This window comes from Nonomuraea sp. NPDC004580 (assembly GCF_040609855.1).
Classification (GTDB): domain Bacteria; phylum Actinomycetota; class Actinomycetes; order Streptosporangiales; family Streptosporangiaceae; genus Nonomuraea; species Nonomuraea salmonea.
In genome coordinates this window covers 1-47,304 of sequence record NZ_JBEXLH010000063.1, presented here as the reverse complement: position 1 = coordinate 47,304, position 47,304 = coordinate 1, and the positions used below count along the sequence as shown (strand labels likewise).

Annotated in this window: 44 protein-coding genes and 2 pseudogenes; 20 read left to right on the top strand and 26 right to left on the bottom strand. The window is 72.7% G+C overall.

Features of this window, described 5'->3' with window-relative positions; all coding sequences use genetic code 11:
* Nucleotides 1–49 precede the first annotated feature (49 nt).
* Nucleotides 50–712, bottom strand: coding sequence for a glycosyltransferase family 2 protein (locus ABZW11_RS38630; RefSeq protein WP_355428801.1), 663 nt, complete (start codon nt 710–712; stop codon nt 50–52).
* Complete coding sequence (locus ABZW11_RS38625) at nt 709–1,689, bottom strand: NAD-dependent epimerase/dehydratase family protein (RefSeq protein ID WP_355428798.1); 981 nt, start codon at nt 1,687–1,689, stop codon at nt 709–711. The genes ABZW11_RS38630 and ABZW11_RS38625 overlap by 4 nt, the downstream gene beginning before the upstream one ends.
* Nucleotides 1,690–1,818: 129 nt before the next feature.
* On the opposite strand from ABZW11_RS38625, the gene ABZW11_RS38620 reads away from it, so the two are divergent.
* From ABZW11_RS38620 to ABZW11_RS38610, 3 genes are read left to right on the top strand one after another with little or no spacing between them, the layout of a single operon-like run.
* The gene (locus ABZW11_RS38620) at nt 1,819–3,126 is read left to right on the top strand and encodes a hypothetical protein (protein ID WP_355428795.1); all 1,308 of its coding nucleotides are present in this window, start codon (nt 1,819–1,821) and stop codon (nt 3,124–3,126) included.
* Nucleotides 3,123–3,779, top strand: coding sequence for a TIGR04282 family arsenosugar biosynthesis glycosyltransferase (locus tag ABZW11_RS38615; RefSeq protein WP_355428792.1), 657 nt, complete (start codon nt 3,123–3,125; stop codon nt 3,777–3,779). Before ABZW11_RS38620 ends, ABZW11_RS38615 begins: the two co-directional genes overlap by 4 nt.
* Nucleotides 3,776–4,387, top strand: a complete 612-nt coding sequence (locus ABZW11_RS38610; RefSeq protein WP_355428790.1) for a methyltransferase domain-containing protein — start codon at nt 3,776–3,778, stop codon at nt 4,385–4,387. Before ABZW11_RS38615 ends, ABZW11_RS38610 begins: the two co-directional genes overlap by 4 nt.
* Here ABZW11_RS38610 and ABZW11_RS38605 read toward each other — a convergent pair.
* From ABZW11_RS38605 to ABZW11_RS38595, 3 genes and pseudogenes are all read right to left on the bottom strand, one after another.
* Nucleotides 4,384–5,277, bottom strand: coding sequence for a sulfotransferase (locus ABZW11_RS38605; RefSeq protein ID WP_355428787.1), 894 nt, complete (start codon nt 5,275–5,277; stop codon nt 4,384–4,386). The two genes, ABZW11_RS38610 and ABZW11_RS38605, sit on opposite strands and share 4 nt — an antisense overlap.
* A 174-nt stretch (nt 5,278–5,451) precedes the next feature.
* Complete coding sequence (locus ABZW11_RS38600; RefSeq protein WP_355428784.1) at nt 5,452–7,809, bottom strand: FHA domain-containing protein; 2,358 nt, start codon at nt 7,807–7,809, stop codon at nt 5,452–5,454.
* Between the two features lie 116 nt (nt 7,810–7,925).
* Nucleotides 7,926–8,332, bottom strand: a pseudogene (locus tag ABZW11_RS38595) (transposase); the annotation flags it as partial.
* Here ABZW11_RS38595 and ABZW11_RS38590 point away from each other — a divergent pair.
* Nucleotides 8,315–8,464, top strand: a pseudogene (locus ABZW11_RS38590) (cytochrome P450); the annotation flags it as partial. The pseudogenes ABZW11_RS38595 and ABZW11_RS38590 overlap by 18 nt on opposite strands.
* A gap of 91 nt (nt 8,465–8,555) precedes the next feature.
* On the opposite strand, the gene ABZW11_RS38585 reads toward ABZW11_RS38590, so the two are convergent.
* Together ABZW11_RS38585 and ABZW11_RS38580 are read right to left on the bottom strand one after the other, a co-directional pair.
* The gene (locus tag ABZW11_RS38585) at nt 8,556–9,008 is read right to left on the bottom strand and encodes a MarR family transcriptional regulator (RefSeq protein WP_355428782.1); all 453 of its coding nucleotides are present in this window, start codon (nt 9,006–9,008) and stop codon (nt 8,556–8,558) included.
* A gap of 66 nt (nt 9,009–9,074) precedes the next feature.
* Nucleotides 9,075–11,054: a serine/threonine-protein kinase gene (locus tag ABZW11_RS38580; RefSeq protein ID WP_355428779.1), complete on the bottom strand. Its 1,980-nt coding sequence runs from the start codon at nt 11,052–11,054 to the stop codon at nt 9,075–9,077.
* A 114-nt stretch (nt 11,055–11,168) separates the two neighbouring features.
* Here ABZW11_RS38580 and ABZW11_RS38575 point away from each other — a divergent pair, with 114 nt between their 5' ends.
* Nucleotides 11,169–12,077: an aminoglycoside phosphotransferase family protein gene (locus ABZW11_RS38575; RefSeq protein WP_355428777.1), complete on the top strand. Its 909-nt coding sequence runs from the start codon at nt 11,169–11,171 to the stop codon at nt 12,075–12,077.
* Here ABZW11_RS38575 and ABZW11_RS38570 read toward each other — a convergent pair whose 3' ends face one another.
* The 8 genes from ABZW11_RS38570 to ABZW11_RS38535 form a co-directional block, all read right to left on the bottom strand.
* Nucleotides 12,078–13,511 (bottom strand): RICIN domain-containing protein, encoded by a 1,434-nt coding sequence (locus tag ABZW11_RS38570; RefSeq protein ID WP_355428774.1) that lies wholly within the window; start codon nt 13,509–13,511, stop codon nt 12,078–12,080. It abuts the gene before it with no gap.
* A 238-nt stretch (nt 13,512–13,749) separates the two neighbouring features.
* Nucleotides 13,750–15,354, bottom strand: coding sequence for a fused response regulator/phosphatase (locus tag ABZW11_RS38565; RefSeq protein WP_355428771.1), 1,605 nt, complete (start codon nt 15,352–15,354; stop codon nt 13,750–13,752).
* On the bottom strand, nt 15,347–17,026 hold the full coding sequence (locus ABZW11_RS38560; protein WP_355428769.1) for an ATP-binding protein: 1,680 nt from the start codon (nt 17,024–17,026) through the stop codon (nt 15,347–15,349). Before ABZW11_RS38560 ends, ABZW11_RS38565 begins: the two co-directional genes overlap by 8 nt.
* Nucleotides 17,023–18,024 (bottom strand): SpoIIE family protein phosphatase, encoded by a 1,002-nt coding sequence (locus ABZW11_RS38555; protein ID WP_355428766.1) that lies wholly within the window; start codon nt 18,022–18,024, stop codon nt 17,023–17,025. The genes ABZW11_RS38560 and ABZW11_RS38555 overlap by 4 nt, the downstream gene beginning before the upstream one ends.
* Nucleotides 18,021–18,422 carry an anti-sigma regulatory factor gene (locus tag ABZW11_RS38550; protein ID WP_355428763.1) on the bottom strand — a complete coding sequence of 134 codons (402 nt, stop codon included), beginning with the start codon at nt 18,420–18,422 and terminating at the stop codon, nt 18,021–18,023. Before ABZW11_RS38550 ends, ABZW11_RS38555 begins: the two co-directional genes overlap by 4 nt.
* On the bottom strand, nt 18,419–18,799 hold the full coding sequence (locus ABZW11_RS38545) for an STAS domain-containing protein (protein WP_355428760.1): 381 nt from the start codon (nt 18,797–18,799) through the stop codon (nt 18,419–18,421). The genes ABZW11_RS38550 and ABZW11_RS38545 overlap by 4 nt, the downstream gene beginning before the upstream one ends.
* Complete coding sequence (locus ABZW11_RS38540; protein WP_355428757.1) at nt 18,799–19,662, bottom strand: STAS domain-containing protein; 864 nt, start codon at nt 19,660–19,662, stop codon at nt 18,799–18,801. Before ABZW11_RS38540 ends, ABZW11_RS38545 begins: the two co-directional genes overlap by 1 nt.
* 101 nt (nt 19,663–19,763) lie before the next feature.
* Nucleotides 19,764–20,120, bottom strand: a complete 357-nt coding sequence (locus ABZW11_RS38535; RefSeq protein ID WP_355428754.1) for an STAS domain-containing protein — start codon at nt 20,118–20,120, stop codon at nt 19,764–19,766.
* Nucleotides 20,121–20,404: 284 nt separating this feature from the next.
* Between ABZW11_RS38535 and ABZW11_RS38530 the strand changes: the two genes are divergently transcribed.
* Nucleotides 20,405–24,565, top strand: coding sequence for a SpoIIE family protein phosphatase (locus ABZW11_RS38530; RefSeq protein ID WP_355428751.1), 4,161 nt, complete (start codon nt 20,405–20,407; stop codon nt 24,563–24,565).
* The gene (locus tag ABZW11_RS38525) at nt 24,562–24,864 is read left to right on the top strand and encodes an STAS domain-containing protein (RefSeq protein WP_355428748.1); all 303 of its coding nucleotides are present in this window, start codon (nt 24,562–24,564) and stop codon (nt 24,862–24,864) included. The genes ABZW11_RS38530 and ABZW11_RS38525 overlap by 4 nt, the downstream gene beginning before the upstream one ends.
* Nucleotides 24,865–24,950: 86 nt before the next feature.
* Here the strand turns inward: ABZW11_RS38525 and ABZW11_RS38520 are convergent, their stop codons facing one another.
* Nucleotides 24,951–25,856 (bottom strand): neutral zinc metallopeptidase, encoded by a 906-nt coding sequence (locus tag ABZW11_RS38520; RefSeq protein ID WP_355428746.1) that lies wholly within the window; start codon nt 25,854–25,856, stop codon nt 24,951–24,953.
* 109 nt (nt 25,857–25,965) lie between these two features.
* On the opposite strand from ABZW11_RS38520, the gene ABZW11_RS38515 reads away from it, so the two are divergent.
* The 7 genes from ABZW11_RS38515 (at nt 25,966) to ABZW11_RS38485 (ending at nt 32,679) form a co-directional block, all read left to right on the top strand.
* Nucleotides 25,966–26,610 carry a class I SAM-dependent methyltransferase gene (locus ABZW11_RS38515; RefSeq protein ID WP_355428743.1) on the top strand — a complete coding sequence of 215 codons (645 nt, stop codon included), beginning with the start codon at nt 25,966–25,968 and terminating at the stop codon, nt 26,608–26,610.
* Nucleotides 26,611–26,697: 87 nt separating this feature from the next.
* Nucleotides 26,698–27,465 (top strand): ABC transporter ATP-binding protein, encoded by a 768-nt coding sequence (locus ABZW11_RS38510; protein ID WP_355428741.1) that lies wholly within the window; start codon nt 26,698–26,700, stop codon nt 27,463–27,465.
* Nucleotides 27,462–29,993 carry an ABC transporter permease gene (locus ABZW11_RS38505; RefSeq protein ID WP_355428738.1) on the top strand — a complete coding sequence of 844 codons (2,532 nt, stop codon included), beginning with the start codon at nt 27,462–27,464 and terminating at the stop codon, nt 29,991–29,993. Before ABZW11_RS38510 ends, ABZW11_RS38505 begins: the two co-directional genes overlap by 4 nt.
* A 46-nt stretch (nt 29,994–30,039) precedes the next feature.
* Nucleotides 30,040–31,305 (top strand): sensor domain-containing protein, encoded by a 1,266-nt coding sequence (locus tag ABZW11_RS38500; RefSeq protein WP_355428735.1) that lies wholly within the window; start codon nt 30,040–30,042, stop codon nt 31,303–31,305.
* The gene (locus tag ABZW11_RS38495; RefSeq protein WP_355428732.1) at nt 31,290–31,925 is read left to right on the top strand and encodes a response regulator transcription factor; all 636 of its coding nucleotides are present in this window, start codon (nt 31,290–31,292) and stop codon (nt 31,923–31,925) included. The genes ABZW11_RS38500 and ABZW11_RS38495 overlap by 16 nt, the downstream gene beginning before the upstream one ends.
* A 77-nt stretch (nt 31,926–32,002) precedes the next feature.
* Entirely contained in the window at nt 32,003–32,191 is a 189-nt protein-coding gene (locus ABZW11_RS38490; protein WP_345405966.1) for a DUF4236 domain-containing protein, read from the top strand.
* Between the two features lie 110 nt (nt 32,192–32,301).
* A complete protein-coding gene (locus tag ABZW11_RS38485; RefSeq protein ID WP_355428729.1) occupies nt 32,302–32,679 on the top strand; it encodes a hypothetical protein in 378 nt (125 codons plus the stop codon).
* Nucleotides 32,680–32,697: 18 nt separating this feature from the next.
* On the opposite strand, the gene ABZW11_RS38480 is transcribed toward ABZW11_RS38485, so the two are convergent.
* From ABZW11_RS38480 to ABZW11_RS38460, 5 genes are all read right to left on the bottom strand, one after another.
* Nucleotides 32,698–32,910: a hypothetical protein gene (locus tag ABZW11_RS38480; protein ID WP_355428726.1), complete on the bottom strand. Its 213-nt coding sequence runs from the start codon at nt 32,908–32,910 to the stop codon at nt 32,698–32,700.
* A gap of 109 nt (nt 32,911–33,019) precedes the next feature.
* Complete coding sequence (locus ABZW11_RS38475) at nt 33,020–33,619, bottom strand: hypothetical protein (RefSeq protein WP_355428723.1); 600 nt, start codon at nt 33,617–33,619, stop codon at nt 33,020–33,022.
* Between the two features lie 131 nt (nt 33,620–33,750).
* Nucleotides 33,751–35,256: a PQQ-dependent sugar dehydrogenase gene (locus ABZW11_RS38470; protein WP_355428720.1), complete on the bottom strand. Its 1,506-nt coding sequence runs from the start codon at nt 35,254–35,256 to the stop codon at nt 33,751–33,753.
* Between the two features lie 124 nt (nt 35,257–35,380).
* A complete protein-coding gene (locus tag ABZW11_RS38465) occupies nt 35,381–36,643 on the bottom strand; it encodes an NAD(P)/FAD-dependent oxidoreductase (protein ID WP_355428717.1) in 1,263 nt (420 codons plus the stop codon).
* A 455-nt stretch (nt 36,644–37,098) separates the two neighbouring features.
* Nucleotides 37,099–38,220, bottom strand: coding sequence for a helix-turn-helix domain-containing protein (locus tag ABZW11_RS38460; RefSeq protein WP_355428714.1), 1,122 nt, complete (start codon nt 38,218–38,220; stop codon nt 37,099–37,101).
* 96 nt (nt 38,221–38,316) lie between these two features.
* Here ABZW11_RS38460 and ABZW11_RS38455 point away from each other — a divergent pair, with 96 nt between their 5' ends.
* Nucleotides 38,317–39,213, top strand: a complete 897-nt coding sequence (locus ABZW11_RS38455; RefSeq protein ID WP_355428711.1) for an alpha/beta hydrolase — start codon at nt 38,317–38,319, stop codon at nt 39,211–39,213.
* Nucleotides 39,214–39,331: 118 nt separating this feature from the next.
* Here ABZW11_RS38455 and ABZW11_RS38450 read toward each other — a convergent pair whose 3' ends face one another.
* Nucleotides 39,332–40,315 carry a helix-turn-helix domain-containing protein gene (locus tag ABZW11_RS38450; RefSeq protein ID WP_355428708.1) on the bottom strand — a complete coding sequence of 328 codons (984 nt, stop codon included), beginning with the start codon at nt 40,313–40,315 and terminating at the stop codon, nt 39,332–39,334.
* Nucleotides 40,316–40,387: 72 nt separating this feature from the next.
* Here ABZW11_RS38450 and ABZW11_RS38445 point away from each other — a divergent pair, with 72 nt between their 5' ends.
* Complete coding sequence (locus ABZW11_RS38445) at nt 40,388–40,720, top strand: cupin domain-containing protein (RefSeq protein ID WP_355428705.1); 333 nt, start codon at nt 40,388–40,390, stop codon at nt 40,718–40,720.
* On the opposite strand, the gene ABZW11_RS38440 is transcribed toward ABZW11_RS38445, so the two are convergent.
* Nucleotides 40,705–41,091 carry a nitroreductase family deazaflavin-dependent oxidoreductase gene (locus ABZW11_RS38440; RefSeq protein ID WP_355428702.1) on the bottom strand — a complete coding sequence of 129 codons (387 nt, stop codon included), beginning with the start codon at nt 41,089–41,091 and terminating at the stop codon, nt 40,705–40,707. The genes ABZW11_RS38445 and ABZW11_RS38440 overlap by 16 nt on opposite strands.
* 95 nt (nt 41,092–41,186) lie before the next feature.
* On the opposite strand from ABZW11_RS38440, the gene ABZW11_RS38435 reads away from it, so the two are divergent.
* Together ABZW11_RS38435 and ABZW11_RS38430 are read left to right on the top strand one after the other, a co-directional pair.
* Nucleotides 41,187–41,834: a TetR/AcrR family transcriptional regulator gene (locus tag ABZW11_RS38435; protein WP_355428699.1), complete on the top strand. Its 648-nt coding sequence runs from the start codon at nt 41,187–41,189 to the stop codon at nt 41,832–41,834.
* Between the two features lie 36 nt (nt 41,835–41,870).
* Complete coding sequence (locus ABZW11_RS38430; protein ID WP_355428696.1) at nt 41,871–43,175, top strand: aspartate aminotransferase family protein; 1,305 nt, start codon at nt 41,871–41,873, stop codon at nt 43,173–43,175.
* Between the two features lie 174 nt (nt 43,176–43,349).
* On the opposite strand, the gene ABZW11_RS38425 is transcribed toward ABZW11_RS38430, so the two are convergent.
* Nucleotides 43,350–43,778, bottom strand: coding sequence for a MarR family transcriptional regulator (locus tag ABZW11_RS38425; protein WP_355428693.1), 429 nt, complete (start codon nt 43,776–43,778; stop codon nt 43,350–43,352).
* Between the two features lie 108 nt (nt 43,779–43,886).
* On the opposite strand from ABZW11_RS38425, the gene ABZW11_RS38420 reads away from it, so the two are divergent.
* On the top strand, nt 43,887–44,759 hold the full coding sequence (locus ABZW11_RS38420; RefSeq protein WP_355428691.1) for an MBL fold metallo-hydrolase: 873 nt from the start codon (nt 43,887–43,889) through the stop codon (nt 44,757–44,759).
* Between the two features lie 96 nt (nt 44,760–44,855).
* Here ABZW11_RS38420 and ABZW11_RS38415 read toward each other — a convergent pair whose 3' ends face one another.
* Nucleotides 44,856–45,896, bottom strand: coding sequence for a YafY family protein (locus ABZW11_RS38415; RefSeq protein WP_355428688.1), 1,041 nt, complete (start codon nt 45,894–45,896; stop codon nt 44,856–44,858).
* A 95-nt stretch (nt 45,897–45,991) separates the two neighbouring features.
* Here ABZW11_RS38415 and ABZW11_RS38410 point away from each other — a divergent pair, with 95 nt between their 5' ends.
* A complete protein-coding gene (locus ABZW11_RS38410) occupies nt 45,992–46,387 on the top strand; it encodes a VOC family protein (protein ID WP_355428685.1) in 396 nt (131 codons plus the stop codon).
* A 104-nt stretch (nt 46,388–46,491) separates the two neighbouring features.
* On the opposite strand, the gene ABZW11_RS38405 is transcribed toward ABZW11_RS38410, so the two are convergent.
* The coding region (locus ABZW11_RS38405) for a LamG domain-containing protein (protein WP_355428683.1) at nt 46,492–47,304 on the bottom strand (813 nt) is incomplete at its 5' end.

The following is a 47,304-nucleotide window of genomic DNA, read 5'->3' as shown; positions in this document are numbered from 1 at the left end:
CCTGAGCCGGCGCGCGCCGCGGAGGTGACCGGCCGGCGTGGGGCACGGGTCAGCCGGCGCGGACCTCGGCCATCACGCGGCGCATGTCGGAGACGGCGGTCAGCGTGCCGCGCAGCGTGCCGGTCACCTTGGAGCGGCCCTTGCGCGGCAGGTAGTCCACCTCCACCTCGCCGATCCGCCACCCGGCCGCCGCCGCGCGCAGCACCATCTCCAGCGGGTAGCCGAACCGGCGGTCGGTCAGGCCGAGTGCGAGCAGCGCCGCGCGCCTGGCCGCCCGCATCGGGCCGAGGTCGTGCAGGGGCGCCCCGGTGTGCCGGCGCAGGCTGCCCGCCAGGACCGCGTTGGCCAGCCGGGCGTGCGCGGGCCAGGCGCCGGCCTCGCTGGGCACCCGCCGCCCGAGCACGAGATCGGACGAGCCGCCCGCGACCGGCGCGGTGACCCGGGACAGCTGGCCCGGGTCGAGCGAGGCGTCGGCGTCCATGAAGCACACCACCTCGCTGGACGCGGCCAGCAGCCCGGCGTGACAGGCCGAGCCGAAGCCGCGTACGGGCTCGCGCACCACCTCGGCCCCCAGCTCGGCGGCGATCTGCGGCGAACGGTCGGTCGAGCCGTTGTCCACCACGATCGGACGGAAGCCGCCCGGCATGCGTTCGAGCACCCAGGCGAGCGCGGCCTCCTCGTTGAGGCAGGGCAGGATCACATCGACAGTCAAGACTGGGCGAACTCCTTCATCCCGGCGTCGAACCCGATCTCGGCGCGGAACCCCAGCTCGGCCGCGGCCCGCGCGGGCGAGGCGACGATGTGGCGCACGTCGCCCAGCCGGTAGCGGCCGTTGACCTGCGGGCCGGGCCCGCCCCGCTCGGCGGCGAGCGCGGCGGCCATCTCGCCCACGGTGTGCGGGCTGCCGGAGGCGATGTTCCAGGCGCGCAGCGTGCCATCAGGGACGGGCGCGGTGACGGCGGCCAGGTTCGCCCTGGCCACGTCGCGTACGTGCACGAAGTCGCGCTGTTGCCGCCCGTCCTCGAACACCTGCGGCGCCCGCCCCGCCCGCAGCTCGGAGCGGAAGATCGCGGCCACCCCCGCGTAAGGGGTGTCGAGCGGCATGTGCGGCCCGTAGACGTTGTGATACCTGAGCGCCGCCGCGCTGCCGCCGGTCTCCCTGGCCCAGTTGGCGGCCAGGTGCTCCTGGGCGAGCTTGCTGGTGGCGTAGGCGTTGCGCGGATCGGCCGGGGTGTCCTCGCCGACCTCCGCCCAGGTCAGCGGCTCGCCGCAGTCCGGGCACGGCGGGTCGAAGCGGCCCCGCTCCAGGTCCTCGACCGTGCGCGGGCCCGGTCTGAGGACACCGTGGGCGGCGCAGGCGTAGCGGCCCTCGCCGTAGATCACCATCGAGGACGCCAGCACCAGCCGCCTGACGTCGTGCCTGGCCATGGCCGCGAGCAGCACCGCCGTGCCGTACACGTTGATCGAGGCGTAGCCGGGCAGGTCGGAGACGTCCACGCCGAGCCCCACCTTGGCCGCCTGGTGCACCACGACCTCGACGCCCGGCAGCAGCTCGTCGAGTGCGCGCGGGTCGCGTACGTCCGTGCCGTCGCTGATGTCCAGGCCGACGACGTCGTGCCCGGCGTCCTCCAGGGCGCCGGCGACGTGCCGCCCGATGAAACCGGCCGAGCCGGTGATCATGACTCTCACGCCGCCGACGCTAGCCGTCCGCCACCGCGGCGCGACGGCGCGTAAGGGGTTCGTAAGGGTTCTTACGGACCCGGAACGGCAGCCGCGGTGACGCCCCGGCCGCCGCCGCGGGGTGCCAGGCTGCGGCGCGTGAGTCGAAGCATGCTCGCCGCCGGCGCGGTGCTCGCCGCCCTGGCGGCCGTCCTGGTCGTGACGGTCTCGGGGCCGCCCCGCCTGGGCTGGTACCTGGCCGCGTGGGCGCTGTTCGGAGCCGCGCTGTGGGCGGCGCGGCGCCTGCCGGAGCGGCGGCTCGGCCCGCTGGTCCTGGCCGGCGGGATCGTGCTGGCCGCGACCGGGCTCACCGCTGCGCCGAGCAGCAGCACCGACTCCTTCCGTTACGTCTGGGACGGCCGGGTGCAGGCCGCGGGCATCTCCCCGTACGCCTATCCGCCGTCCGACCCGGCGCTGGCCGGGCTGCGCGACCCCTGGTTGTTCCCGCAGGACTGCGAAGGGCTGTATCCGCTGCCCGACGGGGGCTGCACGCGGATCAACCGGCCCACGGTGCCGACCATCTACCCGCCGCTCGCGCAGGGCTACTTCCTGCTCGTCCACTGGCTGTCGCCGGAGGGCGCGGGGCAGCAGCCGCTGCAGGTGGCGGGGTTCCTGCTGGCCGTGGGGGCGCTGTTCGCGCTGCACCGGGTGGCGGGGCCGCGCCGGGCCGCGGCGTGGGCGTGGTGCCCGGCCGTGCCGGTGGAGGCGGTCAACAACGCGCACGTCGACATGCTGGGCGTGCTGCTGGTGGTGCTCGCCTTCAGCGTCGTACGCGGGCGCGGCGCGCTGCTCGGCGCCGCCGTCGCGGCCAAGCTGCTGCCCGTCACCGCACTGCCGGGCGCCCTGGCGGGCTCTCTGACGGGCTCCCTGAGCCGGCGGCGCGCGCTCACCACGCTGGGGCACGCCGGGCTGGTGGTGGTGCTGTCGTACGTGCCGTACGTGCCGGCCTCCGGCCCCTCGTTGATCGGCTACCTGCCCGGCTACCTCAAGGAGGAGCGCTACGACGCGGCCGGCGACGGCAACCGCTACGCCGTCCTGCGCCTGCTCCTGCCGGACTCGTGGGCGCCGTACGCGGCGATCGTGCTGCTCGCCGCCGTCGCCCTGCTCGTCCTGCGCTACGGGGACCCCGAGCGGCCGTGGGACGGGGCGCTGCTGGTCAGCGGCGCGTTCCTGCTGCTGCTCACCCCCGGCTACTCCTGGTACGCCCTGCTCGTCGTCGCGCTGGCCGCGATGGCGGGCCGCCTGGAGTGGCTGGGGACGGCCCTGGCCGGCGCCATCGCCTACGCCGACGGCCCCGCCGGGTCCGGCGTCCTCGCCACCGCCTTCTACACCGCGTCCGCCCTGGCCGTCATGGTCGCCCTGCTCGCCGGGCGGCCCGTCGCAGCCGGGCTCTCAGCGAAGGAATGAGTACCCTGAACCACTCCGACACCCCCCGCGAGCCGCACATCGTGATCATCGCCAAGGAGCCGCTGCCGGGGAAGGTCAAGACCCGGCTGACGCCGCCGTACAGCCAGGAGGAGGCGGCGGCGCTGGCCGAGGCGGCGCTGCGCGACAGCCTGCGCGCCGCGGCGGCGGTGGCCGCCCGGCCGGTCCTGGCGCTCGACGGGCTGCCGGGCCGCTGGCTGCCGCCGGACGTCGTGGTGATCCCGCAGCGCGGCGCCGGGCTCGACGAGCGGCTCGCAGCGGCCTTCACCGACGCCCACCGGCTGCGCCCTGGACCCGTCGTGCTGATCGGCATGGACACCCCGCAGGTCACGCCGGAGCTGCTGCGTGAGGCGGCGTACGCGCTGGAGGAGCACGACGCGGTGTACGGGCCCGCGGCCGACGGCGGCTTCTGGCTGCTCGGCCTGCGCCGGCCCGACCCGTCGCTGCTGCTGGGCGTGCCGATGTCGCACCCGGAGACCGGCAAGCACCAGCTCGACCGGCTCGACCGCGCCGAGCTGAGCGTGCATCACCTGCCCGAGCTGGTCGACGTGGACACCGCCGCCGACGCCGCCGCCGTGGCCGCCGCCGCGCCAGGCTCCGGCTTCGCCGCCACCGTCAAGGAGCTGGGCCGATGATCGGGGACCTGTACGCCGACGCGCTCGCGGGCGAGACGGCCGAGATCGAGTACGTGGACGGCACGCTCGTCCCGCTGGAGGCGGCCCGCTGGTTCCGGCTCATCGACGGTGACGAGGAACTGCTGAGCCGCTGCGACAGCCCCACCCTCGACGTGGGGTCGGGGCCGGGGCGGCTGACGGCCGAGCTGACCAGGCGCGGGATCCGTACGCTCGGCATCGACATCACGCCGCGCGCGGTCGCGCTGACCCGGCGGGCGGGCGGGTTCGCGCTGCTGCGCGACGTCTTCGACGAGGTGCCCGGCGGCGGGCGGTGGGCTACGGCGCTGCTGGCCGACGGCAACATCGGCATCGGCGGCAACCCCGAGGCGCTGCTGCACCGGCTCAGGCAGCTACTGCGGCCGGGCGGCACGATCATGGCCGAGGTCGCGCCGCCCGGCACCCGCAGCAGGGTGGACCGGCTGCGGCTGCGGCGGGGTGCGCTGGCGGGGGAGTGGTTCGGCTGGGCCACGGTCTCGGCCAACGACGTGCGCCGCATCGCGCTGGCGGCCGGCTTCTCCGGCGCCGAGTGCTGGACGGCGCACGGCCGCTGGCTGGCCCGCGTCTCCTAGCGGTAGCCCCAGGCGGTGGCGTACCTTTCGAGCTTGGACGGCAGCGTGACGTCGTCGAACCTGCGGGCGGCCTGGATGCGGCCCGACTTGATGGTGTCACTGCGGTCTCCCAGGTTCGGCGCGAACTGCCCCTGGTAGTGGCGGCCGTAGTCGAGCATGCCGGGCTCCCACGCCACGCCCAGGTAGGCGCAGATCTCCTTGGTCACCTGCTCCGGCTGCGCGGTGAGCTCCTCGTAGCGCACGCTCAATCCGCCGACCGTGCTGCGCGCCTTCTCCAGGGGCTTGAAGTACTTCAGCGCGGTGGCCTCCAGCGACTCCCTGGTGGCGGTGTTGTCCTTGCGCTTCTGCAGCGAGGAGATCACGCCCTCCGGGTGGCGCAGCATGAACAGGAACTTCGCCTCAGGCCAGACGTAACGCAGCCGCTCCCAGATGAAGACGTTGCCCGGCGTCTTGTCGACCATGATGTCCTTGCCGCTGCGCAGCAGCTCCAGGTGCAGGATGCGGTCCCACAGGACGTGCTCCAGCTCCACCTGGTCCAGCTCCAGCTCCTCCATCGACGCCTCGGAGAAGCCGGGCGTCAGCTCCACGCCGACGGTGCGCAGGTGCAGCTCGTGCGGGGCGCGGATGCGGGAGTGGCTGTTCAGCAGCATGCGCAGCAGGGTCGAGCCGGAGCGTACGGGGGCGATGACGAAGACGGGGGAGCGGACCAGCCGCGGCACGGTCGGGACGTTGTAGTCGACGACCTGCGTGCGCTTCGGGGGGCGGCGTGCCTTGAGCCCTTCGGCGAGCCCGGAGTTGGCCGGCTCCGAGCTCGGAAGCTGCCGTGGTGGGCGCAGCGCCTCGCGGAGAAGTCGTGCTCGCCGTTTGAACCCTTTGTGTACGACTCCCATTGCGCGCTTTCCTGATCCTTTCACCCCGTGCCCCTGGGCCCGCGCAGGCGTCTGACAGGGGTCACGGCGGCATGGTGACTCCTCGGGGGCTTGTCACCATATAAGGCAAAACTGAGAATTTCCTGCGAAGAAAACCCCCGGTAGAAGCCCTGATGCCCGCCCGCCGCCGTGGGCTCAGCGGGCGCGCATCACGGCCGGCTCGTGGCGGCGCAGGAGCCGGGCCACCGCGAACGAGCACACCACCGCGAGCCCCGCCAGCACCCCCATGTCGAGCAGCCACGTGCCCGCGTCCTGGCTCCACAGCGGGTCGGGCGCGTCGTCGCCGGGCGGCATGAGCCGGCCGACGTCGAGCGTGGCCGCCAGCGCCGCCAGCGCCCACCGGGCCGGGACGAGCCAGGCGACCTGCTCCATGACCGCCTCGCCGTCCAGGTGCACCAGCGCCCCGCAGAACACCAGCTGCACCAGCGTGACCAGCACGAGCAGCGGCATCGTGGTCTCGCTGGTCCGCGCCAGCGCGGAGATGAGCAGCCCCACGACCATCGCGGTGAACGACAGCAGCGCGACGGCCGCCGCCAGCTCCGCCATCGGCGCGGTGAACACGCCCTCGTCGCGCGTCTCGACGTTCACCATCGCCACCAGCGTCAGCACGACGCCCTGCACGACGGTGACCAGGCCGAGCACGAGTAACTTCGAGCACAGGTAGGCCGACCTGGACAGCCCGACCGCGCGTTCGCGCTGATAGATGGGGCGTTCCTTGACCAGCTCGCGCACCGCGTTGGCGGCCCCGGTCAGGCAGCCGCCCACGCACAGGATCAGCAGCAGGTTGGCGGCGCTCGCGTTGGTGCCGGGCGGCCCGGTCAGGTCGCCGGTCGGCACGACTCTGGCCAGCAGCCCCATCAGGACCGGCAGGACGAGCGTGATGCCGAGGAACAGCCGGTCGGCGACGATGCCCCGGCAGTAGCGGCGTACGAGCGTGCCGAGCTGCTCCGGCCAGCTCTGCTGCTTCGGCGGCGCGGCCCGCCGCACGGGGGAGGACGCGGACGCCGGCACGATGAGGTCGGCGGTGATGTACTCGCGGTGCAGCGGCGAGCGCGCGTACTCGCCGGCCCAGTCGCGGCTCGGGTCGTCGAAGGCGAGGAAGACGTCCGCCCAGTCGTCGAAGCCGAGGAACGGCAGCGCCTGCCCGGGCGGGCCGAAGTAGGCGATCTTCCCGCCGGGCGCCATCACGAGCAGCCGGTCGCAGACGTCGAGGTTGGCGACGCTGTGCGTGACCACCGCGACCGTACGCCCGTCGTCGGCCAGCTCCCGCAGCAGGTGCATGACCGACTTGTCCAGCCCGGGATCAAGCCCCGACGTCGGCTCGTCGAGGAACAGCAGCGACGGCTTGGTCAGCAGCTCCAGGGCGACGCTGACCCGCTTGCGCTGACCGCCAGAAAGCGCCGAGATGCGGGTCTCCGCACGATGGCCGAGCCCGAGCTGCGCCAGCACCTCGTCCACCCGCCGCTCCCGCTCCTGCCCGCTGGTGTCGTCGGGGAAGCGCAGCTCGGCGGCGTAGAGCAGGGCGCGGCGCACGGTCAGCACGCTGTGCAGGATGTCGTCCTGCGGCACCAGCCCGATGCGGGAGCGCAGCTCGGCGTAGTCGCGGTAGAGGTCGCGCCCGTCGTAGGTGACCACGCCCTCATCGGCCGGTCGCAGGCCGGTGAGCGCGCGCAGCAGCGTGGACTTGCCCGACCCGCTCGGGCCGACGATCGCCAGCAGGCACTTCTCGCCCACCGGGAACGTCACGTGGTCGAGCAGCACCTTGCCGCCGTCCACGGTGACGGTCAGTCCGTGGGCCTGCAGGCACACCTCGCCGGTGTCGGCGTACTCGGTGAGCGTGTCGCCCGCCAGCCGGAACGTCGAGGGCCCGATGCCGACGAAGTCGTCGGGCGAGATGCGGGCCCGGTGCACCGGGCGGCCGTTGACGTACGTGCCGCCCCGGCTGCCCAGGTCCACGATCTCGTGCACGCCGCCGGTGACCCGCAGCTCGGCGTGCCGTCTGGACACCCGCAGGTCGGAGACCACGATGTCGTTGTCGGGCGCCCGCCCGATGCGGGCGACCTGCGCGCCGGCGAGGTCGGTGACGGAGACCGGCTCACGCCACTGGCCGGCGCGCGGGAACGGCACCGTCCCCGCCGCTTCCGAGGGGACCGTCCCCGCGGCTTCCGAGAGGACCGGCGTACGCGGGGAGGGGACGAGGGCGGCGGCGCGGAAGCGGACGATCCCGGCGCCGCTGGCCTGGCCGAGACCGACGCTGGCGCCCGCCTGCACGACGACCCGCTGGACGCGGCGGCCGCTGGCGTACGTGCCGTTGCGGCTGCCCGCGTCCTGCAGCAGCCACTGACCGGCCTCGAACCAGAGCACGGCGTGGTGACGCGAGACCCGGTCGGCGTCGACCACGATGTCCGATCCCGGGTCGCGGCCCAACCGGTACGACCGCCCCGGATCGAGGATCATCGACCCGGCAGGGCCGTCGATGACGAGCTGCGTCACGAAACCGCCTTCCCCTCACTCGGGACGCGGAGACGGGTGAGGGCCCCGCCGCGGCACCCCGGAAACCCATGATCGTAGGCCACCGTCCCGGGAGAGAGGGCGTCGGAGTGGACGTTTCAAAAATGCTCGTACTGTGCCTGCCTGGCGGAGACCGCCCAGCCCGGGACGGCCCGGGATGCTCTTATGGATGTCAAGCGGAGCGTTCTTGATCGTTTGCTGTGATGAGCCGGTGGAGTTCGCGGGCGATGTAGCGCTTGAGGCAGCGGATGATTTCTTTCTCGGACATTCCGTCCTAAGTGTGTCGTTGCATGTAGGCGCAGGTACGGGGTCCCTGCGCAGGCGGCATAGGACGACGCGGTAGAGGGCGGCGTTGGCTTGGCGGTCGCCGCCGCGGTTGAGGCGGTGGCGGGTGGTCTTGCCGGAGGAGGCGGAATCGGGCGACACCGCAGCGCATGGCGAAGGCGGCCTCGCTGTGGATGCGGTCGTGGTTTTCTCCGGCGGTGATCAGGAGCTGGCCCGCACCGAGCTGCAGGTCGCGCTGGAGACCCTGCTGCGCAGGCTGCCCACGCTGGAGCCGGCCGTGCCGCCCACGGACCTCAAGCGCATGGAGGGCCTGCTCGTCGGCGGTCTCCAGGAGGTCCCCGTCCGCTGGTGAGCACATGAACGACCCGCCGGGAGCCGCTCCCGGCGGGTCGTTCGCGCAACGGCCTTCGGCTGCTTGAAGGGACTGCCGGTGGTGCCGCCGCTCATGCGCCGCCTCCGAGCGCCCGGGAGGTCAGCCGGTCGAGCGCGGGCAGCGCGGCGGCGATGGCGGCCCTGTCGGCCTCGGGCAGCTCGGCGACCAGCTCGGCCAGCCGCTTGGCCTGGGCGGTGCGCCGCCTGGCCAGCTCGTCGCGGCCGTGCCGCGTCAGGCAGACCAGCACGACGCGGCCGTCCTCGGGGTCGGGCCGGCGCTCGGCCAGGGCCTCGCGTTCGAGCTTCGAGACGAGCTGGGTCATCGCGGGCTGCGTGACGCCCTCGATCACGGCCAGCTCGGTGAGGCGGCGCGGGCCGAGGCGTTCGAGGTTCGCCAGCGTGGACAGCGCGGTGATGGACAGGTCACGGGGGACGTCGAACATCCGCATCATCGTCCTGATCCTGGCCAGACCGGCCGCGAGCTCCAGCTCGTCCACCTGAGGAGAAGGGGGATCAGCTTGCATAAGGCATTTATATCACCTTCTTATGTATGCTCCCGCGGGGTGGGGGTGGTCCTGTGTCTGGAAAAGTCAGGAGGTGGGTGGGTCGATGGTGAAGTACGGCTCCACGTCGGACTTGGCGGGCGTGTCCAGCAGCCGCCCGACCAGTCTGCCGTCGAAGGCCACCACGCGGACCTCGTCCCTGCTGGTGTTGTCGTGCTCCCAGCAGTACAGGTGCGACTCGTCGTACCAGCCGAGGATCTTGTCGCAGTCGGAGGAGAAGCGGCGCACCTGCTCGCCGGTGGCGGAGTCCCACAGGCAGGTCTCGCCGTCGGCGCCCTTGGGGCACTTGGTGGTGAACATGCGGCCGGACGGCGAGAAGATGTCCATCGTGCCGGACGCCAGCCGTCCGACGCCCGGCAGGTCGCGGGTGCGCTTGCCCGAGGGCTCGTAGAAGCGCAGCCCCTCGTCGTCTCCGTAGACGATGACCACGCCCCGCTCGTCGGCGTCCCAGCCGAAGTCGCTGTCGCGGATGTCCTCGTCGGGCACCTGCACCACGTCGGCCTTGGCGGCGGCCACGTCGACGATGGCGAAGCCCGTGGTGAGCCAGGTCTCCTCGCCGTCGCCGTCCTCGACCGGCTTGTTGACGTTGAGCAGGATCTTCGAGCCGTCCTTCGACCAGGTGCGGATGCCGGCGTCCAGCGGCTTGCGCACGGTCTTCACCCGGAAGCTGGAGCCGTCGCGCCGGTCGGTGATGAGGATCGAGTCGTAGCCGTCAGAGGTGTAGTCCTCGGGCCTGCCGGCCAGGTAGCGGCCGTCGGGGGAGACCTTCGAGTCGACGTTCTCGGGGAACTTCTCGAACTCGCCGTCCAGCGACCTTCTGGCGTAGTCGTCGTCGTCCACCTCGTACGCGGTGAGCGTGATCGGGTCGGACGGGCTCTCGTACAGGGTGATGTCGTCGCCGGGCAGCTTGGTCGTGGTCGGTGTGGCGGAGTTGGAGGCGGGCGTGGTCGTGGCCGGTGCGGCGGAGGCGCGCGGGGTGGCGTCCTCGCCGAGCATGCCGGGCAGCGTGATCGCGGCGGTCACGGCGGCCGCCGCGACCACCGCGCCCGCGGCGAGCAGCCACCCGCGCCGCCCGCGCCCGGACGGACCGGTGGGCGGGCCGGCCGAAGGAGCGGCCGGAGGTGCGGCTGAAGGCGCGGCTGAAGGTGCGGCGGGCAGCGGCTCCGCCTGCCTCGTGCCCTCGGCGAGCGGGTTCGCGCCCGGCTGCGGGGCGCGCAGCAGGTGGGTGATCACCTCCATCGCGGCGGGCCTCTGCGCCGGGTCCTTGCTCAGGCAGCGGCGTACGAGGTCGGCCGGCTGCCCGTCGAGCAGCCCCAGCTCGGGCTCCTCGTTCAGCACCCGGCTCATCACCGCGTGCGTGCCGTCGCTGCCGAACGGCGCCCGCCCGCAGGAGGCGAACACCATCGTCCCGGCCCAGGAGAACAGGTCGGCCGCCGGGCCCACCGCGTGACCCATGATCTGCTCGGGAGCCATGTACGCGGGCGTCCCGATCTGCGTGCTGCTCGTCATCGTGGCCGGGTCGAGCGTGCGGGCTATGCCGAAGTCGATCACCCGCGGCCCGCTGGCGCCCATGATGACGTTGCCCGGCTTGAAATCGCGGTGCACCACCCCGGCCTCGTGGATCGCGGCCAGCGCGGTGGCGGTGCCGATGGCCAGCCGTTCGAGGTCGCCGCCCGAAAGGGGCCCGTCCTCGCGTACCTGCCGGTCGAGCGAGCGGCCCTCGACGTATTCGCTGACGATGTAGGGGCGGCCCTGCTCGGTGCCCGTGCTGAGCACCGCCGCCGTGCAGAACGCCGCCACCCGCCGGGCGACCTCCGCCTCCCGCAGGAACCGCTCGACGGCGTCGCCGTCGTCGGAGGGGCGCAGCCACTTGACCGCCACCCGCACGTCCATGGGGGTCCTGGCGAGGAAGACGACGCCCTGCCCGCCCTCGCCCAGCCTGCCGAGCAGCTCGAAACCGCCCAGCTGCTGAGGGTCACCGGGCAGGAGTGGCGTGAAGTCGGCCATGCGTCATTGTGATACCACGTTCCGGATCTCCTGGAACCTTACTATTCGATAACCGGCCGGTGGCGGAGGATGTCAGCGTCCGGGCCCGGTCGCCCGGCATGAAACGATGGGATCATGACCGACCTCGCCAGCCGCACCGCCGCCGCCCTCGACGCCGCCGTGGGGGCGGGCCGCGACCTCGGGCTCACCGTGACCGACGCACAGGTGCTGCACGACCTGTTCTCCGTGGTCGTGCACCTCGCTCCGGCGCCCGTCGTGGCCAGGGTGCCGGTGGTGCTGCCGGCGTGCGTCGATCTCGGCCTGCTCGCGCGGCGCCAGCAGACGGAGCTGGACGTGACGCGCTGGCTCGCCGAGCAGGGCACGCCGGTGATCCCGCCCAGCCCGCTCGTGCCCCATGCGCCCGTGCAGCGCGACGGCTTCTCGCTGACCTTGTGGCAGTACGTCGAGGAGGACCGCGGCAGAGAGCCCGACTACGCGGCCAACGCCGAGAGCGTCGCCGGCCTGCACGCCGCGCTGCGCGACTGCCCGGTGCCGCTGGAGTTCCTGTCCGCCGCCGAGCCCGAGTTCATCGCGGGCGCCCTCGACCGGCTCGCCGGCAGGCCCGACCTCATCAGCGCCGCCGACCTCGGCAGGGCCCGCCGCGAGTGGCAGGAGCTCGAGCCCCTCGTACGCTCCCAAGCCGCCTTCGAGCAGCGCTTCCCCGGCATCGAGCTGCGGCCCGTGCACGGCGACGCGCCGGCCGCCAACATCTTCCCCGGCGTCGAGGGCGACCTTTACGCCGACTTCGAGCTGGTCACCCTCGGCCCCGTCGAGTGGGACATGACGGGCCTCGGCCCCGATCTCGCCGCCGCCTACGACCGGGGGGCGAAGGACCGCGGCCTGCGGCCCCTCGACCCCGACGTGCTGCGCTTCACCGAAGCCATCGGCATGCTGCGCGTCATCGCCTGCCTCGACCTCGTCCCGCAGCTGCCCGCGCTGCACGACTTCCTCAAGCCCGCCCTCGACCAGTGGCGCTCCGGCTGATCATGACAGGGTGCGGGTCCACTGCTGGTTGGCGCCGGTTCCGCAGGCGTACTGCTGGATGTCGGCGCCGTCGGCGGTGGACGCGTTCGCCACGTCGAGGCACTTGCCGCTGTGGCGGGCTCTGAGCTGGTGGTAGCTGCCGGTCTGGACCCACTGCCACTGCTGGTTGGTGCCGCTGCCGCAGGTGTACTGGATGACGTTGGCGCCGTCGGCGGTGGAGTTGCTCGCGACGTCGAGGCACTTGCCGCTGCTGACGCTGACCAGCCGGAAGTAGTCACCGCCGAGGTCCTGGAACTGCCACCTCTGGTTGCCGCCGCCGTTCCACGGATACTGCTTGACCTCGGCGTTGTCGGCCGTTGAGGCGCTGACGACGTCCATCACCTTGCCGCTGTGCCGGGCCGTGATCCGGTACGACGGCCCGGCGCCCGAGCCGGTGATCTCGCCGGTGGCGGCGTCGATCGTGACCTGCGCGTGCCAGCTCAGGCTCATGCTCGTCGCCGAGGGGAACGTGATCGGCAGCCACACGTACTGCGAGTCGTTCACCGGCCCGCCCCACGCGCCCGCCCACCGGTCGCCCATGTAGAGGTAGCTCGTCGTCGAGCTGCCCTGCACCGGCAGCACGAACGCCGGCTGCGAGTTGAAGGTCGTGCCGTCGCCCACGTTCGTCCAGCCCGTCCACGGGCCCGCGACGCTGGAGGCGGTGGCGTACTTGGCCTGGTTGGGGTTCCAGCCGGTGGCGCCGGAGGTCAGCAGGAAGTACGTCGAGCCGCGCCTGAACATCGCCGGCGCCTCCCGGTGCGCGTCGTTCCAGAAGTTGCCCACCAGCGCGGCGACGTTCAGGTAGTCGGAGGTCAGCCGGTAGATGTGCAGGTCGTAGTTCTCGTCCGCGGCCGAGATCATGTACGCGGTGCCGCCGTCGTCGTACAGCGTGATGTCGCGCGACATGTGCTGGCCCAGCGGCCGGAAGCTGCCGTGGTAGGTGTAGCCGCCGTCCACCGTGGCCGAGGAGGCGACGGCGGCCCGCGCCTCGCCGTAGTCGCGGCCGTTCTCCTTGTGCATCCACATCACGTAGCGGCCGGTCGAGGCGTTGTAGATGACCTTCGGCCGCTCGATGTTGGCCACGTTCAGTTCGGAGTGGGACGACCTGGTCAGCACGTCGCGCCGGAACTCCCAGGTCACCAGGTCGGTCGAGCGGTAGACGGACACGGCGCGGAAGGTGTTGTCGGCGTTGCGGTTCTCGCCGAACCAGTAGTAGTAGGCGCCCGACTTGAGCACCCCGCCGCCGTGGGCGTGCAGCACGTTGCCCGCGGTGTCGCGGAACTGGGTGCCGTTCGTGATCGTCAGCGGCGCGGCCTGCGCCGGCGCCGAGGGGACCACCAGCGCGGCGGCGATCAGCAGGGCGGCGGCCAGCGCCCGCCCCAGGGATCTCAGCATGCCCGTCCTCCTAGTACGTGAGAGCGAAGGTCGCGTCCTGCCGGTCGGCCAGGGGCGAGCCGGAGCGTCGCCATGGTGTGCCGCCGCACAGCGCTGACGCGAGATCGGGGATCGGGGGTGTCGTGAGCGGGCGTTCGCCGCCGAGTGTTTACGTGAACATCACCGCTGTCAACGAACGGCTGCAACTTTTCAGCAACCGGAGGCAGCGTGCGGATCGCGCCGGCAGGCGGCCGGCGTCCTAGCGGTGGCGGCGGACGATGACCAGCGCCACGTCGTCCTCGCGGGCCCCGAAGGCCGCGATCAGCCGGTCGGCGGCCTCGTTCACGTCGCCGCTGATCGCGGAGGCGGCCTGGCGGGCGATCTCCAGGCTGTCGTCGAGGTATTTGTCGCGGTCCTCCACCAGCCCGTCGGTGAACATCAGCACCGCCCCGCCCGGCGGCACCACCACCCGGTCGATCCTGTAGACCTCTTCGGCCACGCCGAGCAGCAGGTTGCCGAACTTGTCGTGGTAGCGGGCCGCGCCGTCGTCCTCGCCCTCGCCGTCCAGCAGCAGCGGCGGGATGTGGCCCGCGTTGGCGATCTGCGCCTCCCCGGTGGCCGGGTCGAGCAGCATCAGGCACACGGTCGCGGTCATCCGCCGGTGGTAGCGGCGCAGCACGTCGTTGAGCAGCGCAAGCGACTGGTCCAGTTCGATCTTGCCGATGAGCGAGGCGCGCAGCGCGTGCCGCAGCTCCGCCATCACGGTGGCGGCCAGCAGCGAGTGCCCCTGCACGTCGCCCACCGCGAACAGCACCTTTCCGTCCAGCTCCAGCACCTCGTAGAAGTCGCCGCCCACCTCGACGTTGTCCACCGCCGGCTGGTAGCGCCAGGCGATGTCCAGCCCCGCCACCTGCGGCACGCGCGACGGCAGCAGGCTGCGCTGCAGCGTCAGGGCGATGGCGTGCTCCTCGGCGTAGGCGCGCAGCGCCTCCACCGCCAGCGCGACCGCCTGGCCGAGCTGGCGCAGCATGCTCTCCTCGTCCTCGTCCAGCGGCGGGTCGGGCTCCACGCCGATCAGGACGGGCGGCCGGTCGCGCTTGGTGCGCGACATGACGGCCACGATGTCGCGCCGCGCCGGGGTGCCGGGCGCGACCTTCGACCAGTAGGCGTACGGGATGGTCAGCAGCTCCGTGCCGGGCTGCTGGCCGAGCGCCTGCTCGCCCAGCGTCTCCAGGGCGGCGGGCGGCGCGGTCCTGGTGACGGCGGTGGCGGCCGGCGGCCCGGCGGTCAGCCTGCGCGTACGCCCGTCCGGCGTGAGCGCCACCACCCCGGCGTGCCGGTCGAGGATGCGGCAGGTGCCCGAGGCGGCGATGGACAGCAGCTCGTCGAACGTCTGCGCGGCGTTCATCTCCAGCGTGAGATCGGTGAGCGCGCGCAGCCGCCCGGCCAGCCGCTCGGCCCGCTGCCGCGCCCGGTGGTAGCGCAGCGCCGCCTTCACGGTGGCGACGAACTCGTCCGGCTCGATCGGCTCCGCCAGATAGCCGTCGGCGCCCCGGTGCAGGCCGAGCGCCCGGTCGGCGGCGGAGATGGCGGCGCCGGAGATCTGGATGACGGGGATGGACGCGGTCGCCGGGTCGCTCTTGATGCGCTCGCACACCTCGTACCCGGAGATGTCGGGCAGGCGGACGTCCAGCACGACCAGGTCGGGCGACATCTCGCCGATGCGCTGCAACGCCTCCAGACCGCCGGACGCCTCCACCACCGCGTACCCGGCCCTGCGCAGCCAGCTCGACAGGATGTACAGCTTGGCGGGGGTGTCGTCGACGACGAGGACCGTCGCCGTGAACGGCACGGTGTCAGGCATGGCCGCCTGCCATCGCCTGGCGGATCGCGCCGAGCAGCATGTCCCTGCGCAGCCCCTGCTTGCCGAGCACCGCGGCGGCCCCCTCGGGATGGCGGTTCGCGACGGCCAGCGTGATCACGATCACCGGGACGTCGCGCAGCCGCTCGTCGTCGCCCATGCGCTGCAGCACGGCCGCGCCGTCCAGGCCCGGCATCAGCAGGTCGAGCAGCGCCAGGTCGGGCGGGGCCGTCGTCATCGCGGCCAGCGCCGCGGCGCCGTCGGGGGCCTCGTCGATGTGCCCGGCGAACCCGGTCAGCATGCGCCGCACCCCCGCACGGAAGTTCTCGTCGTCGTCGGCGATCAGCACCCGCCCCACCACGGGCACGTCCTCCGGCTCGTACGGCAGCCGCAGCACCGCCGTGGTGCCCGCGCCGGGCTCGCTGGTGAGGGTGAGCGTGCCGCCCATCGCCTCCGCCAGGCGCCGCGCGTACGGCAGGCCGAGCCCGGTGCCCTTGACCCGGGTCTGCTCGGGCCCCGGCACCTGGTAGAACTCCTCGAAGACGCGATCGAGGTGCTCGGCCGGGATGCCGATGCCGGTGTCGGTCACGGTGAAGACCGCCTCGCTGGCCGCCACGTCGTGCGAGATCTCCAGCAGCACCTCGCCCTCCTGGGTGAACTTCAGGCTGTTGGCCAGCAGGTTGCGCAGGATCTTGGTCAGCATCGCCTCGTCGGCCACCATGGTGAACGGCGGCGGCGGGATGCGCACGCTCAGCGTCACCCGCTCGCTGCCCTTCGCCGGCCACATCGTCATGCGCAGCCGCTCGGCCAGCGCGACCAGATCGACCGTGGTGTCCTGCGGATCGAGGCGGCCCGACTCGGCCTTGCCGATGTCGAGCAGCTCGCTGACCAGCGTCAGCAGCGTCTCGGCCGAGGAGCCGATCAGCTCGACCTGGCGGGCCTGCTCGGCGCCCAGCGGCTCGCCGCCCGGCCCGGTCAGCAGCCGCACCAGGCCGATGATCGAGTTGAGCGGGGTGCGCAGCTCGTGGCTGACCGTCGCCCAGAAGCGGTTCTTGGCGTCGCTGGCCTGCCGCAGTTGCGTCGACTTCTCGTCCAGCTCGGCGTAGAGGGCGACGACGCCCCGGTTGGTCTCCTCCAGCTCGGCCGACAACTGGTTGTACAGCGCCATGACGCCCTGGTTGGTCTCCTCCAGTTCGGCGTTGAGCTGGCGGACCTCCTCCAGAGTGGTGGCCAGCTCGTGGTTCTGCTGGCGCAGCTCGTCCATGGCGCTGGCCGGCGCCATGGCCGCGACCTTGGCGCGCAGCCGCGCGATCGACAGCGTGCCCGAGCCGCGCGGCAGCCGCTTGCGCAGCACCAGCCGGCCGGGACGGGCGCGGTCGACGACGTCCATGAGCCGGGCGGCCAGCGTGACGCCCTCGGTGCCGGAAGCGTCGGTCGCCTCGGGGAAGCTCAGCTCGACCACCAGCTCGCCGGCGTCGAGGGAGAACGTGACGAGCATGCCGGCGCCGCGCTCCATCGCGATCTCCCTGCCCAGTTCGCTGAGCGCGGTCGCCACCCTGATCTGGTCCTGCTCCGACATCTCCAGCGCGGCGGCGACCTCGCGGCCCAGCCGGCGCATGGCGTAGACGTCCTGGTCGTCGTCGACCCGGATGGTGGTCAGCCGGTCGCCGCTCACGGCGCGGCCCGCACGGCCAGCACGGTCGCGTCGTCCCTGCGGGTGCCGGCGTCCCTGAGCAGGGTGGCGGCCACGACCACGGGGGTGTGCGCGGACAGGCCGGGGAGCTTGCTGATGTCCCAGCGCTCGGTCAGCCCGTCGGAGTGCAGGACGAGCAGACTGTGCGGGGGGACGGCGTAGTCGTACTCGCGCAGCCTGTCGCGCTGGTGGCCGGCGATGCCCGGCAGGGAGATCATGCCCTGGCGGCCGTCGGCGTGCACGATCCAGCCCGAGACGTTGCCGAGCCCGGCGTAGCGGATCACGCCGGCCGCCCGGTCGAGGCGGGCGACGGACACCGCGCCGCCCCTGGTGCCGCGCAGCGCGTCGTGGATGCGCTCGAGCAGCTGCACCGCGGGCAGGTCGTAATGGTCCTGGAAGACCCGCACCGCCTGGCGGGAGGCGGCGGCCGCGGGCTCGCCGTGGCCAAGGCCGTCGCACAGCATGGCGATCACCGTGTTCCCCGACTCGACGTAGGCGAAGGCGTCGCCGCAGACGGCCTCCTCGCCGATCGGCCGGGCCAGCCCGCTCGCGAGCGAGACGGGGGGCGTGGTGCCCGTGGCGGTGAAGCACATGCCGACCACGGTGCCGCGCCCCAGGACGGTGTAGACGTCGTGGGCCGAGGCCATCCGTGCGATGCCGCCCATGCCGAGGCCGAGCGTCCCCGTGGTGGAGTAGCCGTCGCGCGCCGCGCGCGACAGGTCGTGGATGCCGGGACCCTTGTCGATGGCGATCACCTCGACGGCGGCGTCCGTCTCCGGGTGCGACCGGATCAGCATCACGCCTTCCGCGGCGTGCTTGACCAGGTTGGAGGCCGCCTCGCTGACGGCGACGGCGACCCTGCCGCGGTCGTGCTCGTCGAAACCGCACGACTCGGCCAGCGTCATCGCGGTCCTGCGGGCCGCTCCGATGGCGCTGGCGTCCTCCACGCGGACCCAGGACTCGTCCCGGGAGCGGATCATCTGGCCCACTTGACCACCGTCACCCGCGTGCCCTCGCCCACTTCGGAGTGCAGGTCGAACTCGTCGACCAGCCGTCGCGAGCCGCTCAGGCCCAGGCCGAGCCCGCCGCCGGTGCTCCACCCGTCGGTGAGCGCCTGGTCCAGGTCGGAGATGCCAGGGCCCTCGTCGGTGAAGGTCAGGCGCAGGCCGTCACGCAGGCCGTTGCTGACCACCTCGATGAGCACGCGCCCGCCACCGGCGTACGTGAGCGCGTTGCGGGCGAGCTCACTGGCCGCGGTCACCAGCTTGGTCTGGTCCACCAGCGACAGCCCCACCTGCTGCGCGCTGGTGCGGACCTGCTGGCGCACGATGACCACGTCGCTGTTGCCCGCGATGGCGAGCTCAATGGGTGAGGTCACTCCGGCACCGCGGCATCGCCGGTCTCGTCGCGTTCCTTGAGCATGGCCACGCCCTTTTCGAGGTTGAGAGCGGTACGCACGCCGCCGAGCGAGAGCCCCAGCTCGACGAGCGTGATGGCGACCGCGGGGCGCATCCCCACGACGACGGTCTCGGCGTCGAGCATCCGGGAGATGGAGGCGATGGTCGCGAGCATGCGGCCGATGAAGGAGTCGACGATCTCCACGGCGGTGATGTCGATGATCACGCCGCGGGCCCGGTTGTTCACGATCGCGTCCGCCAGGTCCTCCTGCAGCATGAGGACGCTCTGGTCCTGCAGGTCGATCTGGATGGAGACGATCAGCAGGTCACCGAGCTTGAGAACGGGGACACGTTCCATCAGGCCTGCTCCAGCCCCACGACGATCTGCTTGTCGGCCGACCGCCTGAACTGCACGCCGCTGCGCCGCAGCGTGTACGCCAGCGCGTCGGCCAGCGTCGCCTTGGTGACGATGTCGCCGAACTCGATGCCGAGCGTGACGATCGTGTGGGCGATCTGCGGGCGGATGCCGGAGATGACGCACTCGGCGCCCATCAGCCGCGCGGCGACGACGGTCTTGAGCAGGTGCTGGGCGACCTGGGTGTCGACCGCGGGCACGCCGGTGATGTCGATGACGGCGTGCTCGGAGCCGGTCTCGACCAGCCCCTGCAGCAGCTTCTCCATGACGACCTGCGTACGGGCGGAGTCGAGCGTGCCGACCAGCGGCACCGCGAGGATGCCGTCCCAGAGCTTGACCACCGGCGTGGACAGCTCCAGCAGCTGCTCGGCCTGGTCGGAGATGATCCGCTCACGGGCGGTGACGAACGTCTCGAACGTGAACAGCCCGAGGTCGTCGATGAGGCGCGACAGCCAGATGTAACCGCGCAGCCCGGCGAAGTCCTCCTCGTTCTCCAGCAGCGCGTAGACGGCCTCCTTGAGGCTGAAGACGACGGTGGCCGTCTCCGACGGGGTGAAGCCCTCCCTGGCCTGCGCCCTGGACAGGTCGGCGAGCAGGCCGCGCAGGTCGCTGGTGTCGGCGCCCTCGCCGAGCGACTGCCGCAGGGCCTGGTAGATGTCGCGCAGGCGACCGGCCAGCACACCACGGTCGGCGCGGCCTCCGACGGTGGCGAGCGCGAGGTCGGTCCAGCGTTTGAGGATCGTCTCGTCCTGCTCACGCAGGAGCTGTTCTATCCGGAGCCGGCCGGCGTCGGCGTATGCGGTCAAAGTGCGCTCCCCATAGTGGGCGATTTGCGGTGAATTGCAACGAAGGGTATCGGGCTTTCCACGCTGGAACTATCGCTTCCGCTCCCCGCGCGAGGAGGGCGTCACCCCAGGGCCGCGATGGCGTCCGCGGTGGTGTCGTGGAAGGAGAGCAGCCGGTTGAGCCCCATGATCTTGAAGACGTGGGCGATGTCGGGGGCCAGCCCGGCCAGCGCCGCCCGCGCGCCCGCCTCCCGCGCCCGCTGATGCGCGGTGACCAGGATCGAGACGCCGGTGGAGTCGCAGAACGTGAGCGCCGACAGATCGACCACCAGCGCGTCACCTGGTGCGAGCGTCACGTCGTCGAGCGCCGCCTGCAGACGCGAGGAGGTGTGGTGGTCGAGGTCTCCTGACACGACCAGGACATGGATGCGAGCAGAATGCGGCTGGTAAGTGACGGTCAGACCGTGGTCGTGCTGCACCAAGGCTCCTGAAGGGAGGGGCGGGACGGACGAGGCGGACGCCGTGGCGAAACGTGCGGGCGCCTTGGCCGAGGGGTGCGCTCAGTTTACGCACCGTGGCGGATCGATCGCCGGTGGCCTGAGGTGCGGGGCCGGTCGACGCGGCCCCGCATGGAGGAATTGCTCTATTCTACGTACGGCCGTAGCACCGAGGCCGCGCACCGGATCCGCTGGCCGCGGTCGGCGACCCCACGACCACCCAGCTGGCGGCGAGCCCCACGCTCGCCGCAGAGGAAAGGGTCCGCATGGCACCCGAGGACGACGGCGGGCCCGCGCCCGCGGGCGGCACGGCGATCTTCTCCGCCGACGACGAGGTCGGCCGCGACCTGGCCGCCGTCGACTGGGCCGCGACCCCGCTCGGCCCGCCGCAGGACTGGCCGCAGAGCCTGCGCACGGCGGTCAGCATCCTGCTGTCGTCCCGCTTCTCCATGTGGATGGCGTGGGGGCCGGAGCTGACGTTCTTCTGCAACGCCGCCTACCGCCGCGACACTCTGGGCCACAAATATCCGTGGGCGCTCGGCCGGCCCGCCGCCGAGGTGTGGGCCGAGATCTGGGGCGACATCGGCCCCCGCATCGACGCCGTGCTGCGCACCGGGCAGGCCACCTGGGACGAGGCGCTGCTGCTCTTCCTGGAGCGGGCCGGCTACCCCGAGGAGACGTACCACACGTTCTCCTACAGCCCGCTGCGCGACGACGGCGGCGCGGTCGTCGGCATGCTCTGTGTGGTCAGCGAGGAGACCGAGCGGGTCACCGGCGAGCGGCGCATGGCGACACTGCGCGACCTCGGCTCCGACCCCAGCGTCGTGCGCACCGAGCAGGAGATGCTGGCCTTCGCGGGGCGGCAGTTCGGCCACAACCCGCGCGACCTGCCGTTCACGCTGACATACCTGTTCGACGAGGACGGCCGCGCGCGGCTGGCCGCGTCGACCGGCATCGCGGCAGGCCACCCCGCGGCCCCCGCCGACGCGGCAGGAGTGTGGCCGGCCGAGGAGCTGGCTGCGGGCGAGGCCACGCTGGTCGAGCTGGACGGCGACCCGTTCCGCGACCTGCCCTGCGGCGCCTGGACGGAGCCGCCCACGCGGGCGCTGGCCGTGCCGCTGCTGCGGCAGGGCAGCGCGCCGTACGGGTTCCTGGTGGTCGCGCTCAACCGCTACCGGCCGCTGAACGAGCGCTACAGCGGCTTCATCGAGCTGGCCGCCGGCCACGTCGCGGCCGGCATCTCCTCGGCCCGCAGCTACGAGGCCCAGCAGCGGCGGGCCGAGGAGCTGGCCGAGCTCGACCGCGCCAAGACCGTCTTCTTCTCCAACATCAGCCACGAGTTCCGCACCCCGCTCACGCTGATCATGGGGCCGGTGAGCGAGCTGCGCGCCGCACTCGCCGACGCCGAGCCTCAGGTGCTGCAGGACCTCGAAGTCATCTACCGCAACGGGCTGCGCCTCGGCAAGCTCGTCAACACGCTGCTCGACTTCTCCCGCATCGAGGCCGGCCGCATGCAGGCCCGCTACGAGCCGGTCGACCTGGCGGTCGTCACCGCCGAGCTGGCCAGCGTCTTCCGCTCCGCCGTCGACAAGGCCGGCCTGGTCTTCCGCGTGCACTGCCCGCCGCTGCCCGAGCCGGTCTGCGTCGATCGCGAGATGTGGGAGAAGGTCGTCTTCAACCTGCTCAGCAACGCGCTGAAGTTCACCTTCGACGGCTCCATCACCGTCGCCGTCACCGCGCGCGACGGGCAGGCCGAGGTGACGGTCTCCGACACCGGCATCGGCATCGCCGCCGACGAGCTGCCCCGCCTGTTCGAGCGCTTCCACCGCATCGAGAGCGCCCGTTCGCGCTCCAACGAGGGCAGCGGCATCGGTCTCGCGCTCGTCCAGGAGCTGGTGGCGCTGCACGGCGGCACCATCACCGCGGCCAGCGCCGAGGGGGAGGGCACCACCTTCACCATCCGGCTGCCGTTCGGCGCGGCGCACCTGCCCGCCGGCAGCGTCGTGCCCGCCCGCTCGGGCGAGCCGGTCCCCGCGCTCGGGAACGCGTACGTGCAGGAGGTCATGCGCTGGCTGCCCGAGGACGATCCCGGCGGCGAGCTGCCCGCCGACGCCCGCACCGCGGCGCCCGGCGACGGCGCGCCGCCCCGGGTGCTGGTCGCCGACGACAACGGCGACATGCGCGAATACCTCGTCAGGCTGCTCAGGGGCGCCGGTTACCAGGTCAGCGCCGTCGGCGACGGCCTGCGCGCCCTGGACGCCGTCCGCGCCGACGCGCCCGACCTCGTGGTCAGCGACGTCATGATGCCGCACCTCGACGGGCTCGCCCTGGTCGCGGCGCTGCGCTCCGACCCCCGTACGGCCGGGGTGCCGGTGCTGCTGCTGTCGGCGCGCGCCGGGCAGGAGGCCGCCATCGAGGGGCTGTCGGCGGGCGCCGACGACTACCTCGTCAAGCCGTTCTCCGCGGCCGAGCTGCTGGCGCGGGCCAGGGCCAACGTGGAGCTGGCGCGGATGCGCAACCACCACACCCGCTGGCGCAACGCCATGATCGACTCGTTGCAGGAGGCGTTCTTCGTCACTGACGAGGACGGCGCGGTCATCGAGATCAACGCGGCGTTCACCGACATCCTCGGCTACGGGACCGACGGCCTGCCGTACGCGCCGCTGCACCCGTGGTGGCCGGACCAGGACACCGACCCGCAGGGCCACGCGCTGGTCGCCGAGCTGTTCGGCCGGCTCGTCGGGGAGGGCAGGGGGAGCGGCGTCATCCCGGCCGTCCACCGCGACGGCCACCTGGTCTGGATCGCGGTCACCTTCAACAAGGTCACCGATCCCGACACCCGTCGCCGCCGGGTCGTCGGCACGCTCCGCGACGTCACCGCCGAGCACTACCTGGTGCAGCGCGAGAGCGCGCTGGCCGCGCTCAGCATGCGCGCCTCCCAGGCCGACAATCTGGCCGGCGCCCTCTCCGCCGGCCTCGCCGCCCTCCAGGAGGTCTGGCGCGCCCGCCAGGTCCTCGCCGCCCTCTGGACGGACGCGGAGGCACCACTCGCTCCCGGGGAGGGGCCGCCCGTTCTCGTTCGTGTTCCGGACGGCCAGGACTGGGACGAGCTGCCCGAGCAGCTTCAGGGGGCGCTGAGCGGGCTGCGTGAGCAGCCGCCGCTGCGGCCGGTCGCCTCCGAGACCGATGGTGCCGGCATCACACTCGAACATCCCGAAGGGCTGCTGGCCGTGTGGGTGGATCTGGGGCAGAACCGGCCCTTCTCCACCGAGGACCAGACGCTGCTCGCCCTGCTGGCCGGGCACCTCGGGCAGTTGCTGCACCGCGTGCACCAGCTCGACCAGCAACGCGAGGCCGCGGTGGCGTTGCAGCGGGCCATTCTCGGCCCGTCCACGCTCCCCGACGGTTTCGCGGTCCGCTACGAGCCGGCCGGCCGGCCCCTGGAGGTCGGCGGCGACTGGTACGACATCGTGCCGCTGGCCGGCGCCCGCATCAGCATCGTCGTCGGCGACTGTGTCGGCCGCGGGCTCGCCGCCGCCGCCGTCATGGGCCAGCTGCGCAGCGCCTGCCGCGCCCTGCTGCTGCAGAACTCCAGCCCCGCCCAGGTGTTCACCACCCTCGACAGGTTCGCCGCGCTCATCCCCGGCGCCAAATGCACCACCGTCTTCTGCGGGGTGCTCGACACCGCCACCGGAGACCTCGTCTACGCCAGCGCCGGCCACCCGCCCGGCATCCTGGCCCGCGCCGACGGCGGCACCACGCTGCTGAAGGGCGGCCGCTCCACGCCGCTCGCCGTCCGGCCGGCCCGGCCCCGTTCCGAGGCGACGTGCACGATGCCACCCCGCTCGACGCTGCTGCTCTACACCGACGGGCTGGTCGAGCGGCGCCGCGAGCCGCTGACGGCGGGCATCGACCAGGCCAGCGCCGCCGTCCAGGACGGACGGTCCACCCCGATCGAGGACCTCGCCACCGACGTCATGGCCAGGCTCGCCCCCGACGGCGGCTACAGCGACGACGTCGCCCTGCTCCTCTACCGGCAGCCCGCGCCGCTGGAGGTCGCCTTCCCCGCCGAGTCCAGCCAGCTCGCCCCCGTACGCTCGGCGCTGCGCACCTGGCTGAGCCGCTGCCAGGTCACCTCGGCGCAGGCGCAGAGCATCCTGGTCGCGGCCGGCGAGGCGTGCGCCAACGCGATCGAGCACGGACACCGCGACAGCCCGGGGGAGACGATCCGGCTGCGGGCGGTGGCGACCGGCGACGACGTCCGCCTCACCGTGGCCGACACCGGCCGGTGGAAGGCGCCGCAGCCGGAGGCCAACCCCCACCGCGGCCGTGGCGTCGCCCTCATGCGCGCCCTCATGCAGGAGGTCACCATCCAGCCCGGCGCCGCCGGCACCATCGTCGACATGCATGCGAGGATCGCCCGATGACCGCACCCCTGAACCTGGTCACTTCAGAGCTGCCCGACGGCACCCCGGTGCTCGCCGTCACCGGCGAGGTGGACATGAGCAACGCCGCCACCCTGGACGACGCGCTCACCAGGACGTCGGGCGCCAGCGTGCTGGTGGACCTAAGCGCGGTCGAGTACCTCGACAGCGCGGGACTGACCGTGCTGTTCTCCCATGCCGGGCGGATCAGGGTGGTCGCCAACCCGCTGCTGGAGCCCGTCCTGGAGATCTCGGGCCTCGTGGACGTCACCACCGTCACCAGGAGCGAGGACGACGGCTGACCCCCTGGGGGCGGCAGGCACGGAGAAGGGCCGGACCCGAGCGGGGTCCGGCCCTTGTTCAGCTCATGTGAGCTGCCGCTGCACGCTTAGAGGGTGGCCCTGGCGGAGGCCTTCCACGTGTTGCAGGCGGCGGGGGAGCCGCTGTTGTAGCCGCGCGTCATCCAGGTCGCCTGGGTGGGGCCCCTGCCGTGGTCGTTCTGCGGCCAGCCCTTGGCGCCGTTCTTCCTGAACCAGTCCACGGTGTAGTCCCACTCGCGGTCGGTGAAGTCCGGCTGGCCCTGCAGGGTGGACATGAACACCGCGGAGAAGCACTCGGCCTGCAGCTCGGAGCGGCGCGAGAGCGCCAGCTGCTGCGACTTGCTCGCCCTGGCGCGGGCCGTCCAGTAGTAGCTCCAGATCTTGGAGATCTGCTGCACGTGGTGGCCGTACTCGTGGGCGACGAGCCGCGTGATGCCCAGCGGGAACGGCTGGCGCAGCTGCGTCTTGCTGATCCACATGTACATCGTGCGGTCGGCGGAGCAGTAGACCGCCTCGGCGCCGGTGTTCCACTTGCCGCAGGGCGTGTTCACCTTACGGGTGACGATGCGCAGCCGCGGCTTGGAGAAGGGCAGCTTCGCCTTGCGGAACTGGCGGGACCACGCGTTGTTCAGGCAGGTGGTCACGCGCGTCAGGAACCGCTTGTACGCGGCCGTGCTGCCACGGGGCAGCGAGCCCGGCCTGCAGTTCACGTCGACGAAGCGCCCGGACCGGTAGATCCGGTTGGCGGTCGCAAGCGACTTGTTGGCGAGCGCGGCGCTGCTCTGCGCGGCGCTGTTCACGGCCGCCGGAGCCGGGACCGCCTGCGCCGGAGCCGGCAGTGCCTGCCGGCTCACCGCGGAGGTGGAGGCCGAGGCGGAGCCGGCCATGACGAACACTTGCGAGGACGCGGCCACGGTGAGGGCCACGCCCGCGGCCGCGATGGCCGCGAGTCTGGAATGAGGAAGGTTGTTCATATGTGCCGAAACAGTAGGTCAAGGTATGGCATATTGGGGCCATTTTGAAAAAATTCGTACAAAGAGGCTCACGGTACGTAGGCGACGGGAGGGTTTAGGGTGCTGCCGCATGGGAATGGATGACTGGCTGACCGACACCCGCGACTCCTACGACACCGTCGCCGAGAGCTACGCCGCGTACGTCCGTGACGCCGTCCCCCAGCGCCCGTATCTGCGCCTCCCGCTGGAGCTCTTCGCCGAGAGCGTGCGCGCGGCGGGCGGCGGCCCGGTGGCGGACGTCGGCTGCGGCTCCGGCCACGTCACCGCCCACCTCGACCACCTGGGCGTGAGCGCGTACGGCATCGACCTGTCGCCCGCGATGATCGACCTGGCCCGCCGCGAGCACCCCGGGCTGCGCTTCGAGGTCGGCTCGATGACCGAGTTCGACGCCGAGCCCGGCTCCCTGGGTGGCGTCATCGCCTGGCAGTCCCTGATCCACCTGCCCGACGCCGAGGTCCCCGGCGTGCTCGGCCGCTTCCACCGCGCGCTGCGTCCGGGCGCGCCGTTGCATCTGCTGTTCCACGTGGGCGGCGACGTACGGCTCAAGACGCAGGGGTACGGGGGGCACCCGATGAAGGTCCGCGTGCACCGCCGCGACGCCGGGCAGGTGGCCGGCTGGGTGCGTGCGGCCGGGTTCGAGATCGAGGCCCAGCTGCTGCTGGAGCCGGACGGTGAGCGGCCGCAGGCGTTCGTCTTCGCTCGCAGGCCGGGCTGAGGGCCCGCCGGGGGTAACGCCTGCGTTACCTCGAAGAGGGTCGCCTTCGTGATCGCGCCGGGCGGGGGCCTCCCCTGAGATGGAGGCATGTCTTCTTCGTCTTCGCACGCAGGCGTCGCCGGGCGGCCTGTCGTCGTCCGCGCGGTCGATCTGACGCGCACGTTCGGTCACCGCGGCTCGCTGGTGACGGCTCTTGACCGGGTCTCCGTCGGGTTCGAGGCGGGCCGGTTCACCTCGATCATGGGGCCGTCGGGATCGGGGAAGTCCACGCTGCTGCACTGCCTGGCGGGGCTGGAACGGCCGACGTCGGGGTCGGTGCTGATCGGGGAGACCGACCTGGCACGGCTGCCGGACGGCAGGCTGACGACGCTGCGGCGGGACCGGCTGGGGTTCGTCTTCCAGGCGTTCAACCTCATCCCGACGTTCACTGCGGAGGAGAACATCACGCTGAGCGAGCGGATCGGCGGCCCCCGCGTCGATCGGCAGTGGATGGCGCGGCTGGTGCGGGTGCTGGGGCTGGGCGAGCGGCTGGGGCACCGCCCGAGCGAGCTGTCCGGCGGCCAGCAGCAGCGGGTCGCGATCGCCCGGGCGCTGGCGCACCGCCCGGCCGTGGTGTTCGCCGACGAGCCCACCGGCAACCTGGACTCCCACACGGGCGGCGAGGTGCTGAGCTTCCTACGGCTCGCGGTCGAGCAGCTCGGGCAGACGGTGGTGATGGTGACGCACGATCCAGCGGCCGCCGCGGCCACGCACCGCGTGGTGTTCCTCCGAGACGGACGCGTCGTGGACGAGATGGACGACCCGTCGCCCGAGAACGTGCTGCGCCGCCTCGCCCAGGGACGGACGGCCGCATGATCACCCTGGCCTGGCGGAGCCTGGCGGGCCGCAAGACGGCGATCCTGGCGGCGCTGCTCTCGGTCGCGACAGGAGCCGCGCTCGTCACGGCGACCCTCCTGATCGCCCACGCCCAGGACCGGCAGGGGCCGGCGAGCGTGACGAGCTGGCGCTTCACGGCGGTGGACGCGGTGGTGAAGCCACCGCCGAGCGTCCGGCTGACGAGCGGGCTCACGCTCGACCTGCCCGCGCCGCCCCGGCTGACCGAGCGGCAGATCGACGCCGTCCGCGACGCCCCGGGGGTGACCTCGGCCGCCCTGGAGACCCCGTTCCCCGCCTACCTCGTCGCGCGGGACGGCACGGTGGTCGGTGACGCGTTCACCCGCTCGTGGGGGCATCCCTGGTCCACCGCGGTCGCGGACGGCGCCGCACTGACCGACGGGCACGCACCCAGGAGAGCCGGCGACGTGGTCATCGACGGGTCCGTGGCGGCGGCAGCCGGCGCCGGCGTGGGCGACGAGGTGCGGATCCGGCTCGCGAACGGGACGGAGACGTACACCGTCAGCGGCGTCGCGCGACGCGCGGGCGAGCAGTTCGAGCACGCGCTGTTCTTCGCCCCGGATACGGCCGCCAGGCTCGGCGGCGCGCCCGTGCTGGCGCTGGTGTCCACGACGGACGTCGCGGCGCTGCGCGACGCCGTCCCCGGCCTGCTGGTGGTGACCGGCGCGGCGCGGGCCGGCAGCCTGCAGCTGGACCTGCGTCAGGCCGAGCTCGCGGGCGGCTCGAGCGGGTTCCTGACGGTCATCGCGTCGCTGGCGCTGACGCTCGCCGTGTTCGTCATCTCCAGCACCTTGACCGTCTCCATCGGGCGACGGCGCAGGGAGCTGGCGATGCTGCGCGTCGTCGGCACCCGGCCCCGGCTGATCCGCCGGATGATCGTCTGGGAGGCGGTCCTCATCGGCGCCCTCGGTGGCGTCGCCGGCACGGTCGCGGGCGTCGCCCTGGCCGAGCTGGCGCGGCGGTTCTTCGTCGGTCAGGGGCTCATGGCCCGGGGCTCGGCGGTGGGCGCGGAGCCGGTGGCGTTGCTCGCCGGATTCGGCGCGGCGGTGCTCTCGGCGCTGGTGGCGGCGTGGCTCCCGGCCCGCCGCGCCACGCGCGTCGCGCCGCTCGACGCGCTGCGCGAGTCCGAGGTCCCCGCCCGTCAGCCGGGGCGCGCACGCGCGGTGTCCGGCGGGGTGCTGGCGGCGGCGGCCCTGGCCTGCCTGGCCGGAGCGTTCGCCCTGGGCGGCCCAGTGCCGACGCTCGGCGGCACGATCGCGATGCTGCTCGTGGTGACGGCGTTCCCGCTGCTCGCCGGGGCCGCCGCGCTGCTCGGCCCGCACCTGTTGCGCGGCGCGCTGGCCCCGGCCGGTCCGCTCCTGCGCCGCTGGTCCGGCGGATTCCTCGCCGATCGGGCGATCCGCTCCGACCTGCGCCGGGCGGCGGGCGTGTCGGTTCCGCTGACGCTGCTGGTCGCGGTCGGCTCCGTGCTGCTGCTCCAGGACGGCGCGAACGCGCAGGCGCGCTTCAGGGTGTACGCCGAGCAGGTCACGGCGGACGCGGTCGTGGCCGGAGGCGTCCAGCTCGGCGTGCCGTTGAGCGCCGCCGGCGCCGTCGCACGCACACTCGGGGTCGCGGCGGCGTCGGCGAGTGTCTCCGCGCGCCTCGTCATCGACGACCCGCCCACCTCCCGCTCCAACGGCACCGTGATCGGCGTCGACCCCGCCGGTTTCCGTGCGGTGCTGTCCTACGAGGTCGTCTCCGGGAGCTGGGCGGAGTTCGGCGCGGGCGGCATCGGCGTGTCGCACCTCGTGGCCGAGGACAAGGGCTGGCGGATCGGTGACAGGGTCAGGTTCCTGTACCCGGACGGGACGCCGGGCACGGCGGTGGTGCGCACGACGTACCGCGACCCGATGGGGGTGAGCGACCTGATCATGCCGCTGCCGGCGCTCGTGCCGCACCTCCTGGAGCCCTTCGCGACCGCCGTGTACGTCACGTTCGCCCCCGAAGCCGGCCACGCCGCGACCCTGGCCGCGATCAACGAGCAGCTGGCCGTGGTCGCCCCCGGCGTGCACGCGACGGACCGGGACGCGCATCTGGCGCAGGTGGCCGCGCAGGCCGGCGAGGACGAGTGGATCATCCTCATGGTGGTGGCGATCCTGGGCGGCTACGCGGGCGCCTCCGCCGTCAACGTGCTGATCGGCTCCACCCTGTCCAGGCGGCGCGAGTTCGCCCTGCTCAGGCTGGCGGGAGCACGACGGTCGCGGATCGCGGGCGCGCTCATGGTCGAGTGCCTGCTGGTCGCCACCACCGCTGTCGTCACGGGCGCGGTCATCGCCGCGGCGACCATGACCGCGTACGGATACCTGCTCACCGGTACGATCTGGTTGCCTGTCACGGGCGCGACCTTCTTCGTGATCGTCGCGTGCGCCTACCTGGCCGCCGCGATCGGCACGCTCGCTCCCGCTCACACCGCCATGAAGGTGGCCGCGCTGGAGGCGGTGCGCTGAGATGATGCTCCGGGAAACGGCAGGCGAGCACGCGAGGACGGGAGCCGTGGCAGGGACGGCCTGGACACCGGTCGACGGCCCGGGGGCCGCGCTCCGCCGGCATCCGGTGCGGTTGCTGGTGACGTCCTGGCCGTGGAGGTCGCTGGCCTACCTCGCCACCACGCCTCTGGTCGCGTTCTCGTGGCTGGTGACGTGCTGGCCGCTGCTCGTTCTCGCCGGGCTGCCGCTCGGGCACGTCGAACGCCGGCGGTTGCGGTGGATCGACCGGCGCGCCACGCCCACCCCGCACGCGCCCGCCACGGCACGGGGGCTCGCCGGATGGGCTCGCCTGCGCGCCGGCGAGCGATCGACCTGGACGGAGCTGCTGCACGGCGCCCTGCTGCTGCCGCTGTCGCTGCTCGACCTCGCGCTCGCGTCGGTCGCCCTGCTCATGCCGGTCATGATGGTCGGCTCCGGCGCCGCCCTGCTCGTTCTGCTCGTCCTGGGCGTCGATCCCGGCGCGGTGACCACGGTGCCCGACCTGCCGGCCTCGGCGGGGGCGCAGCTCGGGGTCGCGTGCCTGGGGGTCGTCTGGTTCGCCGCCGGCCTGTACGCCGTGACCCTCGCCGCGGAAGGCCGGCGCCGCCTGTGCAGGATGCTCGTCAGCGAACCCTCGCAACCCCTGCGGGCGCGCCTCGACGAGGTGACGCGGTCACGCGCCCGCATCACCTCGGCCTTCGACGAGGAGCGGCGGCGCATCGAGCGCGACCTGCACGACGGGGCGCAGCAGCGCCTCACCTCCCTGGTCATGACGCTGGGAACCATGAAGTACGAGCTGCGCCGCGGCCACGACATCGGCCCGCTGGTCGACCAGGCGAGCGCCGACGCGCGGCGGGCCGTCGACGAGCTGCGCGACATCGTGCACGGCATCTACCCGTCGGCGCTGCGCGAGCACGACCTCGCCGAAGCGTTCGACGACCTCCTCTCCCGTGCCCAGCGCGCCGGCCTGACCACCGGCGTCGACCTCGCCATCCCGCCGGACCTGCCGACGGACGTCGAGGTCGGGCTGTACTTCGCCGTCAGCGAGCTGGTCACCAACGTCACCAGGCACAGCGGAGCCACCACCGTGACGCTGCACGCGGCCCCGACACCGCGGCGGACCCTGGTCGTCACCGTCGAGGACGACGGGCACGGCGGCGCCGCACCGGGAAGGGGCACCGGGCTGGTCGGCGTCATCGACCGCATCGAGACGCTCGGCGGCCGTGTCGCGGTCTCCAGCCCCGAGGGCGGGCCCACCCGGGTGAGCGTAGAGGTTCCGTGCGCGTCGTCATAGCCGAGGACTCCGTCCTGCTCCGCGAAGGGCTCGCCCGCCTTCTCGACGCGGCGGGTCATGACGTCGTGGCCGCCGTCGGGGATGCCGGCGCGCTCGTGGCCGCCGTCCGCGCCTACACCCCTGACCTGTCCATCGTCGACGTCCGGATGCCCCCGACCCACACCGACGAGGGCATCAAAGCCGCCCATCTGCTGCGCGAGGAGAACCCCGCCGCCCGCATCCTCGTCCTGTCGCAGATCGTCTCGGGCCGCGCCGCCGCCGGCCTGCTCACCACCGGCGAAGGCGGGCTCGGCTACCTGCTGAAGGACCGCGTCGGCGACGTCGAGGAGTTTCTGGCCGCCATCGAGACCGTCGCCGCCGGCGGCGAGGTCATCGACCCCCACGTCGTCCGCAAGCTGCTCAGCCGGCGATCACGCGTCGACGAGCTCACCCCGCGCGAGACCGACGTGCTCGCCCTCATGGCCGAGGGCAAGACCAACACCGCCATCGCCGAAGCGCTCGTCGTCAGCGAGGCCGCGGTCGCCAAGCACATCAACCGCATCTTCGCCAAGCTGGACCTGGGCACCGACGACTCCGTGCACAAGCGCGTCCAAGCCGTCCTCACCTACCTCCGGCGCTAGTGGATTTTACTCAAGGCGATATATCGCGCGTTCTGTGGGTAGCGGAGAGTTCACGCACACTCATGGAGGAAAGCGATATGGGTTGGAGCTACCGGAAGTCCAAGAAGTTCGGCCCGTTCCGGCTGAACCTGTCCCGCCGCGGTGTGGGGCACAGCTGGGGCAACCGGCTGTTCCGCGTCACCCGTTCGGCGGACGGACGCCGTACGTTGTCGATCAACCTGCCCGGCGGCCTGCACTGGCGCAAGACCATCGGCAGCAGCCGCTGACACGTCGTGAAGGGGCGGGCTCCGGCCCGCCCTTCACCGTGTCCGCCTTTACCCGGCCCGCCGTTTCACCACTCCCTCTGCGGGAAGTCGGCGGCGGGGAGGTGACCGCCATGGGGAAGCACGGATACGAGGGCGACGACGACGGGCGCGTACGCGGAGGCGCACCGCACCTGACCGGCGGCGGGCACCCGGGGACGCCCATGCAGGACGACGGGCCGACCTACGGGGTGGGCGCCGGCGGGCGGCCGCTGTGGAACGAGCGTGACCGCGACAGCGAGCGCATCCACGCGCTGCTGCGCCGGGCGGGCTGCGCCGGTTTCATCGTCTCGGCCGGGGACGCCGGGCTGTTCCTGGTGACGTGTACGGACCCCTACCCGGTGGCGACCGGCCGCATCGTGGCCTGCGTGCAGGCGCTGACCAGGGCCGGAATGGCGGTGGCGCCGCTCGTGGGCGACTCGCGCACCTTGCAGGTCAGAGTGACGACCTGAGCGTCAGGCGTCGGATGGTCAGGCGCCGGATGAGCGCCAGCGGCGCAGGATGGCCTCGTCGTCGCGGTCGCCGTGCCAGGACGCCTTCTCGTCGATCGCGTGCGGCAGCCACTCCTGATAGTCGGGCGCCTCGGGGGTGATGTCACGGGTGCCGTCGACGTGGGTGCCGTCGGGCAGCACGGTGGCGGCGGGGACGCGGAGGACGCCGCCGGCCAGCAGAATCGCGGTCATGTGCTTCATCCCCTCCGTGTGATACCGCGTGTGATGGCGCGCACTTCGATCACCACAGTCTCGTACCCCAGCATAGCGGCCGGATGCGCCGCCGCCGGGAGCCGTTCGTTCAGCCGATGCCGTACCGCCTGGCGAACCAGGTGTAGACCTGCTGGGCGGTGTGCTCGTCGTCGAAGAGCTGGATCAGCCGCCGCGCCCGCCGCACCAGCACGCACGCGAACGCCTCGGCGTACAGCTCGGTGACCGTCTCCCGGTACGGCGGCGCCAGGTAGCGGGCGCTCCTGGCGTGCAGGTGCAGCCAGAACGGGCTCTGCGACGGCATGCCGTCCATGTCGTCGGTGGCGTGCCCCAGCTCGTGCGCCGCCACGCTCGCCGACGGCGACGGCACGCTGCCGACTCCGATGGCGCGCCGCGCCGGGTCGTAGACGCCGGCGCTGCGGTCCCACCAGCCCTGCTGGACGGGCAGCGAGGTGCCGCGCAGGTGCTCGAACCCCGGTAAGTCCGGCACCGAGCCGGGCCCCACGACGATGCCGCCGTGGAGGTGGCCGGCCAGCCGGGTGCCGAGGACGCGCGGCACCGCCGAGAAGGTCATGATCGCGAGCAGGGTCTCGGCCGGCGGGAACGCGCCAGGGTCCCACGCCCTGCGCACCCGGTCCTCGAGCGCGCCGACATGAAGCCAACCCGGCCGTCCCCTGCTCTGGCTGGCCACTCACGTTCCCTGGTCATCGCTCTTGCACCGGCGCAGGGCGGGCCGGCGGGGGAGCGCCCCGCCGGCACACCCGGCATTTGATCAAGAACCTTATCCATACGCGAGCCGCGCCGCATCTCGGCCCCTCCGGCTCAGCGGGTGACGCTGCAGGCGTCCCTGTTGAGCGAGATCCGGCTGGGCAGCGAGCTGTCACCCGTGTGACTCACGAGGTAGCCCATCGTGACACTGGCGCCCGGCGCGATCGCGGCATTATGGGCCGCGGACGCGGCGGTGACCATGTCACCTGACTGGGTGAGGTCGGTGTTCCAGTCGGAGACGACCTGCTGGCCGCGCGGCAGCGGGAAGCGCAGCGTCCAGCCGTTGATCGGGGCGGTGCCGGTGTTGGTGATCGTGAGGTCCACGGTCATGCCGGTGCCCCACGCCTGCTTGACGTACCGGACGTGGCAGGTCGGCGTCGCCCGCTCGAACGTGACGCGGTGCAGGCCGCCGGGCAGGTCGTTGACGACGTACAGCTCGCCCTCAGGCGTCGCGCCGAACGCGGTGACCTGTGTCGGCGTCTGGCCGAGCTCGGCCTGCTGGTAGCCGCCCTTGCCGTCCTCGCGCAGCGCCCACACCGTGGAGGAGCAGTAGTCGGTGGCGATGTAGGTGCCGCCGACCAGGTCGGCGAACCGCTCGCCGCGATACACCTCGCCACCGATCACCGCGCAGCCGCCGGTGTGCGGCGAATAGGTGAAGACGGGCTTGGTGTACGTCTCGTCCGGGCGGCACTGCGCCTCGTCGAACACCTCGAAGCCCTCGAAGCAGGACCAGCCCAGGTTCGCGCCCGCCTGGTCGCCCGGCTTGACGTGGTTGATCTCCTCCCATCGGCCCTGGCCGACGTCGGCGATCCACATCGAGCCGTCGGCGTGGTCCACGGAGAAGCGCCAGGGGTTGCGGCCGCCGTACATCCAGATCTCGCCCCGCGCGCCCGCGACGTCGGCGAAGGGGTTGTCGCCGGGCACGCAGTACGCCAGGTCGCCGCAGGTCCTGCTGACGTCGATGCGCAGGATCTTGCCGAGCAGGGTGTCCAGGCGCTGACCGCTGTCGAACGGGTCGCCCGAGCCGCCGCCGTCGCCGATGCTCATGTAGAGCATGCCGTCGGTGCCGAAGGCGAGGTCGCCGCCGTTGTGGTTGGTGTTCTCGCCGTGCTCCTGGGCGAGCAGCGGGTCGAGGCCGTCGTCGTCCATGTCGTACCTGGCGAGCGTGACCGCGCCGTCCGGCAGCGCCGTGTAGGCGAGGTACAGCTCGTGGTCGTCGGCGAAGCCGGGGGAGAGCGCGATGCCGAGCAGGCCGCGCTCGTTGCCCGACTCGTCCACCGATGAGGTGATGTCGATGATCGGGTCGGGAGCGAGGCCGGTGTCGGGGTGGTAGACGCGTACGGTGCCGCGCTTCTCCACGATGAACAGCCGGTCCGTGCCGTCGTCCGGGGCGGCGATGGCGACGGGGCGGCGTAGGCCGAAGGCGACCTGGGTGGTGACCGCGTTGATCTCCTCCAGCGGCACCGCCGGTGCCGCGCTCGCGGCGGCCTGAGGCGGAGTGCTGACAGCGAGGAGGGACAGGGCGAGCAGCGTGGACGCGGCCCAGCGTTTTCCTGGCATGCCGGGGACGGTATAAGATCGTCCGCCGCCGTTACCAGGGTCGCGATCAAGCCGCGTGGTGCCTTGCCGGGCCCCTCCGCTGGCCTGCGGCGATACGGCTGCGCCTGCCGCAGGCCGATGAAACTTACATCGCGGGGGAGCGGGGCCTCACGCGCGAGGGCAGGTCGGCCAGCACGGCGTCCGCGGCGCGGCGGCCGGACACCAGGGCGCCCTGGAGCGAGCCGGTGTCGCGGTGGTCGCCGCACACGTACCGGCCGGCGCGCAGGCGTACCGGCTTGCGCAGCGGATGCGGCGGCGGCATCGCGGGCAGCGCGGCCGGGATCGGGTAGGTGGCGACGTGCTCCCAGCCGGACGTGTCGCCGTAGATCTCGCCCAGCCGCCGCAGGACCGTACGCTCGTCCACCTCCAGGCCGAGCACCGAGGTGGACACCAGCGCCCGCCCGTCCAGGGAGTACTCCGGCGCCGCGTCGGTGACGACGAGCGTGTCGGTGATGACGCCGGTGGCGTCCACGATCTGGGTCGGCTCGCCCAACGGCGAGCGGGGAGCGGCGTGGTAGAAGGTGGTCACCGCGCGCATGGGCGGCGCCTCGATCTCCTGCAGCAGCCGTGCGGCCGTGTGCGGGTCGGCGGCCACGACGACGGCCGGGCCGCTGATCGTGGTGCCGTCCGCGAGCCGCACCCCGCCGTCCGTCACCTCCTCCACCCGCGCGCCGAGCGTGACGGTGCCGGGCGGCAGCCGGTCGGCGAGCCGGCGGGGGATCTCGCCCATGCCGTGCGCGGGCAGGCCGATGGTGCCGCGGGCGAACGACCGCCACAGCAGGTGGAAGACCCGGCTGGACGTCTCCAGTTCGCGTTCGAGCAGCACGCCGGCCAGGAAGGGACGCATCAGGCAGTCGATCATCTTGGGCGACATGCCCCAGGCGCGCAGCTCCTCATCGGTACGCCGCTCGCCCCCCTTGCGCAGCACCGAGGCGGGCAGGGCGAGGTCGCGGCCGGTGACGGCGGACAGCACGGCCTTGTCCTTGAGCGTCCCGACCCCGGCCATCAGCGCGCTGAACGCGTGCCGGGGGTGCCGCCACGGCAGCATCACCCTGGCCTCGGCGGTCCTGCCCCGCACGATCACGCCGGAGGAGAACGGGCGCAGGTCGAGCGCGCCGATGTCGAGGACGCGGCGGGCCTCGGGGTAGGAGCTGATGAACACCTGGTAGCCGCGGTCCAGCCGGAATCCGTCCACGAGGTCCGTACGCACCCGGCCGCCGACCCCGTCGGACGCCTCCAGCACCCGCACGGGCACCCCGGCCTCGTGGAGGCGAAGGGCGCAGGCGAGTCCCGCCATCCCGGCGCCGACGACGATGACGGGCTCTCGCGGTCCCCGGTCGCTGTCCATGCGGGGCCTCTGCCCGCGCGTGCCGCCCTCCAACATTCCCCTTACGAATCTACAGTGTAAAGGCGTCGGGTTGGTGGTGCACCTCGTTTCATCCGTACCAAAATCCCATCAATGAGGCCCCAGCTGGGAAGACCTCCCTTCATGGGGGAGGTTCCGCGTCAGGAGAGCGCCGTCATGGTGGTGGGCGGGCCGACCGTCGTCCTGGGATCTGGGCGCCCGCGGGTCGTTCCCGCGCACTACGACAGATGGGCGCACTTCAGCGAGGGGGCGGATGATCTGGTGAAGGCGTTCGACGAGGCCGGCTTGTCGTCGAACGCCTTCACCTGGCCGCGCACGGCGCGTGGGTCCGGTTGGCCGATTGAGCGTCAGGTCGTGTGAGCGCGTTGGTGGGCCTCTTCGAGGGTGGCGCCTTCGAGCAGGGCGGTGATGTCGCTGGCGAAGCGGCGGCGCAGGAGCTACAGGGCTTGCCGGCTGAGGCCGGTTTCGTGGGGTTCAGGGTGGAGACCCTGGAGCTGCGCCCGCCGGTGGCCTGCGTCCTCGCCGTTGCCCCGGGTGGTGAGGAGGCGCCAGGTGGTGAGGGCCAGGTGGGCGCGCATCAGGCCGGTCGGGGTGGTGAGGTCGAGGCCGAGCGTGCGGCCGAGGTGGTCGAGGCGGCGGGCGACGCTGCTGTGGTGGAGGTGGAGGAGGTCGGCGGCGCGGCGGAGTGAGCCGGTGGCGCAGTAGGCGTCGAGGGTTTGGAGGTCTTCTGGGGCGAGGGTGGCGACGGCGGTGACGTCGGGGTTGTCGCGGACGGCGGCTTCCGGGATGTGGGCGAGCAGGGCCATGACGCCGAGGTCGTCGTGGTGGGTGATGGGCCGGCGGGGGGTGGTGAAGCGGAGGGCGGTGCGGGCTTCGTGCCAGGCGCGGGCGGGGTTGGATGCGGTGCCGATGCCGGCGCGTACGTCTGCGGGGAAGCGGGTGGGGTCGAGGGTGGTGGCGAGGATGGCGCCGACGCCGGCGAGGGGTGCGGCTTTGACCGGGCTGGTGGGGCAGATGGCGGTGCCGATCTGGCCGAGGGGGAGTGTGGTGTGGACGGCGGCGACGTGGAGGCGCAGGCCGGGGGCGAAGCCGAGCAGGCGCAGGGCGCGGGCTCTGGCGGCTTCGTCGGTGTCGGTGCTGATGGCGAGTTCGACGAGGGCGGGGTCGGCCATGGTGGTGCGGGCGGGGCCGTAGCGTTCGACGACGGCGGCTGCGGCGATGGCGAGGCGGTCGAGGAGGAGGTCGTCGAGGGTGCGGGGGGTGTCGTGGCGTTCGAGCCAGCAGGTGCCGATCTCTTCGTCGTCGAGGAGGATGGGGGCGCTGGTGGAGGGCGGTTGCGGTGGGCCGGTGACCTGTTTGCCGTCGGGGCCGAAGCGGATGGCCTGGCCGGTGCCGTGCAGGCGGATGCCGGTGACGCATTCGGCGAGGCCGGCGGATGCGCGGGTGAGTGCGGGCAGGTCGACGCGGCGGCGCATGAGGGTGTCGTAGAACATGACGACCCTGATGGCGCCTCCGGCTTGAGAGTCGAGCTGGGACAGTCGTACGGCGAGAGCCTCCACGTCTGCCAGGGTATGCGCCGTTCGGTGCGTGGGGCGGGGGCGATGTGCGACGGATGGCGGATGATGCGAAGGGGCGGGATGGCGAGGATGGCTGGCATGGATCCCGAACTCGAACCATTCATCCCGTTGTTTCCGCGCGCCGACCTGTCGGACCCGGTGGCGGAGCGGAAGAACTTCACCGCGCTGGCCACGTCGTTGCCGGCGCCCGATCTCAAGGACGTGGAGGTGGCGGACCATACGGTGCCGGCCGATCCGGACGTTCCTGTGCGGGTGTATCGCCCGCGTGACGCGCAGGGCGGGATCGTGTGGCTGCACGGCGGCGGTTTCGTCATGGGCGACCTGGACACCGAGCATCCGTGGGCCGGCCGGGTGGCGGAGGGGTCGGGCGCGGTAGTGATCTCGGTGGGGTACCGGCTGGCGCCGGAGCATCCGTACCCGGCGGCGCTGGACGATGTGTGGGCGGTGCTGCGGTGGGCCGCCGAGCACGCGGGCGAGCTGGGGTTCGACCCGGAGCGGCTGGCGGTGGGCGGTCACAGTGCGGGGGCGTGCCTGGCGGCGGCGGTGTCGTTGCGGGCGCGGGACGAGCAGGGGCCGCCGATCTGCTTCCAGCTGCTGAACCAGCCGGCGCTGGATGATCGGCAGGAGACCTGGTCGGGGCGGGCGTTCACCGAGACGCCCTGGATGAACCGGGACAAGGTGTCTGCGATCTGGCGGCATTATCTGGGTGGGGCGCCGGCCACGCCGTATGCGGCTCCGAGCCGGGCCGAGGATCTGTCGGGGTTGCCGGCGGTGTACATCGCGACGGCGGAGTTCGACCCGAACAGGGACGAGGCCATCGAGTACGGGCTGCGGCTGTTGCAGGCGGGGGTGCCGGTGGAGCTGCACCAGTGGGCGGGCACCTTCCACGGCTCGCAGGCGTTGCTGTCGGCCGAGGTGTCGCAGCGGCAGCTCGGCGAGGTGACGGCGGTGCTGCGCCGGGCGCTGGCTCGCTGACGGTGGCTCGCTGACGGTGGCTCGCTGAGGGTGGTGCTGCGCCGCGCTTCGGCTCGCTGAGGGTGGTGCCGGGCCGGCCGGAGCGTGTTTCAAGGGGCCGGCTCTTCGGCAGGGCCGGTCAAGGGGCCGGCTCTGCGGCAGGGGCCGGTCCCTTCGCGGTGCGGCCGCGGAAGGCGCGGCGGTAGGCGCCCGGGGTGGTGCCGAGTGCGGTGTGGAAGCGGCGGCGCAAGTTGGTGGCCGAGGAGAGCCCTGAGCGGCGGGCGACCGCGTCGAGCGGCAGGTCGCTGGTTTCGAGCAGGTCCTGGGCGGCGGCGATGCGCTGGGCGAGCAGCCATTGGCCTGGGCTGATGCCGAGCTGGTCGATGAAGCGGCGGGTGAGGGTGCGGGCGGACTGGCCGGCGCGGGCGGCCATGGTCTCGACGGTGAGGGGTTCGGCGAGGCGGGCGGTGGCCCAGTCGAGGAGGGGTGCGAGGGTGCCGTCGATCTGGGCGGGGCGGGGTGGGGCTGTGTATTGGAGCTGACCGCCTTCGCGGTGGGGCGGCATGACCATGGCGCGGGCGATGTGGGCGGCGTGGCGGGCGCCCTGGTCGCGGCGTACGAGGTGGATGCACAGGTCGATGCCGGCTCCCGCGCCGGCGCTGGTGGCGAGGTCGCCGTGGTCGACGTACAGGACGTCGGGGTCGACGCGGACGTGCGGGAAGCGGGCGGCGAGTTCGGCGGTCAGGCCCCAGTGGGTGGTGGCGGTGCGCCCGTCGAGGAGGCCGGCGTGGGCGAGGGCGAAGGCGCCGGAGCAGATGCTGACGAGGCGGGCGCCGCGCGCGTGGGCGCGGCGCAGCGCGTCGGTGACGGCGGGTGAGGGCGGGTCGGCGGGTGGGAGCCAGCCGGGGATGATCACGGTGTCGGCGTGGGTGAGGGCGTCGAGGCCGTCGGTGACGAGCATGTCGTAGCCGGCGCGGGTGGGGACGGGGCCCGGGTGTTCTGTGCAGACGCCGAAGGTGTACGCGGCGGGCAGCTCGGGTCGCTGGATGCCGAAGACCTGGGCGGCGCAGGCGAGTTCGAAGGTGGATTGTCCTGGGCGGACGAGGGCGGTGACGCGGTGCATGTCTGAAAAGTAGCGCGAGATGTCTTTTCTGACACTCGGCGGGGGCGGTGGGCGGCTGTCAGGGTGGTGGGCATGACGACACATCAGAACCTGCCGGGGTACGTGTGGGCCGCCATGGAGGACGCCCCGGTGCGCGAGGTGTTTCCCGGCATCCGGTTGCGCCCGTTGTGGCGCGGTGAGAGCGGGGCGGGGGCGTACGTGCTGGAGATGGACGCCGGGTCCTGCTGGGAGGGCGTGGACGTGCACGATCCTGGGCCGGAGGAGGTGTTCGTGGTGTCCGGGGTGTTCAATGACGGTGAGCGGGACTATCCGGCGGGGACGTTCATCCATGCTCCGGCGGGTTCGTCGCACGTGCCGCAGTCGGCGCAGGGGTGCACGTTGTTCCTGTTCTATCCGGAGGGCTGAGTGCCGGTGGTGTCCATGCGGAGGAACTCGGTGATGCGCAGCAGGCGGGGTGCGCGTCTGGCGCTGTCGGGCAGGTCGGGGAACGCCTCGTCGCGGCCGACGATGCGCGGGGCGGTCAGGTCGATGTCCTTGCCGTCGGCGTGCAGGCGGGCGTGGCCGGTGGCGAGGATGTTGCGCACCCAGTCCGAGCGTGAGCCGTAGACGAGGATGAACAGGTAGCCGCCGGGGACGGGGAAGGCGTCGAGCGGGGTGCGGTAGGCGCGGCCGGAGGTGCGTCCGACGTGGGTGAGCACCGGGTAGCTGCCGCGGCGGATGGACATGGGGTTGAAGATGCGCTTGTTGACGTGTCCCCACCAGAGCGGCATGGGCATGGGGGCCTCCTCAGGCTTACGGGCGTAAGGCTGCTTACAGGTGTAAGGTTGGCTTACGCTTGTAAGGCTGTCAATCCCCCGTACCGGAGCCGCCCGTGTCACCATCGCTGAGCCGCGACCGCGTGCTGGAGGCCGCGATCAGAGTCGCCGATCGCGGTGGCGAGGCCGCCATCACGATGCGGCGGGTGGCGCAGGAGCTGGGGGTGGAGGCGATGTCGCTCTACCACCACGTGCCGAGCAAGGAGGCCATGCTCGACGGCGTCGTGGACAAGGTGTTCGCCATGATCGAGCTGCCCTCCGGCGGCGGCGACTGGCGGGCGGCCATCCGGGCGCGGGCCGTGTCCGCGCGGGCGGTGCTGGGCCGGCACAGCTGGGCGCTGAGCCTGCTCGACTCCCGCCGCGACCCTGGCCCCGCGACGCTGAGTCACCATGACGCGGTGCTCGGGGTGCTGCGGGGGGCGGGCTTCTCGGTGGCGATGGCCGCGCACGCGGTCTCGGCGATCGACGCCTACGTCTACGGGTTCGTGCTGCAGGAGTCGGTCCTGCCGGTCACCACCCCCGACGACAGGGAGGAGGTCGCCGGCAACATCCTGCAGGGGGAGGCCGCGGCGCAGTGGCCGCATCTGGCCGAGCTGATCGTGGAGCACGCGCTGCGGCCCGGCTACGACTACGCCGAGGAGTTCGGTTACGGCCTCGACCTCATCCTCGACGGCCTCGAAGAGCGGCGGCGCGCCGGCGGGTGATGGACGGGCCAGGCCGGCGTCCCTACCGTCGATCACATGGCACACCAGACGCCCCCCGACCGCCACCTCATCCGCTACAGCGGCCACGCCGCGTTCTCCCCCGAGGTCATCGCCCGCGCGTCGGGCACCTCGCTGTTCACCGAGAGCGGCCGGGAGCTGCTCGACTTCACCTCAGGCCAGATGAGCGCGATCCTCGGCCACTCCCATCCCGAGATCGTCGCCACCGTACGCGAGCAGATCGCCCGCCTCGACCACCTGCACAGCGCCATGCTCAGCCGCCCGGTCGTGGACCTGGCGGCGCGGCTGGCCGCGAGCGTGCCCGGCCCGCTGGACAAGGCGCTGCTGCTGACCACCGGCGCCGAGTCGAACGAGGCCGCCGTCCGCCTGGCCAAGCTGGTGACCGGCCGGCACGAGATCGTGTCGTTCGCCCGGTCGTGGCACGGCATGACGCAGGCCGCAGCGAACGCCACCTACAGCGCCGGCCGCAAGGGGTACGGCCCTGCGGCGCCGGGCAACTTCGCGCTGCCCGTGCCCGATCGGTTCCGTCCCGCCATCGTGGACGCCTCGGGCGAGCTGGACTGGCGCCGCCAGCTCGACCTGGGGTTCGACCTCATCGACGCCCAGTCGGTGGGCAGCCTGGCGGCCTGCCTGGTGGAGCCGATCCTCAGCTCGGGCGGCGTGGTCGAGCCGCCGCCCGGCTACCTGCCGGCGCTGGCCGAGAAGTGCAGGGAGCGGGGGATGCTGCTGATCCTGGACGAGGCGCAGACGGGGCTGTGCCGTACCGGCGACTGGTACGCCTTCCAGCACGAGGGCGTCGTGCCCGACATCCTCACGCTGTCCAAGACGCTCGGCGCGGGGCTGCCGCTGGCGGCGGTGCTGACCAGCGCCGAGATCGAGCAGCGCGCCCACGAGCGGGGCTTTTTGTTCTTCACCACCCACGTCAGCGACCCGCTGCCGGCCGCCGTCGGCAACACCGTGCTGGACATGCTGGAGCGCGACCGGCTGGACGAGCGCGCCCGCCGGCTGGGCAAGCTGCTGCGCGGCCACCTGGAGGAGCTGGCCACGCGGCACGAGGTGGTGGGCGACGTGCGCGGGCGCGGGCTGCTGCTCGGCATGGAGCTGGTGGGGGACGACGTGCTCGGGCCGGGCGGCGCGGACCGGCTCGGCGCTGAGGTGACCCGCCGCTGTTACGGGCTGGGCCTGCACATGAACATCGTGCAGTTGCCCGGCATGGGCGGCACGTTCCGCATCGCGCCGCCGCTGACCGCGGGCGAGGACGGGCTGAGCCGCGGCGCCGCCATCCTGGACGAGGCGCTCACCGGAGCCGCGCGCACGCTGTGAGGGAGCCGCGACGGCCACGGCGTTGATCTTCGGCCCGGGCTTCTACCAGTACGCTCGGGTCGCCAGCCGGCACTTCGCGTGGGGAGCGGGTGACGCCGCGCTCGAAGGACCGCTTCCCGGCGGCGGCCGCGCGGGGATGCTGCCGTCGTTCTTGATGGATCGGATGATGGATTGTCAGGGGCGGAGGATGGCTTGTTCGAGCAGCTCGTGCAAGGTGCGTTGCTGCTGAGGGGTGAGGCCGGCCAGAGGTGAGTCCTGGATGAGGAGGTCGAGGAGGCGTTCGCGCTGGGCGTGACCTTCGGGGGTGAGGACGAGGTGCTTGGCGCGGCGGTCGGTGGGGTGCGCGCGGCGTTCGATCAGGCCCTGTTTCTCGAGCCTGTCGACGATGAAGGTGGCGTTGGACGGCTCGCAGCTCATGCGTTCGGCGAGTTCGCGCATGGTCATGGGGCCGGTCATCTCCCGTAGCGCGGTGGCCTGAGGTGCGGTGAGTCCCAGGGTGGTGGCGCGCTCGCGTACGTGGTCGGCGATCTGCTGGGCGAGTCCGTTCACCAGGCCGCACAGTTCGCGCTCGGCGGCGGCCTGCGGTTCCGGGGGGATGGTCATGGGTTCATGGTAGCAAGTGCTTCAAGTCAACATATTTCAAGCTTGATTGTTTCAAGCTTGACGCTTTATGGTGGCCCACGATTCGACTTCGAAGAAGGGCATGCGGACATGGAGAATGACGAGCGGTTGCGGCGGCCGGCGGGGATCCGTACGGTGCGGCTGGGCGACACCAAGGTGTCCTTCGTGCCGGACGGGGCCATCCAGGGCAGGCCCCGCCGCTGGCTGCCGGACACCACCGACGAGACCTGGGCCGCCCATCCGCAATACCTGGACGCCTCCGGCCATCTGGTGGCGAGCGTTGGCGGCCTCCTGGTCGAGCGCGGCGACCGTGCGCTGCTCATCGACGCCGGCTGGGGCCCGGTGTCGCTGCCGGCTGAGCCGGGAGGCCCGAACGGCGCCGTGCACGGGGGCGCGCTGCTCGACGGCCTGGCCGAGCTGGGCCGCGATCCCGCGGAGATCGAGGCGGTGGCCTTCACGCACCTGCACATCGATCACCTGGGCTGGGCCTGGCGTCTTGCGCCCGGCGAGGACCGGCCGGTGTTCGCGCGGGCCGGGTACCTGGTGGCCGAGCCGGAATGGGCGCGGCGCGACCTGTCCGCGCAGGGCGTCACCGAGGAGGCGGCCGCAGCGCTGGCGCCGCGCGTGCGCACGGTCGGCGACGGGCAGGAGATCTTCCCCGGCGTGCGGGTGCAGGTCACCGGCGGTCACACGGCCGGGCACGCGCAGTACGTCATCACCGGCGGCGGTATGCGGCTGATCGCCTTCGGTGACGCCCTGCATGCACCGATCCAGGTGGACCACCCCGAGTGGTCCTGCCTCTATGACCATGACCCTGCCCGGTCCGCCGAGCATCGCCGAGCTCTGGTGGCGGAGCTGGAGCAGCCGGACACGATCGGCTTCGGGATCCACTTCGCCGACGCGGTGTTCGGGCGGGTCCGCCGGGACGGCGCCGGCCCTGCCTGGCGTCCCCTGGACGTCTGAGCGGATGCCGAGCGTTTCCGGACAGCGTGGAGGTGCGGGTGACGGCGGTGAGGTCGCCGTCTGCTGGCCGGAATTCTGCTGGCCAGAATGAGGTGCTTACCCGGGTCGGCCTGTGGTTTCCCGCACGGCCGACCGGGTGAGGCGGTCGGCGAGCGCGACGACGAGGTCGCGCAGTTCGGCGGGCTGCTCGACGGCGAAGGGCAGGTCGAGCGCGGCCAGGACGGGAGGCAGCCGGTCGAGGTGGTCGGCGTGGAGCTCGACGCGGGACCAGCCGTCCTGCGGGGATTCGGTGACGAGGGCGAAGCCGGGCGGCAGCCGGGTGTGGATCTGGGCGGCGGTGCCCTGGATGCGCAGGATGACGTGGTGCCGGTGAGGGGCGGTGGCGAGCCTGGTGAGCAGGTCTTGGGCGGGGTCGTGGAGGCCGGCGGGTGGGGTGAAGGTGCCGGGCCGGGTGGTGGCCTGGGCGATGCGGTCGAGGCGGAACGTGCGCTCTTCGCCGATGGCGGGGTCGGTGCCGGTGACGTACCACTTGCGGTTGTGGGTGACCAGGCCGTGGGGATGGAGGGTGCGTTCGCTGCGGTGGCCGTCGGCGGCGGTGTAGCGGATGGTGACGGGGCGGTGGTGGCTGACGGCGTCGGCGAGGGTGAGCAGGACGCCGGTGTCGGGTGCTGTGCCGGGTGCTGTGCCGGGTGCTGTGCCGGGTGCTGTGCCGGGTGCTGTGCCGGGTGCTGTGCCGGGTGCGGCGGCGGGCCGGGCCGGGGTGGTGAAGGCGAGGGTGCCGAGGAGGGTGTCGAGCCGGTCGGCGAGGCGTCTGGGCAGGACGCGGCGGATCTTGGCGGTGGCGGTCTCCGAGGCCGTGCCGGTGCCCTGGGCGGTGATGAGGCCGAGCAGGACGGCGAGAGCCTCGTCGTCGGTGAGCATGAGAGGCGGCAGGCGGTAGCCGGGGGTGAGGCGGTAGCCGCCGTGGCGGCCACGTACGGACTCGACCGGGATGTCGAGGTCGATGAGGTGGTCGATGTAGCGGCGCACGGTGCGTTCGTTGACGCCGAGGCGGTCGGCCAGCTCGGTGACGGTGCGGGTGCCGCCCGCCTGGAGGAGCTCCAGGAGGGTGAGGACGCGGGTGGTGGGTCGCGGCATGTTCTCAAGTCTGCTGCAGATACCGGGCGGATTCTGCCCGGTATCAGGTCTAGCTTGTGGGGCGTTCGCGATCGACTGGTCAGCAGGGAGCTGTCATGGATTTCATCTCGACCCGGATCATCACCGCCGACGTGGCGCGGCTGGTGGGCTTCTACGAGCACGTCACGGGGGTGCGGGCGGCGTGGGCGAACGAGGACTTCGCGGAGCTCAGGACGGCCACGGGCACGCTGGCGATCGGCGGGGTGCGTACGGTCGCGTTGTTCGCCCCCGACTCGGCGCGCCCGGCCGAGAACCGCAGCGTCATCGTCGAGTTCCTGGTGGAGGACGTGGACGCGACGTTCAAGGGCCTGCCTGAGGAGGCCGACGTGGTGAACGAGCCGAAGACGATGCCGTGGGGCAACCGTTCGCTGCTCGTCCGGGACCCCGACGGCAACCTGGTGAACGTCTTCACCCCGGTCACCGACGCCGCCCGGCAGCGGTTCGGCCGGTAGCGGTCAGGGGGCGGCGAGACGGCGGGCGGCCTCGGCGCCGTCATCGGCGCCGAGGCGATCTGGCCACGCGCTCGGCCGGCCGGACGGGGGGGACCTCAACACGATCACCGTCCGGCCGATCGGCCGGACGGCGTGATCAGCTCACGCCAGTTCCCCACCTCCTGCGCGGTCAGGGCGCGGGCGATGATCGCGGCCCGGTCGAGGCCGCCGGTCAGGCGCTGGCCGCCGTTCTGGTCGGCGCCGAACCGCAGCGGCCTGGCGGTGCAGCCGGTGATGCCGCCGGAGGTGACCTGGCCGGTGGCGGCGCGCTCGCCGTCCACGTAGAGGGTCAGCGCGCCGGTGCGGTCCAAGGTGACCACCACGTCCAGCCAGCGGCCGGTGGTCAGGGCCGCGTCCAGGGTGACGCCGGCGCCCGCGCCGATGAAGCGGACCCTGCCGTCGGGCGTGAGGTCGATGAGCACGCCGTCGGTGCCCGGGTCACCGGAGGGCTGCGAGTCGAACAACCGCCGGTAGCCGCTGCCGGCCACCTTCACCTCGGCGGCGAAGGTGGCCTCGCGCAGCAGGCCGAGCGTGGTGGGCTCGGTGGTCAGGTAGGTGCTCCCGTCCAGCAGCAGGCCGCTGCCCGACGGGGCGGTGGCGTCGTAGGCCGGGTCGCCGCCGGTGAGGGTGGCGTGGCGGCCGTTGCCCGAGGTGTCCTCGACGGTGGCGCCCTCCCGGGCGTCCCAGGCCACCACTGCCGAGCCGGCGGGAGCCGGGGCGCAGGGGTCGAGGGCGAGGACGGCCGTGGCGGCACCCTTCCACGAGCCGCCGGTGACCGTCGCGGACAGCACGGCGGTGCGGCTGCCGTCGGCGGGGCCCGGGGTGACGGTGAACGCCGCGGTCCGCTTCCCGCCGCCCGGCACGCCCGGCAGGCGGCG

What these genes read in the sequence shown, in the direction of transcription:
- ABZW11_RS38570 (WP_355428774.1), bottom strand. Translation starts at nt 13,511, where the DNA reads ATGCTGAGATCCCTGGGGCGGGCGCTGGCCGCCGCCCTGCTGATCGCC.
- ABZW11_RS38555 (WP_355428766.1), bottom strand. Translation starts at nt 18,024, where the DNA reads ATGATCCGCTCCCGGGACGAGTCCTGGGTCCGCGTGGAGGACGCCAGC.
- ABZW11_RS38530 (WP_355428751.1), top strand. Translation starts at nt 20,405, where the DNA reads ATGGCACCCGAGGACGACGGCGGGCCCGCGCCCGCGGGCGGCACGGCG.
- ABZW11_RS38440 (WP_355428702.1), bottom strand. Translation starts at nt 41,091, where the DNA reads ATGCCCATGCCGCTCTGGTGGGGACACGTCAACAAGCGCATCTTCAAC.
- ABZW11_RS38575 (WP_355428777.1), top strand. Translation starts at nt 11,169, where the DNA reads ATGACCGACCTCGCCAGCCGCACCGCCGCCGCCCTCGACGCCGCCGTG.
- ABZW11_RS38505 (WP_355428738.1), top strand. Translation starts at nt 27,462, where the DNA reads ATGATCACCCTGGCCTGGCGGAGCCTGGCGGGCCGCAAGACGGCGATC.
- ABZW11_RS38465 (WP_355428717.1), bottom strand. Translation starts at nt 36,643, where the DNA reads ATGGACAGCGACCGGGGACCGCGAGAGCCCGTCATCGTCGTCGGCGCC.
- ABZW11_RS38520 (WP_355428746.1), bottom strand. Translation starts at nt 25,856, where the DNA reads ATGAACAACCTTCCTCATTCCAGACTCGCGGCCATCGCGGCCGCGGGC.
- ABZW11_RS38480 (WP_355428726.1), bottom strand. Translation starts at nt 32,910, where the DNA reads ATGACCGCGATTCTGCTGGCCGGCGGCGTCCTCCGCGTCCCCGCCGCC.
- ABZW11_RS38515 (WP_355428743.1), top strand. Translation starts at nt 25,966, where the DNA reads ATGGGAATGGATGACTGGCTGACCGACACCCGCGACTCCTACGACACC.
- ABZW11_RS38470 (WP_355428720.1), bottom strand. Translation starts at nt 35,256, where the DNA reads ATGCCAGGAAAACGCTGGGCCGCGTCCACGCTGCTCGCCCTGTCCCTC.
- ABZW11_RS38525 (WP_355428748.1), top strand. Translation starts at nt 24,562, where the DNA reads ATGACCGCACCCCTGAACCTGGTCACTTCAGAGCTGCCCGACGGCACC.
- ABZW11_RS38430 (WP_355428696.1), top strand. Translation starts at nt 41,871, where the DNA reads ATGGCACACCAGACGCCCCCCGACCGCCACCTCATCCGCTACAGCGGC.
- ABZW11_RS38410 (WP_355428685.1), top strand. Translation starts at nt 45,992, where the DNA reads ATGGATTTCATCTCGACCCGGATCATCACCGCCGACGTGGCGCGGCTG.
- ABZW11_RS38420 (WP_355428691.1), top strand. Translation starts at nt 43,887, where the DNA reads ATGGAGAATGACGAGCGGTTGCGGCGGCCGGCGGGGATCCGTACGGTG.
- ABZW11_RS38545 (WP_355428760.1), bottom strand. Translation starts at nt 18,799, where the DNA reads ATGGAACGTGTCCCCGTTCTCAAGCTCGGTGACCTGCTGATCGTCTCC.
- ABZW11_RS38450 (WP_355428708.1), bottom strand. Translation starts at nt 40,315, where the DNA reads ATGCACCGCGTCACCGCCCTCGTCCGCCCAGGACAATCCACCTTCGAA.
- ABZW11_RS38610 (WP_355428790.1), top strand. Translation starts at nt 3,776, where the DNA reads ATGATCGGGGACCTGTACGCCGACGCGCTCGCGGGCGAGACGGCCGAG.
- ABZW11_RS38485 (WP_355428729.1), top strand. Translation starts at nt 32,302, where the DNA reads ATGGGGAAGCACGGATACGAGGGCGACGACGACGGGCGCGTACGCGGA.
- ABZW11_RS38490 (WP_345405966.1), top strand. Translation starts at nt 32,003, where the DNA reads ATGGGTTGGAGCTACCGGAAGTCCAAGAAGTTCGGCCCGTTCCGGCTG.
- ABZW11_RS38565 (WP_355428771.1), bottom strand. Translation starts at nt 15,354, where the DNA reads ATGCCTGACACCGTGCCGTTCACGGCGACGGTCCTCGTCGTCGACGAC.
- ABZW11_RS38615 (WP_355428792.1), top strand. Translation starts at nt 3,123, where the DNA reads ATGAGTACCCTGAACCACTCCGACACCCCCCGCGAGCCGCACATCGTG.
- ABZW11_RS38585 (WP_355428782.1), bottom strand. Translation starts at nt 9,008, where the DNA reads ATGCAAGCTGATCCCCCTTCTCCTCAGGTGGACGAGCTGGAGCTCGCG.
- ABZW11_RS38510 (WP_355428741.1), top strand. Translation starts at nt 26,698, where the DNA reads ATGTCTTCTTCGTCTTCGCACGCAGGCGTCGCCGGGCGGCCTGTCGTC.
- ABZW11_RS38580 (WP_355428779.1), bottom strand. Translation starts at nt 11,054, where the DNA reads ATGGCCGACTTCACGCCACTCCTGCCCGGTGACCCTCAGCAGCTGGGC.
- ABZW11_RS38415 (WP_355428688.1), bottom strand. Translation starts at nt 45,896, where the DNA reads ATGCCGCGACCCACCACCCGCGTCCTCACCCTCCTGGAGCTCCTCCAG.
- ABZW11_RS38425 (WP_355428693.1), bottom strand. Translation starts at nt 43,778, where the DNA reads ATGACCATCCCCCCGGAACCGCAGGCCGCCGCCGAGCGCGAACTGTGC.
- ABZW11_RS38605 (WP_355428787.1), bottom strand. Translation starts at nt 5,277, where the DNA reads ATGGGAGTCGTACACAAAGGGTTCAAACGGCGAGCACGACTTCTCCGC.
- ABZW11_RS38445 (WP_355428705.1), top strand. Translation starts at nt 40,388, where the DNA reads ATGACGACACATCAGAACCTGCCGGGGTACGTGTGGGCCGCCATGGAG.
- ABZW11_RS38455 (WP_355428711.1), top strand. Translation starts at nt 38,317, where the DNA reads ATGGATCCCGAACTCGAACCATTCATCCCGTTGTTTCCGCGCGCCGAC.